General features: G+C 60.7%; 35 protein-coding genes, 1 pseudogene and 1 riboswitch. Of the genes and pseudogenes, 21 read left to right on the top strand and 15 right to left on the bottom strand.

Translation table 11 applies throughout. The annotated features are described in order from the left end of the window. The 3 genes and pseudogenes from ACTO5E_RS01560 to ACTO5E_RS01550 all read left to right on the top strand — a co-directional run. A pseudogene (locus ACTO5E_RS01560) lies at positions 1 to 305 on the top strand (SPFH domain-containing protein); the annotation flags it as partial. Between the two features lie 18 nt (positions 306 to 323). Then, positions 324 to 551, top strand: a complete 228-nt coding sequence (locus ACTO5E_RS01555; RefSeq protein WP_482300965.1) for a type II toxin-antitoxin system antitoxin — start codon at positions 324 to 326, stop codon at positions 549 to 551. Further along, a complete protein-coding gene (locus tag ACTO5E_RS01550; protein WP_482300963.1) occupies positions 548 to 853 on the top strand; it encodes a hypothetical protein in 306 nt (101 codons plus the stop codon). The genes ACTO5E_RS01555 and ACTO5E_RS01550 overlap by 4 nt, the downstream gene beginning before the upstream one ends. Positions 854 to 1,038: 185 nt before the next feature. Here the strand turns inward: ACTO5E_RS01550 and ACTO5E_RS01545 are convergent, their stop codons facing one another. Further along, positions 1,039 to 4,785, bottom strand: coding sequence for a phosphoribosylformylglycinamidine synthase (locus ACTO5E_RS01545; RefSeq protein WP_482300962.1), 3,747 nt, complete (start codon positions 4,783 to 4,785; stop codon positions 1,039 to 1,041). A gap of 625 nt (positions 4,786 to 5,410) precedes the next feature. On the opposite strand from ACTO5E_RS01545, the gene ACTO5E_RS01540 reads away from it, so the two are divergent. The 5 genes from ACTO5E_RS01540 (at position 5,411) to ACTO5E_RS01520 (ending at position 15,162) form a co-directional block, all read left to right on the top strand. Next, positions 5,411 to 8,221, top strand: a complete 2,811-nt coding sequence (locus ACTO5E_RS01540) for a glycoside hydrolase family 3 protein (RefSeq protein WP_482300960.1) — start codon at positions 5,411 to 5,413, stop codon at positions 8,219 to 8,221. A gap of 359 nt (positions 8,222 to 8,580) precedes the next feature. After that, a complete protein-coding gene (locus ACTO5E_RS01535) occupies positions 8,581 to 9,906 on the top strand; it encodes an O-antigen ligase family protein (RefSeq protein ID WP_482300958.1) in 1,326 nt (441 codons plus the stop codon). After that, the gene (locus ACTO5E_RS01530; protein ID WP_482300957.1) at positions 9,903 to 10,568 is read left to right on the top strand and encodes a peptidoglycan recognition protein family protein; all 666 of its coding nucleotides are present in this window, start codon (positions 9,903 to 9,905) and stop codon (positions 10,566 to 10,568) included. The genes ACTO5E_RS01535 and ACTO5E_RS01530 overlap by 4 nt, the downstream gene beginning before the upstream one ends. A gap of 48 nt (positions 10,569 to 10,616) precedes the next feature. Next, positions 10,617 to 14,327, top strand: coding sequence for a hypothetical protein (locus ACTO5E_RS01525; protein ID WP_482300956.1), 3,711 nt, complete (start codon positions 10,617 to 10,619; stop codon positions 14,325 to 14,327). A gap of 418 nt (positions 14,328 to 14,745) precedes the next feature. Beyond that, positions 14,746 to 15,162 (top strand): YjdF family protein, encoded by a 417-nt coding sequence (locus ACTO5E_RS01520; RefSeq protein WP_482300954.1) that lies wholly within the window; start codon positions 14,746 to 14,748, stop codon positions 15,160 to 15,162. A 376-nt stretch (positions 15,163 to 15,538) separates the two neighbouring features. Here ACTO5E_RS01520 and ACTO5E_RS01515 read toward each other — a convergent pair whose 3' ends face one another. Next, complete coding sequence (locus ACTO5E_RS01515; protein WP_482300952.1) at positions 15,539 to 16,111, bottom strand: DUF4854 domain-containing protein; 573 nt, start codon at positions 16,109 to 16,111, stop codon at positions 15,539 to 15,541. Between the two features lie 268 nt (positions 16,112 to 16,379). Then, positions 16,380 to 17,504, bottom strand: a complete 1,125-nt coding sequence (locus tag ACTO5E_RS01510) for a LacI family DNA-binding transcriptional regulator (protein ID WP_482300950.1) — start codon at positions 17,502 to 17,504, stop codon at positions 16,380 to 16,382. 115 nt (positions 17,505 to 17,619) lie between these two features. Further along, a riboswitch (TPP riboswitch) is annotated at positions 17,620 to 17,724 on the top strand. A gap of 139 nt (positions 17,725 to 17,863) precedes the next feature. Here ACTO5E_RS01510 and ACTO5E_RS01505 point away from each other — a divergent pair. Continuing rightward, positions 17,864 to 18,484, top strand: a complete 621-nt coding sequence (locus ACTO5E_RS01505) for an energy-coupled thiamine transporter ThiT (RefSeq protein WP_482300949.1) — start codon at positions 17,864 to 17,866, stop codon at positions 18,482 to 18,484. Positions 18,485 to 18,835: 351 nt separating this feature from the next. Here ACTO5E_RS01505 and ymfI read toward each other — a convergent pair whose 3' ends face one another. From ymfI to ACTO5E_RS01480, 5 genes are all read right to left on the bottom strand, one after another. After that, positions 18,836 to 19,573: an elongation factor P 5-aminopentanone reductase gene (gene ymfI / locus ACTO5E_RS01500; RefSeq protein WP_482300947.1), complete on the bottom strand. Its 738-nt coding sequence runs from the start codon at positions 19,571 to 19,573 to the stop codon at positions 18,836 to 18,838. Then, positions 19,570 to 20,301 (bottom strand): RsmE family RNA methyltransferase, encoded by a 732-nt coding sequence (locus tag ACTO5E_RS01495; protein WP_482300945.1) that lies wholly within the window; start codon positions 20,299 to 20,301, stop codon positions 19,570 to 19,572. Before ACTO5E_RS01495 ends, ymfI begins: the two co-directional genes overlap by 4 nt. A gap of 3 nt (positions 20,302 to 20,304) precedes the next feature. After that, on the bottom strand, positions 20,305 to 20,964 hold the full coding sequence (gene pyrE / locus ACTO5E_RS01490) for an orotate phosphoribosyltransferase (RefSeq protein ID WP_482300943.1): 660 nt from the start codon (positions 20,962 to 20,964) through the stop codon (positions 20,305 to 20,307). Between the two features lie 115 nt (positions 20,965 to 21,079). Next, positions 21,080 to 21,868 (bottom strand): class I SAM-dependent DNA methyltransferase, encoded by a 789-nt coding sequence (locus ACTO5E_RS01485; RefSeq protein WP_482300941.1) that lies wholly within the window; start codon positions 21,866 to 21,868, stop codon positions 21,080 to 21,082. A 4-nt stretch (positions 21,869 to 21,872) separates the two neighbouring features. Beyond that, on the bottom strand, positions 21,873 to 22,859 hold the full coding sequence (locus tag ACTO5E_RS01480) for a ComEC/Rec2 family competence protein (protein ID WP_482300940.1): 987 nt from the start codon (positions 22,857 to 22,859) through the stop codon (positions 21,873 to 21,875). Positions 22,860 to 23,327: 468 nt separating this feature from the next. On the opposite strand from ACTO5E_RS01480, the gene ACTO5E_RS01475 reads away from it, so the two are divergent. Further along, the gene (locus tag ACTO5E_RS01475; RefSeq protein WP_482300938.1) at positions 23,328 to 25,193 is read left to right on the top strand and encodes an S-layer homology domain-containing protein; all 1,866 of its coding nucleotides are present in this window, start codon (positions 23,328 to 23,330) and stop codon (positions 25,191 to 25,193) included. A gap of 196 nt (positions 25,194 to 25,389) precedes the next feature. Continuing rightward, a complete protein-coding gene (locus ACTO5E_RS01470; RefSeq protein WP_482300936.1) occupies positions 25,390 to 26,133 on the top strand; it encodes an AAC(3) family N-acetyltransferase in 744 nt (247 codons plus the stop codon). A 374-nt stretch (positions 26,134 to 26,507) separates the two neighbouring features. On the opposite strand, the gene ACTO5E_RS01465 is transcribed toward ACTO5E_RS01470, so the two are convergent. After that, positions 26,508 to 28,427, bottom strand: a complete 1,920-nt coding sequence (locus tag ACTO5E_RS01465; protein ID WP_482300934.1) for an S-layer homology domain-containing protein — start codon at positions 28,425 to 28,427, stop codon at positions 26,508 to 26,510. Positions 28,428 to 29,005: 578 nt separating this feature from the next. Here ACTO5E_RS01465 and ACTO5E_RS01460 point away from each other — a divergent pair. The 10 genes from ACTO5E_RS01460 (at position 29,006) to ACTO5E_RS01415 (ending at position 40,169) form a co-directional block, all read left to right on the top strand. After that, positions 29,006 to 29,797: a JAB domain-containing protein gene (locus tag ACTO5E_RS01460; protein WP_482300932.1), complete on the top strand. Its 792-nt coding sequence runs from the start codon at positions 29,006 to 29,008 to the stop codon at positions 29,795 to 29,797. A 66-nt stretch (positions 29,798 to 29,863) separates the two neighbouring features. Next, on the top strand, positions 29,864 to 31,858 hold the full coding sequence (uvrB, locus tag ACTO5E_RS01455) for an excinuclease ABC subunit UvrB (RefSeq protein ID WP_482300931.1): 1,995 nt from the start codon (positions 29,864 to 29,866) through the stop codon (positions 31,856 to 31,858). Between the two features lie 16 nt (positions 31,859 to 31,874). Continuing rightward, positions 31,875 to 32,486, top strand: coding sequence for an HD domain-containing protein (locus ACTO5E_RS01450; RefSeq protein WP_482300929.1), 612 nt, complete (start codon positions 31,875 to 31,877; stop codon positions 32,484 to 32,486). Between the two features lie 17 nt (positions 32,487 to 32,503). Then, positions 32,504 to 33,253, top strand: a complete 750-nt coding sequence (locus tag ACTO5E_RS01445; protein ID WP_482300928.1) for a GNAT family N-acetyltransferase — start codon at positions 32,504 to 32,506, stop codon at positions 33,251 to 33,253. A 22-nt stretch (positions 33,254 to 33,275) separates the two neighbouring features. Beyond that, entirely contained in the window at positions 33,276 to 34,049 is a 774-nt protein-coding gene (locus ACTO5E_RS01440; protein WP_482300926.1) for a GNAT family N-acetyltransferase, read from the top strand. Continuing rightward, complete coding sequence (locus ACTO5E_RS01435; RefSeq protein ID WP_482300924.1) at positions 34,046 to 35,089, top strand: GrpB family protein; 1,044 nt, start codon at positions 34,046 to 34,048, stop codon at positions 35,087 to 35,089. The genes ACTO5E_RS01440 and ACTO5E_RS01435 overlap by 4 nt, the downstream gene beginning before the upstream one ends. 3 nt (positions 35,090 to 35,092) lie before the next feature. Further along, a complete protein-coding gene (locus ACTO5E_RS01430) occupies positions 35,093 to 36,193 on the top strand; it encodes a nitroreductase family protein (RefSeq protein ID WP_482300922.1) in 1,101 nt (366 codons plus the stop codon). An 11-nt stretch (positions 36,194 to 36,204) separates the two neighbouring features. Then, positions 36,205 to 36,633: a GNAT family N-acetyltransferase gene (locus ACTO5E_RS01425; protein WP_482300921.1), complete on the top strand. Its 429-nt coding sequence runs from the start codon at positions 36,205 to 36,207 to the stop codon at positions 36,631 to 36,633. Between the two features lie 76 nt (positions 36,634 to 36,709). Beyond that, entirely contained in the window at positions 36,710 to 39,535 is a 2,826-nt protein-coding gene (gene uvrA / locus ACTO5E_RS01420; RefSeq protein WP_482300919.1) for an excinuclease ABC subunit UvrA, read from the top strand. 124 nt (positions 39,536 to 39,659) lie between these two features. Further along, positions 39,660 to 40,169 carry a helix-turn-helix domain-containing protein gene (locus ACTO5E_RS01415; RefSeq protein ID WP_482300917.1) on the top strand — a complete coding sequence of 170 codons (510 nt, stop codon included), beginning with the start codon at positions 39,660 to 39,662 and terminating at the stop codon, positions 40,167 to 40,169. A 24-nt stretch (positions 40,170 to 40,193) separates the two neighbouring features. Here the strand turns inward: ACTO5E_RS01415 and prmC are convergent, their stop codons facing one another. The 6 genes from prmC to ACTO5E_RS01385 all read right to left on the bottom strand — a co-directional run bounded on the left by prmC (position 40,194) and on the right by ACTO5E_RS01385 (position 47,380). Beyond that, positions 40,194 to 41,054: a peptide chain release factor N(5)-glutamine methyltransferase gene (gene prmC / locus ACTO5E_RS01410; protein WP_482300915.1), complete on the bottom strand. Its 861-nt coding sequence runs from the start codon at positions 41,052 to 41,054 to the stop codon at positions 40,194 to 40,196. Beyond that, positions 41,051 to 41,986, bottom strand: a complete 936-nt coding sequence (locus tag ACTO5E_RS01405) for a DUF1385 domain-containing protein (protein WP_482300913.1) — start codon at positions 41,984 to 41,986, stop codon at positions 41,051 to 41,053. Before ACTO5E_RS01405 ends, prmC begins: the two co-directional genes overlap by 4 nt. Positions 41,987 to 42,107: 121 nt before the next feature. Then, positions 42,108 to 43,514: an ATP-binding protein gene (locus ACTO5E_RS01400; RefSeq protein ID WP_482300911.1), complete on the bottom strand. Its 1,407-nt coding sequence runs from the start codon at positions 43,512 to 43,514 to the stop codon at positions 42,108 to 42,110. Between the two features lie 156 nt (positions 43,515 to 43,670). Beyond that, positions 43,671 to 44,375, bottom strand: a complete 705-nt coding sequence (locus tag ACTO5E_RS01395; protein ID WP_482300909.1) for a response regulator transcription factor — start codon at positions 44,373 to 44,375, stop codon at positions 43,671 to 43,673. 219 nt (positions 44,376 to 44,594) lie between these two features. Beyond that, positions 44,595 to 45,953 (bottom strand): hypothetical protein, encoded by a 1,359-nt coding sequence (locus tag ACTO5E_RS01390; RefSeq protein ID WP_482300907.1) that lies wholly within the window; start codon positions 45,951 to 45,953, stop codon positions 44,595 to 44,597. Positions 45,954 to 46,138: 185 nt separating this feature from the next. Continuing rightward, complete coding sequence (locus ACTO5E_RS01385; protein WP_482300906.1) at positions 46,139 to 47,380, bottom strand: 2-hydroxyglutaryl-CoA dehydratase; 1,242 nt, start codon at positions 47,378 to 47,380, stop codon at positions 46,139 to 46,141. Positions 47,381 to 47,545 lie beyond the last annotated feature (165 nt).

The raw sequence follows: 47,545 nt of genomic DNA, 5'->3' as shown, positions 1-47,545 counted from the left end.
TGCAGGAGCGGGTGGCCATTGCCGGGCTGGAGATTCTGGAGGTGCGCATCACCCACCTGAGCTATGCCCCGGAGATTGCCGCCGCCATGCTGCAGCGCCAGCAGGCCGAGGCCATTGTGGCCGCCCGCAAAAAGATTGTGGAGGGGGCCGTGGGCATGGTGGAGATGGCCCTGGACCAGCTGAACGCCGACCAGGTGGTAGACCTGGACGATGAGCGCAAGGCCGCAATGGTCAGCAACCTGCTGGTGGTGCTTTGCGGCAGTAAGGACGCCCAGCCTGTGGTTAACAGCGGCTCGATCTATTAACAGACCGGGGGGATACCCATGGAGGAAAAGAACGACAAGTCCAAAAAGCAGCTCCTGCTTCGGATTTCCCCCAGCCTGTGGAAGGAACTGGCGGAGTGGGCGGAGGACGACTTCCGCTCCATTAACGGGCAGATTGAGTTTTTGCTGACAGAATGCGTCCGCAAACGAAAGGCAGGCCGTAAAAAGGGCCCGCCGCCCCTGCCCGACTGGGCCCCGGATGGGGAGGACAAGGAGGGACAGAAATGAAATATTCGCCCTTGCTGATCATGGGGCTGCTCCTGGTATTGGTGAGCATCCCGGGCCTGAGGGGAAACCCTGCCACAGTGCACAGGTACCACCGGCGCAAAGTCAGCCCAGAGGACGCGCCCAGGTATGGACGGCTTATGGGGCTTGGCACGCTGGCAATTGGTATGTCCATTGTCTTAACTGCGGTCCTTCTGATGCTGTTCCACTTGGAAACACTTTTCTTTATCATTCTGACAGGGCTGGCTGTGGGCCTGGGCTTCATCCTGTACGCGCAGTTCAAGTATAACCGGGGCATTTTTTGATAGGAGGACAGCGCAACCTCCGGAGAACTGCCGCAAAAAGCCCTGACAGTACGCCAACAAAACAACCAAAAAGCAAGCCCGAAAGCCGCGTGCCCTGACGCAGCCCTCGGGCTTTTTCTATTGATACGGATTCGCTCACAAAGGTATGGCTCCTTAATGAGACCAGAAGACGGGGTGAGTTCGGATTACTGGAAATACTCCACGCCGGACTTGAACAGCTTCTGGTCCTTGTGGCCGGGGACATTCCGGTACAGCTCCCTGCCCCGGCGCTCTGAGTGGCACATTTTGCCCAGCACCCGGCCGTCCGGGCTGGTGATGCCCTCAATGCCGCACACCGAGCCGTTGGGGTTCCACACAATGTCCCCGCTGACGGCCCCGTCCAGGTCCACATACTGGGTGGCAATCTGCCCTTCCGCAATGAGCGTTTCCAACGCCGCCTGATCTGCCACAAACCGTCCCTCGCCGTGGGACACGGGAATGGTGTGGACGTCTCCGGCGTGTACCCCCCGCAGCCAGGGCGATTTGACGCTGGTCACCCGGGTGTATACCATGCGGGACACATGCCGGCCCAGAGAGTTAAAGGTGAGGGTGGGGGCCTTGGGGTCCGGCGGGGTGATTTTGCCATAGGGCACCAGACCCACCTTGATCAACGCCTGGAAGCCGTTGCAGATGCCCAGAATCAGCCCGTCCCGCTGGTCCAGCAGGTGGGTGACCGCGTCGGCAATGAGGGGGTTGCGCAGGGTGGTGGCAATGAATTTGCCCGAGCCCTCCGGCTCGTCGCCCCCAGAGAAGCCGCCGGGGAGCATGATCATCTGGCTGCGGCGGATGGCTTGCTCTAACCGCCGGATGGTGTCCTCAATGTCTGCCGGGGTCAGGTTACGGACAATAAGCACCTCAGCCTCGGCCCCTGCCTTCTCAAAGGCCCGGGCCGAGTCCACCTCGCAGTTGGTGCCCGGAAAGGCGGGAATCACCACCCGGGGCCGCGCCGCCTTGATCGCCGGGGCGGCTGTGCTGCGCTGGGTGTACAGGGGCACATCGGCGGGCAGCGGGGCCAAAGCAGCTTGGTTGGGGAAGACCTTTTCCAGGGTGCCCATCCAGGCGGCAGTCAGCTTGTCTATGGAGATTTTCTCGCCGTCCAGCTCCACCTGGCCGCTGCCGGTGGTGTGGCCCAGCAGCTGGCCGTATTCCATCTCTGCCTCAGGGGACACAGCCACCACCAGCGCGCCCTGAAGGGGAGCGTAGAGGGTCTGTGGGGAGAGGCCCTGCTCAAACTTGAAGCCCAGCTGATTGCCAAAGCACATGCGCAGCACACAGGCAGCCGCGCCGCCCTCCCGGACCACTCCGGCAGCAGTAATGTCCCCACAGTGGATGTGGGCCAGTACCTGCCGGTAGAGCTCCTTCAGCTTCTTCCAGTCCGGCATACCGTCAGCAGTGGTGGGCACGGGCAGCAGGCCCAGCTTTGCGCCCGGGCGCTTGACGCAGGCCGACAGGGTGCGGCTGGCCTTTGTCATGGCCACGGCAAAGCTCACCAGCGTGGGGGGCACGTCCAGGTCCTCAAAGGAGCCGGACATGCTGTCCTTGCCGCCAATGGCAGGCAGGCCCATACCGGTCTGGGCGGACAGAGCCCCCAGCAGGGCAGCGGCGGGCTGGCCCCAGCGGGCGGGGTCGTCGTGGAGCCGGGGGAAATACTCCTGGAAGGTGAGCCGGGCCTTCAGAGGGTCGGCCCCAATGGCGGCCAGCTTGGAGAGGCTCTCCACCACCGCATAGGCCGCGCCCATAAAGGGGGACCAGCTGGACACCCCAGGGATGAAGCCGTAGGCCATGGCCGTGGCGTCGTCGGTTTCGCCGGTGAGCACAGGCACCCGGGCGGCCATAGCCTCCTCGGGGGTGAGCTGATACGCCCCGCCAAAGGGCATGAGCACCGTGCCTGCGCCAATGCTGGAATCAAACCGCTCAGAGAGCCCCTTCTGGCCGCAGACCTCCAGCCGGGCCATGTTGGCCAGCAGGGCCTCTGTGCCGGACTTGCCCTTCAAAGCCTCCGGCAGGCTGGTCAGGTAGCAGCTGCCCTGGGGGGCGGTAATACGGGCATTGGCATTCTGGGTGACGCCGTTGGTGTCCAAAAATGCCCGGGACAGGTCCACCACCCGGTCTCCGCGCCACTGCATCTGCAGCCGGGGGCTTTGAGTGACCACTGCCACGCTCTGGGCGTCCAGGTTCTCGGCAGCGGCCAGGGCCTTGAAGGCGTCCACATCCTCCGGGGCCAGCACCACAGCCATGCGCTCCTGGCTCTCGGAGATTGCCAGCTCCGTACCGTCCAGGCCCTCATATTTTTTGGGGACCTGATCCAGGTCGATTTGCAGGCCAGGGGCCAGCTCGCCAATGGCTACGCACACGCCCCCTGCGCCGAAGTCGTTGCAGCGTTTGATCAGCCGTGCCGCCTGGGCATTGCGGAACAGCCGCTGAATCTTCCGCTCGGTGGGCGGGTTGCCCTTTTGAACCTGGGCGCCGCAGACCTCCACAGACTTTTTGGTGTGGGCCACACTGGAGCCTGTGGCCCCGCCAATGCCGTCCCGGCCGGTGGCGCCGCCCAGCAGCACCACAATGTCCCCAGGGGCGGGCTCCTCCCGGCGCACATTGCTCTTGGGAGACGCGCCGATGACCGCGCCGATTTCCAGACGCTTGGCCGTGTAGCCGGGGTGGTAGAGCTCGGTGACCTGGCCGGTGGCAAGGCCCACCTGGTTGCCGTAGCTGGAATATCCCGCCGCCGCGCCGGTGGTGATCTTCCTGCTGGGGAGCTTGCCGGGGAGGGTCTTCTCAAAGGGCAGGGTGGGGTCTCCCGAGCCGGTGACACGCATGGCCTGGTACACATAGGCCCGGCCGGACAGAGGGTCCCGGATGGCCCCGCCCAGGCAGGTGGCCGCGCCGCCAAAGGGCTCAATCTCTGTGGGGTGGTTGTGGGTCTCGTTTTTGAACTGAATGAGCCAGGTCTCGGTCTGGCCGTCAATGGTGACAGGGGCCTCGATGGAGCAGGCGTTGATCTCATCGCTTACATCCAGGTCTGGGCACAGGCCCTTTTTCCGCAGGTATTTGCCGCCAATGGTGGCCATGTCCATCAAAGAGACAGGCCGGTCCGTGTCCGGCCCATAGAGCTCCTCCCGCAGAGAGAGATACTCCTTCAGGGCCTGCTCCACAGCCTGCTTCAAAGGGCCGTCCTCCACGTCGACGCTGTGCAGCCGGGTGAGGAAGGTGGTGTGGCGGCAGTGGTCGCTCCAATAGGTGTCGATCACCCGCAGCTCGGTGACAGAGGGGTCCCGGCGCTCCTCGTCCCGGAAGTAGTCCCGGCAGAAGCACAGGTCGTCAAGGGTCATGGCAAAGCCCATGCTGTCATAATAGGCCTTCATCTCCCCGTCTTCCCACTGGGTAAAGCCAGCCACCCGGGCCACATTGGCGGGCTCGGGGGCGTTCAGGTCCAGACTGTCGGGTAGGTCCATAGAGGCCTCCCGGGACTCCACGGGGTTGATGAGATAGGATTTCACCTTGTCCAGATCTTCGGCAGAGAGGCCGCCCAGCAGGCCGATGACCCTGGCGCTGGCCACCGCAGGACGCTCCCCCTGGGTGAGCAGCTGGACGCACTGGGCAGCAGAGTCGGCCCGCTGGTCGTACTGGCCGGGGAGATACTCCATGGCAAAGACCTGGTACTCTGAGGGAAGGACAAAAGCGGCGGGATAGACGGTATCCATGTTGGGCTCTGAGAGGATAGTGTCGCGGGCCAGGGCGAACTGGCCGGGGGTAAGGCCCTCCACATCGTAGCGGTTGAGAATGCGGACGCGCTGCAGGCGGTGCAGGCCCAGGTTGTCCCGCAGGTCGGCCAGCATACCCTGGGCTTCCACGTCGAAGCCGGGATTTTTTTCAACAAAAACACGAGTGACCATAGAAAATACCTCCATTTTGGCGGGTTGCTTATGGGGGTATTATAGCACAAGAAGGGGAAGAAGAAAAGGGGGAAACGAAAAACTGACAACGCAGGCGAAAAAGCCAGAGCGAAGAAGAAGCAAAAGAGCGCGAACAAAAAGTTTCGTCAACCTTTTCAAAGGTTGCAGGGTGTGGGGCAGAGCCCCACGACCTTGACCTTAGGCGGCGCAGAAAGCAAAGGTGCGAGGCAGAAGTCTACCTACCCAGAGTGGTCAGGACGGGGTAAGGCTGCGCCGCCGTCGACTTGCCGCAGGCAAGTCGGATGCCGCAGGCAAGTCGAACTTAGCGCGGTCGACCAAAGGGAGACCAGCGGACTGATTGCTGCCGGCAAATTCAGAGAAGAATACCTTCAGCATACCCGTCAGATGCCAGCGAGCGCAGACGCGCGGTCTTGGCGGCTGCGGAAGATTTGCGGAGCAAAAGCTTCCGAGCGTCCTGTTTCCCGGAGGTACATTCAGAGAACAAGCGGCACTTCCATCCCATCTTTATTATTTTTCTATTGTCAACCGCCCCAGTTTGTAGTATAATATTACCTACAATCATCTCCTAATCCCCCCGAAAACTCAACAGAAAGGCGGAATTTCCATGGAACTGAAACAATTTGACCTGCAGGCCTACGCGGCCAAGGCCCGCGAGACGGTGGCCGAGGGCGCTGTCCTCCTGCGCAACCAGGGCCCGGTGCTCCCCTTTGCCCCCGGTGCACGGGTCGCCGTGTTCGGCCGCAGCCAGTTCAACTATTATAAGTCCGGCACTGGCTCCGGCGGTCTGGTCAACACGGCCCATGTGCCCACCATCACAGAGGCTTTGGAGGCCTCCGGCCAGGTGCAGGTGGACGAAGAGCTCAAGGCAGTCTACGAAGCCTGGCTGCAGGACCACCCCTTTGACGTGGGCCAGGGCTGGGCAGCAGAGCCCTGGTATCAGGAGGAGATGCCCCTGGACCCGGACCTGGTGAAAAAGCTCAGCGGCCAGAACGACGCCGCGCTGATTATTCTGGGCCGCACCGCCGGCGAGGACAAGGACAGCTCGGCGGAGGAGGGCAGCTACCTGTTGGCCCAGGCCGAACGCCAGGTGCTGGAGCTGGTGTGCAAGACCTTTGACAAGGTGGCTGTTGTGCTCAACACCGGCGGCATTCTGGATATGAAATGGGTGGAGGAATATCAGCCCGGCGCAGTGCTGTATGTGTGGCAGGGCGGCCAGGAGGGCGGTCTGGGAACCGCCGATGTGCTTGTTGGCAAGGCCTGCCCCTCCGGCAAGCTGTCCGACACCATTCCCGTGGATATTGCCGACTGCCCCGCTGCCGGAAACTTCGGCAGCGAGAGCCGCAATGTCTATGCCGAGGATATCTATGTAGGCTACCGTTACTTTGAGACCTTTGCCCCGGACCGGGTGCTGTACCCCTTCGGCTTCGGCCTCTCTTACACCCAGTTTGAGGTAAAGCCCCAGCCCGTGCGGTTTGACAAGCTGTTCACCCTCTCGGCCCAGGTTGCCAACACAGGCAGCGTCCCCGGCAAAGAGGTGGTGCAGGTCTACTGTGCGCCGCCCCAGGGCAAGCTGGGCAAGCCCGCCCGGGTGCTGTGCGCTTTTGCCAAGACGCCGGAGCTGGTCCCGGGGGAGAAGACAACCCTGAGCTTCACCTTCCCGGTAGACTTGCTGGCCTCCTATGACGACAGCGGCGCGACCGGCCACAAGTCAGCCTGGGTGATTGAGGCGGGAGAGTACGCTTTCTTTACCGGCACTGACGTGCGTACCGCCCAGCCTGTGGGCAGCGTTACCCTGGAGGAGCAGGTGTTGGAGCAGCTGGAGGAGGCCATGGCCCCTGTGACAGCCTTTGAACGCTTGCGCCCCGGCCTGGCGGAGAACGGCGTGTTCGCCAAGGACTGGGAGCCCGCCCCTCTGCGCACCGTCAGTCTCGCAGACCGCCGGAGCGCCCACATGGCTCCCGAGTACCCCCAGACCGGGGACAAGGGTTGGAAGCTGGGGGACGTGGCCGACGGCAAGGTCTCCCTGTCCGACTTTGTGGCCCAGCTCTCTGACGAGGACCTGGTGTGCATGGTGCGGGGCGAGGGCATGTGCTCCCCCAAGGTGACCCCCGGCACGGCAGGCGCCTTTGGCGGTGTCACCCAGCGTCTGGTGGACTTCGGCATCCCCACCGGCTGCTGCGCCGACGGCCCCAGCGGCATCCGCATGGACTGCGGCACCCGGGCCTTTGCCATGCCCAACGGCACCTGCCAGGCATGCACCTTCAATACCCAGCTGGTAGGCGAGCTGTATGAGTACGCAGGGCTTGAGCTGCGCAAAAACAAGGTGGACACTTTGCTGGGTCCTGGCATCAACATTCACCGCCACCCCCTGAACGGCCGGAACTTTGAGTATTTCTCTGAGGACCCCCTGCTCACTGGGCGCATGGCCGCAGCCCAGCTGAACGCCATGCACAAGTATGGGGTCACAGGCACCATCAAGCATTTTGCCTGCAACAGTCAGGAGTTCCACCGCCACGACGTGGAGGCTGTGGTCTCCGAGCGGGCCCTGCGGGAGCTGTACCTGCGCTGCTTCGAGATTGCCGTCAAGGCCGGCAAGGCCCGGTCCATCATGACCAGCTATAACCCGGTCAACGGCTTCTGGTCGGCCAGCAACTACGACCTGCTCACCACCATCCTCCGCGGCCAGTGGGGCTTTGAGGGCCAGGTGATGACCGACTGGTGGGCCAAGTGCAACGACGAGGGCCAGGAGGGCCAGCGCACCAACACTGCCGCTATGGTTCGGGCCCAAAACGACCTGTACATGGTGAACACCAACGCCGGGGCCAACTCCGGCAACGACAACTCCGCCCAAGGGCTGGCAGAGGGCACAGTCAGTCGGGGAGACTTCCAGCGGTGCGCAGAGAATATCTGCCGGTTCCTGCTTCAGTCCCCGGCCCTGCCCCGGCTGCGGGGCCAGGAGACCCAGCTGGACAAGGAGCTCAGCGAAGCCCCCTCTCTGGACGACGGCAGCGCAGCGGATATCCATTTTGTAGAGGCGGACGAGAACGATGCCGTGCAGATGGACGTGGGCCTGATCAGCCTGAACAAGGGGGACAACACCCGGTTCGGGGTGTCGGTTCAGAAGCAGGGGGTCTACACCCTGCGCATGGTGCTGCGCAGCAGGGACAGCAATGACGTGAGCCAGCTGCCCCTCTCCGTGTTCCAGGACCACAGCCTGCTGGGCACCACCACCCTTACCGGGGCTCAGCGGGACTGGCAGACCGTGGAGCTGAATGTAATGGTGTTCTCGGGCAACTTCTACCTGCGCTTCTTCCCGGCCCAGACCGGGCTGGAAATGCAGTCCTGCACTTTGGAGATGAAGCTGACCATGGAGGAGGCCATGAAGCAGTTCCAGAGCCAGAAGCAGGAGGACTGACGCCTGCCTCAGCGGGATAAGGCAGGACCATTCTAAATAGATGACCAACGCCGCCCAAGGGAAGTATGACCTTGGGCGGCGTTCTGTCGACCGAACCAGTCCTCCTGGCCGAGTGTCTTGGCTGAATTGATCCAACACAGCAGGCGGAGGGCGCAGGGCTTTTTCTGTTCCCTTTCCGGTTACAAAACAGGAGCGGACAATGACCGATTTTTTACTGGCATCCTTGCGAAAAAGAAACAAGGGTGCTATACTCTAAATGTATACTTAACCAAGGGGGAGATTCTACCCCCTGGACCTGGGGAGGGGGGCTTTTCATCCATATCTGGCAGAGGCTTTCCAACCTCAGCGACCACTATCTTGTGGTCTGTATCCTGTTGGCCCTGGTGCTGCTGGCCCGGGTAGGGGTGGGCGACGGGCTTACGGTAAGCGCCCTGGGGCTGCTGCTCTGCGCGGCTGGGCTTTCTCAGGGGGAGGCCCGGGCCGACCTGTGGACGCTGGCGCCTATGACGCTGTATGTGCTGGCCGCTATGCTCTCCTCGCTGGCTGCTTATGGCAGTCTCTTTGCGGGCTTTGGCGGGGTGCAGCTGGTGGTCCCGGTGCTCTATCTTCTGACAGCCTGCCTGAAGGAGGAGGACCGGCTGCTGCTCCGGCGGCTGTGCGCTGTGCTGGCAGCGGGAGTCGCGGTTTTGGGTCTGGGCTGGTTTGTGTTTTGCGGCGTGGCCTATGGCCGGGCTGGACGGCTGGGAGGCCTGCTGGGCAATCCCAATGCCATGGGCATGTTTTTGACGCTGGGCTGGTTCGTGCAGCGGGACTTGCAGGAGGACGCCCCTTCCCCCTGGGCAGAGGCGCTCTCCCGCCTGGAGCCGGTGATTCTGACCGCTCTGGCGCTGACTCTTTCCATGGGCAGCTTTGTTGCTATGGCGGTGGGTCTGCTGGTCCTCTTCTGGCAGTGGAAGCGGCGGGTGGGCCCTCGGGCGGCTTTTGCCGCTCTCTGCCGGACCCTGGCCGGGATAGTGCTGGGCATGGGTACAGGCCTGCTGCTGTATCTCACTGTCACCCGCACCAGCGTACCCTGGACTTCTCTGCTGGTGTTGGGCTACGCCGGGCTGCTTACCGCCTGGTGGGGACAGGTACGGAGCTTTCTGCGGGACCTGCCCCGGATGGCTCTGCTGATCACAGCCCTGGGTCTGCTGGTGGCAGGGGGAGCTGTGGCAGTACGCCCCAGCGCATGGAGCACCTTCCCTGAGCGGTTGGAGATGATGGCCAGCGGCGCACAATATCTCACCGCCCACCCGCTGCTGGGGGTGGGCCCCTACCAATGGCGGGGCCTGGACCTGACGGACGGTGGCAAATACTTCAACACCTGGCACATTCACAATGTGCCCCTGCATGTGGCAGTGGAGCTGGGGTGGCCTGCCGCCTGCCTGCTGGGCGTGGCGGCGCTGCGCTTTTGCCGCAAGGGGCATAGCCCAGCCCAGAATGGCGAGGCCGCCGCTTTCTTTGCCCACAACCTGATAGACACCAGCTTCTTCTATCTGGGGGTGCTGGCCTTTGGGGTAGTGACGGCAGGCCGGCCCCGGGAGCGGGGCAGGACCTTGAGCCCTCTGGCTCTGCGGTTGAGCTTTGCCGGCTGCGGCCTGATATTTGCCTGGCAGCTGTACTATTGGGTGGGGGTGATGCGATGAGCACGCCTAAGAACCGCCGCCGGGTCTGGGTGCTGCTGGGGGGCTTCTGTCTGCTGACCGGCTTGGTGCTTGCCCTGTGCGCGGCGTTTTCCTTTCGTCTGCCCGAGCTGGTGGGCCGGGAGCTCACCGGAGAGGAGACCGCCCAGGTGGTCGCCCGGAACAGCCCCCTGACAGAGTACGTCTATCTCTCCCCCAACGCAACCTTCCCCAGAGAGAACCCCATTGAGAAGATCACCGTTCATCATATGGCCGGGGACCTCTCTTTGGAGGAGCTGGGGCGTTCCTTCGGGGAGTGGGACCGGCAGGCCTCGTCCAACTACGCCATTGACTCTGCTGGGCGGGTGGCCCTGTATGTGGAGGAGGCTGACCAGGCCTGGACCTCTGCCAGTCAGGAGAACGACAGCCGGGCCGTGACCATTGAGGTGGCCAACGACCAGACCGGCGGCGACTGGCATGTAAGCGACGCCAGCTTTGAGGCCCTGACCGCCCTGTGTACAGACATCTGCCGGCGCAACGGCATCAAGGAGCTCCGCTTTACCGGCGGGCCGGAGGGCAGCCTGACCACCCACCGGATGCTGGACCCGGACACCCTGTGCCCAGGCCCCTACCTGCAGGGCCGCATGGAGGAATTAGCAAAGGCAGTCAATGCCCGGTTGGGCTGAAGCGTATAAATGACAGGAAGATCTTGTGTAAGGAGGCTTCGGATTGACATGAAACAGAAACCAAATGGAAAAGGGACCAGGCTGTTTCGTTCTGTTTTGATCGTCTTGATGGTTCTGCTGACCCTGGGGGTGGTGGCCCTGGCAGAGGGAGGCGGCTCCTCTTATGTCCTCACGCTGGAAAAGCTTTTTGCTGACGGCACGCCGGAGGAAGCCAAAAACAAGGAGTACACCTTTCAGATAACGGGGAATCTGTACTCTATGGGAGAAAAAGACGGGGAAGTCAACGAGACGGTCACCTTGGGCCCTGACAACAAATACCAGGCCACGGTTGAGTTTGGCAACGCCGCCCAGGTTCAGGTAATTGAGCAGACAGAGGGCCTTGAGTTGAGCAATGGCTGGAAGGTGACAACTCCCACCGCCGAAGCCCAGTGGACGGTTCCGGACACCTCTGCCAAGGTGGAGCTGAACGCCACAGTGGGCGGCGGCGCCATCACGCTCACCCGGCCTGCCAACGCTGGCTACTCCTGCGCTTATCAGGTGACAGGTCCCAAGCAGTTTTCCAAGATCGTGCCGGACAACGGCACTCTTGGCCCGGGGGAGAGCTATACCCTCACCGGCCTGGACCAGGGAGAGTATACGATTGACGAGCTGAAGGCCCCGGATGGCATGGTGGTGGAAAAGTCCACGCAAAGGGCCCTGTCGGTAGCCCCCGGAGAGACCGCGTCCTTTACGGTGGACGGCGAAAACGCCACCGCAAAGCTCACCGCGCCGGAGCTGGGCGAGGGTGAACCCAGCAGGAGGTTCCGCTATGTGGCCTCTAAGGTGGGAAGCAAGGATGAGAAGGACTTGCGCTCACTCTATCTGGACCCCGGCGAAACCGTCACAATGGAGAACCTGGACAAGGGGACCTGGACGATTGAGGGCGTGCCCTATAAAGGTACGGGAGAATTTGCTGTCAGTGTGCTGCGGAAAGCTAAGACGATACCCAAATATTACGCTTATGCTAATTATACTAAGAAACCATTTGCAATAGTTAACTCCACATGTGATTATGCTGACAATCTCAGAATTGGCCCTCTGCGTGATTTTGACACAAACAAGTCGATAGAAGGTGTCAAGTATAAGGTAACGGTACAGGCGACATGGAAAAAGAAGGGCGCCGACAGCTGGGATGTGATTAATCGGTCTTTCTCCAATCGTACCAGCGAGAAGTATACTTTATTAAATACCGAGTTTAAGCTTTCAAACGGCAATGTATATGAGCCGTATATCAAGCCGGGAAGTAAAGTGACCATAACTGCGCTTACCAAAACAAGCGATACTGAACTCAACCTGGCAAATACGAAATATCGTGTTCAATGGGACGAACACACTAAAGAAAAAATAGAGAATTCAAGTATCAGTGATGAGGATGGCTATAAATCCCACACTTTTGAAATCGATGACCAGGGTTGGCTGGAAATCACCAAGCCCGCCGCCCCCGATGGTGAAAGCGACCCCAACCTGTACACCTTTACCGCGACAGATTCAGCAGGGGCAGAGAGGTCCGTCACCCTGGGAGCCGGAGAGACCCAGCGTTTGGAGGGCCTGGCTGAAGGCAGGTGCACCGTAGTGCAGACCAAGACAGCCCCGGCCAAAAAGACCTTTTCCCTGGAGCTGAGCGACAAGCAGAGCTTTGTGCATTCAGGCGCGTATGCCACAGTCACCCTGATGGGCAGCCACGGCCAGGTGAGCGTGACCAAGCCCGACAATAAAGAGGGAACTACCGACGGCGGGCGGCTTTATCTCTTTGCCCTGCAAAACCAGACGGGAGACGAGCTGGATCGGGTTGCTCTGCACGCCGGAGAGACCAAGGTCTGGCAGGACCTGACCCCCGGCGTCTACGGCATCCGCTCCCTTGACGATTCCAGTCCGGCGGGCTTCCACCTGAAATACAGCAACAGCTCCTACATCTCTATCACAGGCGGCAGCGAGTCCTCTATAAAGGTTACCAACCACTTCTCTCAGGAGAAGGGAGCGTACCATGTCATCCACGAGTATTACCATGACTTTGTCGACCCCAGAAACCTGGACGGTTACAGCGAATACGAAACCATCTCTGGCCAGCCGCTGGACAGCTCTCCCTGTTTAGCCGAGGATGTAGACTGGGAGCTGTTCTACAAGGGCCGTGAATATCGCCATGTGGAAGACGCCTATGGCAGAGTGCAGTATTACGGTGAGCCGGAGGATGTGCTTCAGGAGTCAGACGAGGATGATGCAGAGGAACCTGACCCAGACCCTGACCCAGACCCCGACCCGGACTCTGACCCGGAGGCTCCTGACGGAGAGGAACCCACAGCCAGCCCGGATGCTGACCTCAGCCCCGAGCCCGACCCGGTCCCCCAGCCCGGGGAAGCTCCGGACAATGCCCCGGATGCGGCTCCCGTCCCGGTGCCGGACGCTGACCCGGACGCCCAGCCTGACGCCGGTCCTGAGCCTGACCCGGATGTCCAGCCCAGCAACGCGCCGGACGCCCCCTCTGACATGACCCCCGGCCTGGATCCTGACGTCGGCCCGGACGCGGAGCCCACGCCTGCGCCCACTCCCGAGGAACCGGTCCTTCCCAGCCCGGGTCCCACCGAACCGCCCTATGAGATCATCCTGGACGGCGACACGCCTCTGGATGCTTTTCCTGGGGACGGCAAGCTCTACACCATCGCAGGCTTCCTGAACCCTATGGAGCTTTGGTCGCCGGACCCCGGCCCAGCCCCAGACACAGTAGCGGCAGCCGCCGCAGAGGACCAGGCAGCCGAGGGGCTTCTTCAGACCGAGATTATCAACCACCAGCCGGATGCCGCTATGAATTCCGTCCAAGCCACCAGAGACGGGCGGCAGATCATTATTCTGCGCTATGTATACACCCCTGAGGAGGAAAAGCCTGTAGAGGGCACCTACAAGGTGGTGCATGAGTATTACCTGCGGAACAACAGCAGCATCTTTGAGGGCCGCAGGGAGATTGAGACCATCACCGCCCCCTTGGGCGAAAAATTTACGGCCAAGGCCGTGGCGGAGCTGAGGCGGTTTACTCCCACCATTTACCCCCCAGGCGAAACCCCGGTGGAGCATACCTATACCTGCTTTGGCTGGCTTCAGGGAAAAATGGACAGTGACGCCGCATATTCAGAGCGGGTGGACATGGATCATGTGGAGCCTACCGTGGAGGGGGACCAGATCCTCATTCTGAAATACTACCGGTCGGAGCAGGAGCCTGAGCCTATGCCCACGCCCACTCCGGTTCCTCCGCCTCCTGTCACGGTTCCCACCCTGACCCCTGCGCCTACGGCAAGCCCCAGTCCTGAGCCCAGCGCAGAACCCTCGCCTGAGCCCAGCCAGGAGCCTACTCAGGAGCCCAGCCCCGAGCCTACGCCGGAGACTTCTCCCAGCTTGGAGCCGTCGCCTACGCCAGACGATGAGTTTGATATTGAGGACAATGACAACCCCTTTGCCAGCGCCCACCCAGACCCCACGGAGACCCCTGCCCCTACGCCAACGCCTACCCCGACCCCAACGCCTACTCCCACACCGTCCCCGACGGTGAAGCCCACCGCTAAGCCCACGCCTACACCAAAGCCCACCAAGTCTGTGCCTAAAACCGGCGGGGGCGTCCCCATGGCTTTCTGGGGCACCTTGAACGTGAGCTCTCTGGCAGGCTTGGGCGGCGTGACAGCGGCTCAGGTGCGGGAAAAGCGCCGTACCCAGGGCAAACGCCGGAAAAAGTAAGCTCTGAGCGCTGAATCCAACAACTGCCGCGTGCTTTGGGCAGTCTGTCATAAAAAAGCGAATCCCCGCCGGAAAGTGGTTGCTTTTCGGCGGGGGTTGCTTTATAATGAAAGTATCGTTACGCAGTTCAAAAGAGGGGCTTCCCTCCTTTGAGCCAGACGGCTTTACTGCCCGGTTTAACATCGACATGCACAATTTTAAGCGCGTTTACGATAATAACAAATCAGGGGAATATTAAGCAGAGTATCTTGCCGAAAGGCTTGATATAAAATGACAAAGATAAAAACGCAACGCATATCTAAAAAGGTATGCCAGAGCCGGTAGGTAGCCCGGCCGTCTCATCCTATGGATGAGGTAAGTAACCTGCCCCTCCGGGTTGTCCATTCTTTGCCCATAACACATTGCAGGAGGGAATGTTATGGTCACAGAAGGTGGAAAGCTCACCGTGTTTTTTGAGGGGCCGTTCTGGGTTGGTGTTTTTGAACGGGTATCAGCGGGCAAGCTGTCGGTGTGCAAGGTTACATTTGGGGCAGAGCCGAGGGACCAGGAGGTTTGGGACTTTATCCTCAGACACTACGATGGGTTGAAGTTCGGCCCGGCGATAGAGGCTGAGGGGAAGAAAAGGGCCGATCATCCCAAGCGGAGACAGCGCAACGTCAAAAGGCAATTACAGGCCTCTGGTGTGGGAACCAGGTCACAGCAGGCGTTGCAGATGCGGCGTGAGGAGATGAAAGCCCAGAAAAAGCAAGCCAGCAAAGAGCGGCACAAGGCCGAGAGGCAGCGTCGGTTTGACCTGAAGCAGCAAAAGCGCAGGGCAAAGCACAGAGGCCATTGATTGCGGCGGCCTTTTACTTCCCGTTCGCGGGGTACACAGTATAGAAAGGGACAGGCGGGCCGCAATGGCTTGCCTGTCCCTTGACTATTTGAGAAAGAACTTATCCTTTGGGCGCAGTGGTTTTTGCCCATGGCAGAGCAGTCCGGCCAGGGGCAAGGAGGTACACAGAACCCCCGTGGGGTGTTGTAGGCAAGACCGGCGCCAGCGCTTTGCAATACCCAGGTATCGAGCAATAGACCCCTGTATACAGACTACACACACCCACAGAGGCCCCTGATCTGTCCTCTTCCTGTTTTTCTTTTAAAACCTGAACTCTGCAATAAAAAAGAAGCCCCGCCTGAAAAGGCCGGGCCTCTTTTTTATGATACGCGAGGGTTTACTTCGCGTCAAACTCCTGGCTGTAGATCTCGGTGCCATCCTCGGCAGCGTAAACCACCACAACCTTGGGGTCAGAAACCTCAATGGCGCTGGACAGAGAGGAGGCAATGCCCTCAAAGGTAGCGGCCTGGCTGGCCATAGCGGCTTCCAAGGCATCGTGCATGGTGGTGATCTCTTCTTCGCTGAACTCCTCGCCCACAAAGGTGAAGGTGTAAACCAGCTTGTTGTCCTGGCCCTCTACCTTAACAGCCATGCTGTCGTCGCCGGCGGTCAGGCTCTCAATCATGCTGTCCAGCTGGCTCTTCACACTGGGATCGTCCAGGAAATCCTGGATGGAGGCATACTTGCCATTGGCAGCCGCGCTGCTGGCCTCAGAGCTGCTCGCTTCAGAGCTGCTTTCCTCAGGGGCGCTCTCCACCTGAGAGCTGCTGTTCTCACTGCTGGCAGTGCTAACAGAGCTGCTGGGCTCGCTGCTGGAGCTGCTCTTGTCGTCGCCGCCGCAGGCGGTCAAGGACAGGACCATGGAAACGGCCATTGTGCCGGCCAGAAGCCGGAGGAGATTCTTTTTCATGACAAATCACCTTTCTTGAATGTAGTATAATGTATTTTTCAGGGCCCGTTTGAAAGCGGGGAGCGTTACAGAAAAGAGATCAGGCTCCGGTCTTTCAAACGGGCCTTGCAAGGGCTTTTGGCCTCACAAGGCCTGAAGCCATGGAGAATTATACTCCCATTCTGGGGCGATGTCAAGCGTTCATTGATTACAAAAAAGTTAATATTTTCTCTCAGGACAACATTTTTGCACGGGAGCAGATTCAATCTGGCAAAATTAGCCGAAATATTCAGCGGCTTCCCTCCTGCTTTTCCCGCAGGTCTTGCACGCTGTCCCGCTCAATCAGCCGGGCGGGCAGCTCAATGCGCAGCCAGGGCTCCTCCTCGCCCAATGCCTTGAGCCTGCGCAGGTTTTTGATCATCAGCACACATTCCCGCCCCATCAGCTGGGGGGAGTTGCGGATGGTGGTGATGCGGGGCTCGATCATGGTGCACAGGGGCTGGTCGTCAAACCCGGTGACAGACACATCCTCTGGCACGCGCTTGCCCAGCTGCTCCAGGGCCTTGATGGCCCGCCAGGCCTGCCGGTCGTTTTCGCACACTAGGGCTGTGGGCAGTTGGGGCACAGCGGCCAGCTGCTTTGCCAGCCGCTGATATTCCAGCAGATCCTCCCCCTGTCCGGCGCAAAAGCAAAATTCCGGGCGATAGTCCAGGCCAAGCTCTCCCAGGGCAGTGCGATACCAGCGCTGGCGGTCTGCCCGTACCTCCCCCGGCCAGCCGCTGTAGACAAAGCCCAGCTGAGTGTGGCCCCGGTCCTTCAGGTAGCGGATGACATGGAACATACCCTGCCGGTTGCTGATGCATACGCTGCTGGGCTCCCAATAGCTGGGCCCGTCCAAAAATCCCCCCGCATCCATAAAGACAAAGGGGACGCCCGCTGCCTTGACGTCCCGCGCCAGCTGGGCAGTCAGACGGCAGGGGTGGACAATGGCCCCTACCACATTGCCGGTGCGGCGCAGCTGCTCGGCCAGGGTGACGTTTTTCAGGCGGTTCGTGTGAACCATCACCAGACAGCAGTCGTTCTCCCAGGCCTCGGCCTCCACCCCTTCCAGCACGCCTGAGAAGAAATTGTAGGGGTCGTTCCGGTCTGCGAAAAAGTCGTCGGAGATGATATAGGCAATGACTTTGCAGGCGCAGCCCCCCTCCTGGGCCTGCGCCGCCTCTTTGGCGGGCTGGGCTCCCGGGGCCTCGCCGGAGCGGCAGGAGTCGCACAGCATCTCCTCATGGCCCAGCTCCTGAATCTTTTCCAGAAGGGATTTGCGCAGAGAGTCGCTGATGCCGGGCTTGTTATTCAGCACCAGAGAGATTGTGGCGGGAGAGACGCCCAGCTTCTTTGCCAAATCTTTTGCTTTCATAAGAAACCGCCCCCAGGGGTTTATAAACTATTTATAAAAACATTATAAATGATTTCCTCCCAAATTGCAAGACCCTATTGACAATCCGCCTGGAAAAAGTTAAAATAGATTTGAAAAATGAAAGAAGGGGAGCTGGGAAACCGGCTGAGAGGAGCCTTGAGCTTAGACCCTTGAACCTGATCCGGGTAATGCCGGCGGAGGAAGCGTTTCATTTTTTCGGCCAGCGCAGGGCCCGGGCAGTGGGGGCTCTGGCTTTGTCGAAGGAAGCTTCCGCGCCGTCTGGAGGATATCCAGGCGGCGCTTTTCATTTTTCCCTTTGTGCCCAGTCAAAATACATAACAGAAAGGGAAGATCGTGTCATGAGTCAAAACAACAGTCAGAACAGAAACAGCTCGCGGGTAGCCAACCTGGTGCTGGCAGGGGTCCTCATTGCCTTGGGGACTGTGCTCTCCTTCATCAAGGTGTTCAACCTGCCCTATGGCGGGTCCATCACTCTGTGCTCCATGCTGCCGGTGATGGTGTTTGCCTACCGCTGCGGGCCCCGATGGGGGCTGGGGGCTGGGTTTGCCTACAGCGTGCTGCAGCTGCTGTTCGGCCTGGACGCCCTGAAGGGAATCAGCGCAGCCACTATTGTGGGGTCTGTTTTGCTGGACTATCTGCTGGCCTTTACTGTGCTGGGGCTGGCCGGCGCGCTGCGGGGCAGGCTGAAAAGCGACCCGGCGGCGTTTACCCTGGGGTGTCTTATCAGCGGCCTGCTGCGGTATCTTTGCTCCTTCCTGTCCGGGTGGATTTTGTGGAGCGAGTTTGCGGACGTGAATTTCTCCCCCATGCTGGCAGGTATGGACGGCCAGACCCTGGCATTCTTCTACTCGCTGCTATATAATGGAAGCTACATGATTCCCGAAATCATCCTGACCTGCGTGGTGGGCTTCCTGGTAATGCAGTTTACCGGGAAATACATTCTGAAACCAGAGGGCTAAGCCAGCCTCCCCGGCGAAGAACGCAGGACTTTGCCTCTCTACCCCTAAAGACAGCGAATGACCTGCTATCTCGAGCTGCACCCAGAAAAAGCCTCCCCTTTCCGCCCCAGGCAAGCCTGGCGGTTTGAAAAGGGGAGGCTTTTCCTCTCTGTCCGCTGCTTTGAAGCAGGCCGCGCGCAACCTCGCGCCTGGGGTGCAATGTCCGAAGAGCTGCAAGCTCTTCCAGCTGACTTTACCGGCAGCAGAAGGGACGCTCGCCCCCTTGCTCCGCAAGGGGAAGAAGCTTTGCTTCGCAAACCTTCCGCAGCCGCGCAAGACCAGCGCGGCTGCGCTCGCTGGCTCCTTTGCCAGCTACAGCACAAACCCGCCGTTCACACCCAATGTCTGCCCGGTGATGAACTCGTTCTCCGCCAGAAACACCGCTGCCCTAGCCACATCCTCGGGCGCGCCAATGCGCATCAGCGGGGTCTCCTCCCGCAGCGCGGCCATGTCCTGGGGGGTGAGGCGGCGGTTCATAGGCGTGTCGATGACCCCCGGGGCAATGCAGTTCACCCGCACCCCCGAGGGGCCCTCCTCCTGGGCCAGCGCCTTGGTCAGGCCAATGACCCCTGCCTTTGCCGCCGAGTACGCCGCCTCGCAGGAGGCCCCCTGCTGCCCCCACATGGAGCTGATATTGATGACGCACCCGCCCTTCTGCCGGATCATATGGGGCAGAGCCCGGCGGCAGCAGAGGAACACGCTGGTCAGGTCCGCGTCCAGCACCTGCCGCCACTGGGCAAGGCTCATGTCTGTCAGCAGGCCCTGCCAGGCTGTTCCCGCATTGTTCACCAACACGTCCGCCGAACCCAGCTCTGCCTCCATCCGGGCAAACAGCCCCTCCACGTCCGCCTCCCGGGTCAGGTCCCCCTGTAGGGCCAGGGCCTGACCGCCCTTCTCCCGAATGGCCTGGGCGATGAACTCCGCCTCCTGCTGCCGGGTGTTGTAGTGGACCGCCACTGCGCAGCCCCGCTCTCCAAAGGCCAGGGCAATGGCCCGGCCAATGCCCCCCGAGGCCCCGGTAACCAGCACATTTGCCCCTGAAAGCTTCACAGCTCCATCTCTCCCTTCTCATACATCACGGCCGACAGGGCCGCAATGGGCGCGGTCTCTGTGCGGAGGATGCGGGGCCCCAGGCTGCAAATTTTCGCCCCCAGGGACCGGGCCAGCTCCGCCTCCTCCTCCGCGAACCCGCCCTCGGGCCCGATAAACACAAACAACCGGCCCCCTGTGTCCCTCAAGCCCTCCTTCAGACTGAGGACAGCCCGCTCGTAAAGGAACAGCACATGGCCCTCACCGGCGGCAATCTGCAAGGCGGCGGCAAGGGGCGCGGGCGCAAGCACCTGGGGAACCATGCCCCGGCCGCTCTGCATAGCGGCCTCCAGAGCAATTTTCTGCAGCCGGGCCAGCTTTTTGGGCTGCGCCTTCTGGTCCCATTTTGCCACGCAGAACCGGCTCTCTACCGGCCAGACGCTGTGTGCTCCCAGCTCCACGGCTTTTTGCACCACAGTTTCCAGCTTGCCGCCCTTGGGCAGGCACTGGCACACAGTGACCCGGGTCCGGGCCTCTCCCCGGCTGGGGACAGAATCCCCTGCTGTCAGCCACAGGGAGTTCCCGGCATTCTCCGCCACAGTGCAGAGGCAGTCTGTCCCCGCGCCGTCGCACAGGGTGACAGACTCCCCGGGCCGCAGGCGCAGTACCTTGGCCCCGTGCCGCCCGGCCTCCCCCTCCAAATGGTACAGCCCGCCCTCAGGCAGGCTGTCAACAAAAAAACGGGGCATAGGCTACAGAATGCAGTAGCGGTCCATGTAGCCCTCCATGGCCGCGACCAAAGCCGGGTCTCCCTGCTCCTTCAGGTAGTCGTGAATGTCCGCCACTGTCACAATGGGGTGCACCTTAAGGCCGAACTCCTCCTCTACCTCCATGATGGCAGTCTTGCCGGGGGTCTGGCCTACCTCGCAGCGGTTGACGCTGATGAACACGTCAGTCACATTCACATCGCCGCAGCCCTTAAGAATAGACATGGATTCCCGTACAGCAGTGCCGGCGGTGATCACGTCCTCAATAATAATGATCCGGTCCCCGTTCTTAGGCTGGTAGCCCACAGTGACGCCCCCCTCGCCGTGGTCCTTGGCCTCTTTGCGGTTGAAAAAGTAGGGCTTGTCAATCCGGTGGTCCTGCCACAGGGCCGGCGCACAGGCGGACACCAGGGGGATGCCCTTATAGGCCGGGCCGAACATGGCGTCAAAGCCGTCGCCGACCGCATCCTTTACCAAAGCGGCGTAGTAGCTCCCCAGCCGGGAGAGCTGGGCCCCGGTGCGGTACAGGCCGGTGTTGACAAAGTATTGGGTGTTGCGCCCCGACTTGGTGACGAACTCCCCAAACCGCAGCACATCGGCGGAAAGCATGAACTCAATAAACTCCTTTTTCTTCTCGGTCAGCATACCATCGACTCCTTTACGTTTTTATGTATGAAAGCTTTAAGCCCGCAACAGACAGCAATCCCCCGGGACATCCGCTGCATGGGGCCTTTACCGCTGTCCATGCCGGCCCCTGCGGTCAGCCGGCCGGCTTTCTTGCCAGCTCCAGGTCCACCGTGTAATACACTGTCATCACCCCGCCGTGCCTTTGAATGGCCCGGCAGATGCCCTGGAACAGCCCCTCCCGGTTGGCCGGGTCCAGGGCCATATGGTCCCGGTAGGTTGTCAGCAGAGACAGGTACTCCTGTACCGTGAAATCCCGCTCCATCTCATACAGATGAAACTCTGTCTCTACAAACCCATGTTGTTTCGGAATGGCTAAAAGCCTCTCCCCATCCTCTGGGCGCAGCGGCACATATTCCCCCTTGCCGCCGTTCATATACCGGCGGTAGAGCTCCTGCACCTCCTGTGTGAGCTCCACGCGCTGCCGGTCCGGTCCGGCGTGATAGGCAAACCGGGCAAAGGCCCCGCCGGGCTTCAGCAGCTCATACACCCTTTGATAGCCGTACTCCTCGGGAATCCAGTGGAAGGCCGTGGCGGCATAAACCAGGTTAAAGGCCCCGCCGGGGCAGGAATAGTCCTGCAGGGTCTGTTCCAGCAGGGTGAAATTGGGATATCGCCCCAAACGCTTCCTGGCCAGAGCCGCCAGGTTCCCTCCCGGCTCCAAGCCTGTCAGGCGGCAGCCCGTATCCAGAACCGGCCCGGAGGCCTTGCCCGAGCCCAAGCCGATTTCCAGGGCCTGGCTCTCCCCTGCCAGCGGCTGATATCGAAGGATATCCCGGTACAGCTCCTGAGGGTATTCCGGGCGGACAGAGTCATATTCCGCCGCCGCGTTGTCAAAGGTGCGCTCAAACTCTCCAGCCGACATTTCCCTACTCCTTTCCTTTGACAGATTCCAGCCCGGTCGTCCAAGCGATCGTGTTCCCGTTGCTCTCCGCCAAGACTGTCCCGTCCTCATCCGTGCGGTAGACAGTGACCCCGGCAGCGTCCAGCGCCGCGAGGGTCTCCCGGTGGGGGTGGCCGTAGCGGTTGCCGGTCTCGCAGCTGATTACCGCGAACTGGGGGGCTACCTCTGCCAGAAACAGGTGGGAGGTGGAGGAGCTGGAACCGTGATGGCCGCATTTCAGCACATCCGAGTCCAGCAGATAGCCGTCGTTCAGCACCACCTCCTCGCTCTCCGCCTCCGCGTCGCCGGTGAACAGGAAGGAGGTCTCTCCATACACCAGCCGGATGACAGCAGAGTAGTTGTTGGCCCCCTCCCAGTCCGCGTCAACCCGGGGGGCCATTACCTGGAACAGGGAGCCTGCCGGAGACTCGATGGAGGCATCCTCCATCAGCCGGTTAATGGTGAGATTCTTCTCCTCCGCGGCGTCCAGCAGCTTCTCGTAGGCTGTGGTAGTGGGGGTCTTGTCCTCGGGCAGCTGGGGCATGTACAGGGCGCCAATGTCAAAACGCTGGATGATGCGGGCCATACAGCCCATGTGGTCTGTGTGGGGGTGGGAGCACACCAGAGCGTCAATGCGCTCCACGCCCAGGTCCCGGAGATAGTCTGTGAGGCCGTCGGCATACTGATACTCTCCGGTGTCAATAAGCACATGGAACCAGCCGCTCTCTCCTGGGATGCGGATGAGCTGGCTGTCCCCCTGGCCCACGTCCAGGTAATAGACCTGCAGGCTCTGTCCCTGGCCGCCCTCGGGCAGGGGGACAGAGCCCACGCCCTCGGGGGCATTGCCGGAGAGATTGAGCCGGCTGGACAGCAGGAACAGCAGCACCAGCACAATGAGGCCTCCCACAGGCCCCAGCCCGTAAGAGCGGCGGAAACGGGGCCGGCTGCTTCGGTTTTTACGGTAATTTGGCAAGGTGATCCCTCCCACGCTTGAATTCCCGGTCATTATAACACAGCGGGCCGTGTTTGTCCAGCAGAAGGCAGGGGCCGGGATTGTCCAAACCACAGAGATAATCATCTGTATTGCCCCGCCCCACGGGCGGGGCAATACGAAAAAACTCCTCGAAGCGGACACTCCCGCAGGGGCCCACATGCCCGTCTCATAAACTAACAACTTGCATAAGCTGCGATGAGTATAGACTGCTTTACCAGTCTGAGAACAGGGGAGATTCGGGTAAAATGCGGGCCGTCAGGGCCTGTTCTCTTCTGCTCGCAGCTCTCTTTTGTGCATAAATACATTTATGAGACAGGCGTGAGGGGGCCATGGGGCTGTTTCGGAAAAGCCCCTTGCCGGCGTTTACACAGTCTTGCATTTTTTTACAGGCAGGTATATAATTGTTTTATGAGAGAAAGATCGTCCCTTCAGAAAGGAGAACTCACTATGAAAAAACCATTTGCCCGGCTGGCAGCCGCGGCGCTGGCCTTGGCGCTGGCCATTCCCGCCGGCCTGCCTGCTGCCGCGTCCACCAGCGACGCGCCGGGCTGGGCCGCAAAGGCGGTCCAGTTCAACACCCAGCACAGCATGATTGAAGACCCCGACGCCTGGATGCCCGGGGACCCCTCTCCCCGCAAGTCGGTGGTGTACGCCCTGTATCAGCTGGACGGAGGAGACGCGGCCCCCTCCATGGAGCAGGGGCCCGAGGATATGGGCTTTGCCTACCTGTCTCCCATCAACTATCTGTTCCCCGCCGGCTGGGCCAAGGAGAACGGCATTGTCAGCGGCACAAAAACCCTGGAGGACGGCCGTTGGTATTTTGGCCCGGAGAACACAGTGGACCGCCAGCAGATGGTGACCTTTCTGTACGCCTATGCCAGGTATGAGAACCGGGACCTGACCGGCGACCCGGCCCAGCTGGACCGCTTTGCCGACGGAGACCGCACCGCCGGCTGGGCGAGGAACGCCATGGCCTGGGCTTTGGAAAACAAGCTCATCAGCGGCACAGGCAACAACATGCTCAGCCCCGGCAAGCGTTTGAGCCGGGCGGAGCTGGCTGTGTTCCTGCATGCCTATGCCCAGCGTTATGCCGCGCCGGAGGAGTCCCCCACTCCCGGCCCTGCAGAGACTCCCACCCCCAGCCCCACAGAAACCCCTGACCCCGGCCCCGGGGGCGCTGAGACGCCCAAGCCTGACGCAACCGCAACGCCGGAGGCAACGGCTACCCCCGCGCCCACATCAACCCCTACTCCTACGCCAACTCCCACGCCTACGCCGACCCCTACGCCCAGTCCTGCTCCGGAGGTTCCCGTAGAGCAGCCGACGCTCAGCGGCTTTGCTGTTGCCTCGTACAAGGAGAACGACCAGGGCGACGTCATGAAGGTGGACGTTGCACATGATTGCAGACAGCCGGATTCCTCCAACGAGTACAGAATCAGTTTCTATACAGACGGCAACGACGCCTGGCTGGACCAGGTTGAGTTTGAGGTGGAGGACATTACCCCGCCCGCCTATAAAAAGCTGTTTGAGGATATGGACTGCCCGCCCGGTCCTGTTCAGAGCAGCCGGGTCAACATCACCGAGAAAATCGCCGGTATTGCCAGGGTCACCGGCCCCTGTACCAACGGCCCCGCCTATCCCAGTATAGAGGCCAAGGCCGGCGTTGAGATTGTCGTAACCGGCAACACGGCCCTGCGGGGAATCAAGGTCACCGCACGGCTGGATGGGCAGGTACTGGACACGGTATATTCGCTCTCAGGCAAAAACCGGGACACAGACGAGGCTGACCATGCCTTTTACAAAAAGGTCCGGGAGCGGATTGAGAAGCAGCTGTGGAACGACTCCATGTCGAACCTGGAAAAGCTGAGGGCGCTGGCTGATTATATCAACAGCACCACCCGTTACCCCCGGTCAGCCGCCACCAGCAAGGAGGGCAACCCCCAGTTCTGGCAGAACTTCTCGGTAGAGGGCCAGTTCCTGTTCTATGACGCAGCAAGCGACGTGGTGCTCAACCGCTGCATGGACCTGCAGGGCGGCATTGTCACCTGTCAGGCCCAGTCCATTTTGCAGCGCGCCGCAGTGGAGGACCTAGGCCTGCCCTATCTATATGAGGGGGGCGACCCTGAGGACATTGCCCCCGGTGAAGGGGTCTGGTCCGCCAGCGGCAAATATAGCTCCAGTCCCGATAACCCCTGGCACGAATCCCTGGTCTATAAGGACGCGGATGAGAAGCGGTATTGGCTGGACGCTCAGGGCATGGAGCTGACCGAAACCCAATACGACTACAACGCCCACATCCTTCCCCTGAAATAAAGCATAACACAAAAACGCCCCGCCTTATGGCAGGGCGTTTTTTGCAAGGTTTTTCATGCCTGATAGACATAACACACGTTGTCAAATCCAATTTAATTTTTTTCGCAAACTGCTTGATTTTACTCTCGCAATTTGTTAGCATAGTTTTGAGCTCACAACAAAACAGTCAGCCGCCGGCGGCAGGAAAGGAGTTTTTATGTCAGACTACCAACAGCTTCTGAATGACCTGGACGCCCTGGGGGTATGCAAAGGGGACGCGGTGCTGGTGCACTCCTCCATGAAAGCCCTGGGCACTACCCTTACCCCTGAGCAGGTTATTGACGCCTTGCAGCAGGCCTTGGGGCCTGAGGGCACCCTGCTTATGCCGGCGCTGACCTATGAGAATGTCACCCGGGACCACCCGGTGTTTGACCGGGAGGAGACCCCGCCCTGTGTGGGGCTGCTCCCCCGGACCTTCTGGAAGCTGCCGGGGGTGGAGCGCAGCCTGCACCCCACCCATTCGGTGTGCGCCCGGGGGCGGCTGGCCCACCGGCTCACTGTGGGCCACGCCATGGACGACACGGCGGTAGGCCCCCACTCGCCCTTTATGCAGCTGGCAGTGGTGGGGGGCAGGCTGCTGTTTGTGGGGGACATTCTGGAAAGCTGCACTTTCATGCACGGAGTAGAGGACATTGTGCGCCCCCCATGGATTCGCCCCGCGCCGCCTCAGACCTATCTGGTGGAGGGGCAGGAGCGCACCTATCCCGGCAGCGATGAATTCGGCTGGGGACAGGAGTTTCAGCGTGTCGGTGATATTTTGGAGGAGCCGGACATCAAGCGGGGCAAGCTGCTGAAGGCCAACGCCACCCTTATCGACGCCCGGGCCCTGCTGGCCGTGGGATTGATGGAGATGCGGATCAACCCCTATGCCTTTGTAACAGACATCTCCAAGTGGATATAAGAAGTCCGTAAGCAGCCGTTGACAGTTTCCTTCTTCCAACAGATTCATAATGTGGTAAAACGCATTGAGAAAGGCCCCCGGCAAAAGTCGGGAGCCTTTCTGCTATGTCAGGGCGGATGAACGCCCATTTTCTGTAAAGAATCAGGCGGATGGAGCAGACTGACCTAGCTTTTCAAAGGGGTCCCGTCAACCTAATCCAGGCAAAAGCTCTGTCGGCCCACAGCTGCAAAAAACCGCAACCACCAGCCACCACAGCCCCTAAAAAAGCTCAGCATCCAGCAGCCACCTACAAACCGCGACCACAAACCCAGCTGCTAGCACCCCCGCAGCGCTGGCGTGCCAGCGCGCTCCGCGAATTGCCTGCGGGGCGCCCGCTAATGGCAGCCGCGGGCTTGGCAGAGGTAGTAGGCGGTGGGGTCGGTGGGGTCCCAGCTGTGGCCGGGGGCCAGCTTGATGCTGGTGGGCTTTGCCATGGGCCCGCTGGTCTCCCAAGAGGAGATGTCTACCTTGGTGCCCAGGGCGCAGTTGTCATACACCCACTTTGCGTCCCGGCAGGTGAGGCGGATGCACCCCAGAGAGCGGGTGCTGCCCAGCAGATTGTACTCGTTCACCCACATGGTGGTGTTGTTGCGCACGTCGTTGGGCACAGAGTGGAACAGGTACGGCCCGCTGATCTGAGTGCACCACTGGGCCCAGCTGCCGCCGACCATCTCGCACCAGCGGTATTTGGCCGGGGTGTAAAAGGTGCCCGTGGGCGTGGGATTGCCGCAGGAGGTGATCATGGACCGCACCGGAATATTGTACTTGCCGTCGTCACCCTTGGCAAAAATAATCAGGTAGTTGGCAGGCTTGTACACCTTTATGTAATAGGGCCCGCTGACAACCCCCAGCCCGGAGATGTCCTGCTGCATCACGCCATCCTTGTAATACCGCTTCCAGCCGGACTTCATGGCAAAGCCGGTGAGGGTGCGGCCGTTGCTGTCAAACAGATAAACCTTGCCGTCTATAGTCTGTTCGCCCCGAAGACACTTGCCGTCCGGGCCCACATAGTAGCGGCCGTCTCCGTCCTTGATCCAGCCCACCTTGGGCTTGGAGGTGTCCATGACATAGTCTGTCCACAGCTCTGTGCCGTTGTCCAGACGCTTGTACTCATGGGTGGTAGAGGCCTCGGCAATCTGGCTGTAGGCCCAGTGGCTGGGGAATACGTCATAGAAGTTCTTTACCCCAGGCCGGGTCTTAGTGCCTGCGTCCGGGATGCGGTCCAGAATCTTGTTGAGAATGGTCACTGCCTCGGCCCGGGTCAGGCTCCGGTTGGGGTTGAATTTGCCCTGGCTGTCCCCGGCCACCCAGCCCCGCTGATAGGCGGAGATAATGTAGGGCCGGGCCCAGTTGGCGTCGCTCAGGTCCGGGAAGGGGCAGCTGCCCTGGACCAGCTCGTCGCAGGCACAGGCAATGGTGATGAATTCCGCCCGGGAGATGGGCCGGTCAGGCCGGAATTTGCCATCCTGATAGCCGTCGATCAGCCCCAGACTGTGCACCTTGCGCACAGCGGACGCATACCAGGCCGTGGGGCTCACGTCGGAGAAGCCGGTATCCGTCTCGTCGCAGCTCTTGTTCTTCAGCAGGCTGTAGAACATGGCGGCTGCCTCGGCCCGGCTCATGGCCTGGTTGGGCTTGAACAGCCCCTGGCCCACACCGCTGACATAGGCGCGGTGGGATTCCAGATCGAACAGCCCGGCAATGCGCTTGGCCCATTGGGCGGTGAATACCCGGTCCTCCTCAATGATCAGGTCCTTCAGGTCCACGGGCTGGGCCTGCTCATCCAGCCAGCCCACCAAAGTCAGCTCCTCTCCCTCGCCGGTGGGGATCTCCGTCTGGATCAGCACCTGGCCGCTGAGCATGTTGAGCTCTTTCTGGTCCCCCTCGTGCAAAACAAAAACCACCTTCACCGGCCTGGGGGTGGGTTCCGGCGTAGGGGTCGGCTCCGGGGTCTCTTCCGGCTGGGGGGACCCCTCCGGCGCAGGCGTGGCATCCGGGTCGGGGGTTATGTCCGGGTCAGGACTGGCCTCCCCGGGCTCGTCCGGCGCCGGAGACTCCTCCGGCGCGTCAGGGTCAGAGGCGTCCGGGCTAGGGTCCGGGTTTGGGCTGGGCTCCTGGGGGCCGGGCTCTACAGGAGCCGCAGTGGGCGTGAGCTCGTCAGCGCTGGAGGCAGGCAGCCCCAGGCAGCCGATGGTCAGCAGGCAGCACAGGCAAAGAGAAAGGTACTGCCGGAAACGGAAAGCGGGTCTTTTCATGGTATCCATGCTCCTTCCATATTGTAAGCGGGTCCGGGTTTTGGGGCAGCTTTTTGCGCCGTCAGGCCTGTCCCGCTTTTTTACATGGGTATTATACTATATATTGGGAGAAAAGGGAAGATAGATGTACAGATTTTCTCTCGCCAAAATCCCACCCGCCCCGCCCAAAGAGGAGAAAAGCCGGGGAAAGAAAATAAAATCTCCCATTCCTTGCAAGGGTGTGGTATAATGTGTTCTGCCGAACACAAGGAGAAGCCCAGAAGCGCGAAGCGCTTCTCTTTTGCTGCGCATGACTTGGCGATGCCAAGTCACAGCACCGGACTTCTCCGAACAGATTTATGTATCATGTGTTCTGCCGAACACAAGGAGATTTCTGACGAGTACACAGGAAAGCCCGAGCGGTTTTATAGGGAACAGGGCAGAGCCCTGCGCTGTGGCAGGCAGCGGCAGATCCCCTCTCCCCATGGACGGGTTTTCAAGCGCTGATTTTAAGTTTTACCCCACGAAAGCCCCTGTTGGGGCTTGACAGGAGAACGGATGTTTTGGTATGATAGAGAGACTGGAAGGAGAGATCTATAATGTCCAGACGAAAGCCCCAGGAGCAGCCTAAAGAGGGGGAAGAGGCCCAGAGCTTTGAGCTGGTGCGCAGCGCTTTGGGCTGTCTGCTGCCCCCGGACCAGGCCGGCAGGGTTCTGGCCCAGCTAAGGCGGCATTTGGGCAGCTTTGCCACCCTGGTGCGCACCCCCGAGGCCGGCCTTGCCGCCCTGCCGGAGGTGGACCCGGGAACCGCCCGCTTTTTGCACCTGACCCTGGAGCTGGCAAAGGCCTCTCTGCGGGCCGGGCCCAGCTACCGGCAGGACGCGCTGCTCTATTCTGACCTGGTAGAGCTGCTGCGCTCTGAGCTGTTCGGCAGAAGAACCGAGGCTGTGGCCGTGGTGCTGCTGGACGGCGGCGGGCGCAGGCTTTACAGCGGGGTGGTGATTTCCGGCGAGATCAGCGCAGTGCGCATCCATATCCGCAGCCTGGTAGAGCGGTGCGTCAACCACAATGCAGCCTATGCTGTGCTGGGCCACAACCACCCCACCGGCGTGGCGGTGCCCTCGGTGGAGGACATTGTGGTTACCGCGCAGGTCGCCCTGGCTCTGATCAATGTGGACGTGACCCTGCGGGACCACATCATTCTCACAGATGACAGCGAGTTCTCCTTTGCCAACAGCGGGCTGCTGGCAGAGGTTGACCGTCTTGCGGCCCGGTGCCGGGAGGATGGCCTGAGCAGGGCCCGGGAGCTGGCTCTGCGGTTCAGCCGGGGAGAGCCTCTGGGCTGGGACCGGGAGGACAGGGACGAGACAGACCATGAGAGCCGCTTTTGACAGCGGCCCGGCAAACAGGCCCGCTGCGGAACATGGCCGTACATTCACACCCAGGAGGATAACCCTATGGATTTCAAGCTAGCGTCAAAGTTTCAGCCTACCGGCGACCAGCCCGAGGCCATTGACCGGCTGGTAAAAGGCATTTCCGGCGGCATGAGGGAGCAGACCCTGCTGGGCGTTACCGGCTCGGGCAAAACCTTCACCATGGCCAATGTGATTGCCCGGCTCAACCGGCCCACCCTTATTCTGGCCCACAATAAGACCCTGGCCGCCCAGCTGTGCAGCGAGTTCCGGGAGTTCTTCCCCGAAAACGCGGTGGAGTATTTTGTCAGCTACTACGACTACTACCAGCCCGAGGCCTACATTGTCCAGACCGACACCTATATTGAAAAGGACTCGGCTATCAACGACGAGATTGACAAGCTGCGCCACAGCGCCACCTGCGCCCTGTCCGAGCGGCGGGACGTGATCATTGTGGCGTCGGTGTCCTGCATCTACAGCCTGGGCGACCCCATCGACTATCGGACCATGGTGATCTCCCTGCGCCCGGGCATGGAGAAGAACCGGGACGACCTGCTGCGCAAGCTGGTAGAGCTGCAATACGAGCGCAATGATGTGAACTTTGTCCGCAACAAGTTCCGGGTGCGGGGGGATGTGGTGGAGATCTTCCCGGCCGAGTCCAGCGAAAAGGCGGTGCGGGTGGAGTTCTTTGGCGACGAGATCGAGCGCATCCGGGAGTTCATCCCCCTGACCGGCGAGGTGACCGGAGACCTGAAGCACATTGGCATCTACCCGGCCTCCCATTATATTGTCCCCGGCGACAAGATGAAGACCGCCATTGCCAGCCTGTATGATGAAATGGAGAAGCAGGCGGCCAGCTTCAAGGAGCAGGGCAAGCTCATCGAGGCCCAGCGCATCACCGAGCGCACCCGCCACGACATGGAGATGCTGGCGGAGATCGGCTTCTGCAAGGGCATTGAGAACTACTCCCGGGTGCTCTCCGGCCGGGAGCCGGGCAGCGCGCCCTTTACCCTGCTGGACTACTTCCCTGAGGACTACCTGCTGTTTGTGGACGAGTCCCATGTGACCCTGCCCCAGGTGCGGGGCATGTTCGGGGGGGACCACGCCCGCAAGCAGATGCTGGTGGACTACGGCTTCCGCCTGCCCTCAGCCTACGACAACCGGCCCCTGAACTTTGACGAGTTCTACAGCCACATCAACCAGGCCATTTTTGTCAGCGCCACCCCCGGAGACCTGGAGCTGGACAAGTCTACCCAAGTGGTGGAGCAGGTCATTCGCCCCACAGGCCTGCTGGACCCCAAGGTCACGGTAAAGCCCACCGACGGGCAGATTGACGACCTGATTTCTGAAATCAACCTGCGGGTGGAGAGGCAGGAGCGGGTGCTGGTGACCACCCTCACCAAAAAAATGGCGGAGGACCTCACCGGCTACCTGGAAAATTACGGCATCAAGGTGCGGTATATGCACCACGACATTGACACGGTAGAGCGTATGGAGATTATCCGGGACCTGCGCCTGGGAGAGTTTGACGTGCTGGTGGGCATCAACCTGCTGCGGGAGGGCCTGGACCTGCCCGAGGTGACCCTGGTGGCCATTCTGGACGCGGACAAGGAGGGCTTCCTCCGCAGCGGCCGCAGCCTGATTCAGACCATCGGCCGGGCCGCCCGAAACGCCCAGGGCCAGGTAATTATGTACGCCGACCAGGTCACCGAGTCCATGGAGTACGCCATCACCGAGACCGAGCGCCGCCGGGCCATTCAGGAGAAGTACAACCTGGACCACGGCATCACCCCCAAGACCATCAAAAAGGACGTGGCGGAGATTCTGGAGATATCCTCTCACAAGGAGGACGGGAAGAAGAAAAAGAAGCGGTACACCCCCGCCGAGCGGGCCCAGCTAATCGAGAAGTACAAAAAGGAGATGAAGGCTGCGGCCAAGCTGCTGGAATTCGAGCACGCGGCCTATCTGCGGGACAAAATCAAGGAGCTGGAGGGCCAGGGCGGCGGCTACGCGCCAGTGCCCCGGCGCCGCAAGGGCTGAACGGAGGGAGAAAACCATGTGGAGCATTGACCCGGAGCTGCGGGCCTATATAGAAGAGAATATCCTGCCTCTTTACGAGGCCCACGACGCGGCCCACGGCCCTGCGCATGTGCAGACGGTTTTAGAGAACAGTCTTGCCCTGCTGGACGGCCTGGACGTGGACCCTAATATGGTCTACACCGTGGCCGCGTATCATGACGTGGGCATCCGGGCCGGCCGGGAGAGGCACGAGGCTGTCTCCGGCCAATGGCTGTGGGAGGACAAGGAGCTGGAACGCTGGTTTACTCCTGAGCAGCGGCAGACTATGCGGGAGGCTGTGGAGGACCACAGGGCCTCCCGGCAGGAGCCGCCCCGAAACCTCTACGGGCGCATTGTCAGCGAGGCGGACCGGGACCTGGACCCGGAGCGGGTGGTACGCCGGATGATAGAATACAGCAAGGCCCACTGGCCTCAGTGGAGCGATGAGGAGCACATCCAGCGGACCATTGCCCATGTAAAGGATAAATACAGCGAGAGCGGCTACCTGCACCTGTGGCTGCCCTGCCCCCGGAACGAGGCCGGACTGGCCACCCTGCGGCAGTGGCTGCGTACCGGAGAGCTGACAGAGCGGTGCAAAAGGTATCTGTAACCTGAAGGAGGTCCCCCATGACAAAGGAACAGGCGCAAAGCATCCTGTACCGGCAGCTGGCAAAGGAATTTGGCTGTACCCCGGAGGCCTTCACCCGGCCAGGGCTGACCGTCACTACAGCCGCCCTGCGCCCGGGCGCAAGAGCCACCATCCGGAAGGACCCCATGCTGCTGATGGCCGGTACAGGGAACAGTGTGGCAGTCTCTGTGCATGACAGCCTGCGGGAGCTGGTGGAGGAGCTGGCCGCAAAGGTGGACGGCCTGCACCGGCTGTTTGAGTTCCCGGCATTGCGGGCTCTGGACAAGAAGCTGCGGGAATATGGCCGGGAGCTGTGGGGCGCCGAGCACTTTTTCCTCCCCGGCGGGCCTTTGAGGGACATCCCCCTGCCGGAAGGGCTCCGATACCGGTGGTTCAACGAAAAGAGCGTGGGAGAATTTTATCCCAATGAACGTTTTCCCATGGCGCTAGGTTCACAGTACAGCCCCGACCGGCCGGATGTCATTGCCTTGGCCGCGCTGGACGGCGGGACGATTGCCGGGGTGGCCGGAGCCTCAGCTGACACAGAAATCATGTGGCAGGTGGGCATTGACGTTGTAGAGGAATATAGGGGCAAGGGGCTGGGCACGGCCCTGGTCAGCGCCCTCAGCCGGGAAATAGAAAACCAGGGAAAGCTGCCCTTCTATGGCACGGCGGCAGGAAATCTGGCCTCCCAAAGAATCGCCGTGGGGTGCGGGTTCGTGCCGGCCTGGATAGAAACTGACGCCTGAGCCGGATGAAGGAGGAAAGAATATGGATAAGCAAAAGGTTTGGAGCACGGGCCTTGCACAGCTGGCAATAGACTTTAACATCAGTCCTGAACGCGTCCAAGAGGGAGGCGTGATTTTAACACCCCCTGCCCTGAACCCAGGGCGGCGGGCCTACTCGGACAAAATGCCTTTTTTTGAGATGGCCACCGTGGGCGCGGCAACCGTCATCATGGCGGACAGGAGCCTTTGGCCCGCTTTACAGGAGTGGTCAAAGGACGCAGACGAACCCCATTGGCTTTTTGAGTTCCCCCGGATGCAGAAGCTGGCGGAGATACTCTCACCCTATGGCTTCGCCCTGACCCAGACCATCCACCACTATCTCCCCACCCGGGACTTCCGTCCAGCCCAGGCTCCGGCAGGACTGACCCTCCAATGGCTGGAACAAAAGGACATTGCCGCCTATTACCCCAACGAGGCCTGGCCCAATGCCCTCCAATCAGAAGAAAACTCCGCCCGTCCCGATATGCTGGCTCTGCTGGCAATGGACGGGGACAGGCCTGCCGCTATGGCCGGGGTCAGCGCCGACAGCCCCACGCTGTGGCAGGTGGGCATTGACGTGCTGCCAGAGTACCAGAGCCGGGGTCTGGGCACCCTGCTGGTGGAGGGTTTGGCCTATGAGGTGGAGCGCCGGGGGGCCGTGCCCTTTTACGGCGCCAGTCTCAGCAACCTCCACTCCCAGAACATTGCCTGGAAGTGCGGCTTTCGCCCGGCGTGGGTGGGGGTGTCGGCGAAGAAAACGGAGGAGAATGGACTATGAGCAAGCCTTTAAGCGAAATGACCCTGGAAGAGCTGTGGGAGCTGTTCCCCATCTTTTTGACCGGGCACCAGGACTGCTGGGCCCAGTGGTACGCAGAGGAAGCGGGTATTCTCCGGGAAATCCTGGGCCCCGGGGTGATTCTGAGCCACGTGGGCAGCACGGCCATAGAGGGCATCTGGGCCAAGCCCATTATTGACATTCTCATTGAGGCGGAGGGCCCGGCGCTGGCGGAGGCCGCGGACACCCTCAAGAAGGCCGGGTACATCTGTATGGCGGACAGCGGGATTCGGGTGGATTTCAACAAGGGTTACACTCCTGAGGGCTTTGCCCAGCGGGTGTTCCACCTGCACCTGCGGCAGATGGGCGACAATGGTGAGCTGTACTTCCGGGACTATCTGAACGCCCACCCGCAGGCCGCGAAAGAGTATGAATCCCTCAAGCTAGGCCTGTGGAAAAAGTATGAGCACGACCGGGATGGGTACGCAAAAGAGAAGACCAACTTTGTCCAAGAGCACACAGCAAAGGCCAAGAAGGCCTATCCGGGCCGTTATGCCCGTCCGGAGGCTCTGGCCCGGGAGACCTTTCCCCCTGGAGAGGCGGAGGGGGTTCTGCATTTTCTCGCCGACCTGCGGGAGGCTGGTATGGACTTTGAACGGGCCGGGGGATACTGGGCGGAGCAGTTTTACTGGGTCGTGGGGTATCAGGGAGAGCCGGTGTGCTTCCTCCTGCTCAACGGTACAGGGGAGGAGGCTCCTATGGCGCCTTTCACAGTGTGGACAGACGACAGCGGTTCCCCCTGGTATGAGGACGGCCCCCTTACCCAGCGGGAGAGGGAGCTCTGCTGGCAGCACGCTGACATCTGCGCCTGCTGCGGCTCCTGCGGCGGAGGCACTAGGAAAATCCTGTTCGGCAAAGAGTTTGAGAACGTGTGCCGGACCCCCATGCGGTTCACCCGCCCGGATGGGGAGGAGCTGGCCCTGCTGGAAAAGCTGGCGGGCCTGCGGAGAGCGGATATAGAGACCTTAAAAAGGAGAACCTAGCCTATGAACATACTGAATATACCTGATATGCTGGATTTGATTCAAAGCCGGACAAGCTACCGGGGCCGCTATGAGCCCGAACCCGTGCCCCGGGAGGACTTGCGGCAAATCATGGAGGCCGGGCTGGCCGCGCCCTCAGGCTGCAACAAACAGACCACCAGTCTCATCGCGGTGGACGACCCGGAGGTTTTGGCCCGGCTTAAGGCAGTGATTGACCCGCCTATTGCCCAAACCGCCCCGGCGGCCATCTGCGTGCTGACCCAGAAAATCCTGGCCTACCGGGACCGGTGCTACCAGGTGCAGGACTATGCGGCGGCGATTGAGAACATGCTGCTGGCCATCCATGCCCTGGGCTACGAGAGCTGCTGGTACGAGGGGCACATCACCGACGATGACCGGATTGACCTGAAAATGGCTCAGGTGCTGGGCGTGCCCGAGGACTACCAGTTGGTGTGCTTTCTGCCTGTGGGCCGGGCCGCTCAGGAACCCAGGCCCTCGCCCTCTAAAAAGCCCTTCTCAGAGCGGGCCTGGTTCAACGGGTTTCAGAAAAACCCAGAGTCAAAGAAACTGCTGCTGACCTCCGCTGGCTTTGAGAATCCTCTGGTGCAGGCCTGCTTCCTGGAGCTGCTGGGCAAGCCCCCGGCAGAGGCCCGGGCGCTGTTCATCCCTACTGCCGCTATAGACGAGGACGCCAAAGCGGTGCTGCCCAAGTGCCGGGGCGACCTGCTGGATGCGGGCATTCTGCCGGAGCACATCACGGATTTTGATCTGGACAGGCCCATGGACCGGGACGAGCTGTCCGCCTATGACACGGTGTACTTCTGCGGCGGCTCCACGGAATATCTGCTGGAACAGGTGAAATCCAGGGGCTTTGACCAGGTGCTGGACATGGCTTTGGAGCAGGGCCTTGTCTATGTAGGGGTCAGCGCAGGGAGCATCATCGCGGCGCAGAACCTGCCCGGCAGCCTGGACTATCTGCCCCGCAAGCTGGCAGTGCACTGTGAAAGCGGCTCGCCCTGCGGAGAACTGCCGGAGGGGACGGTATATTTGACCAATGCCCAGGCAATAAAAATGGTGGGCGCAGAGGCGGAAATCATGGGATAAGGGAGAGGAATATGGAGATCGTTCCAAGAGAAGCAACAGACGCCGGCGTTCTGGCGCTTTTTTCAGAGCATGATGATTTTATGCTGGACTTTTTGGGAGAAGACAGCAGCTTTTACACCCGGTACAGTGAAGCTGAAAACATAGAGGCCGTGTGGGCGGCTTATGAAAACAACATCCTGGCAGGCTGCGTGGCCTATCGCAAAAGGGCGGCGGAAGCCGGCGAGGTCAAGCGGCTTTTTGTCCGGCGGGAGTACCGGGGAAAGGGAATTGCAAAAAAGCTGCTCAACACACTGGAACACTATGCCAAAGAGCAGGGCTGCCGCAGCCTGTATCTGGACACAAGGATCAGCCTTGAGCCGGCCGTATCTCTGTACCGGGCCTTTGGCTTTCAGGTCATTTTTCAGCAGGGCCTGTACATCCAGATGGAAAAGGCACTGTAAGCCATGTCCCTGCTGCCCGGCTCCTGGACAGGGAATGCCCAAATAAAAAAACTAAGTCAAAGGATGAACAATGCCAATGAGCCTAGACAAAATAGAAGTGCACGGCGCCCGTGAGCACAACCTGAAAAACATCGACGTGACCATCCCCCGGGACAAGCTGGTGGTGCTCACAGGCCTTTCCGGGTCGGGCAAGTCCAGCCTGGCCTTTGACACCATCTACGCCGAGGGCCAGCGCAGGTATGTAGAGAGCCTGTCCTCCTACGCCCGCATGTTTCTCGGGCAGATGGAGAAGCCCGACGTGGACAAGATCGACGGCCTATCCCCGGCCATCTCCATTGACCAGAAGACCACCTCTAAAAACCCCCGGTCCACCGTGGGCACTGTCACCGAAATTTACGACTACCTGCGCCTGCTCTACGCCCGCATCGGCGTGCCCCACTGCCCCATCTGCGGCCGGGAGATCAAGCAGCAGACAGTAGACCAGATTGTGGACCAGGTGCTGGCCCTGCCGGAAAAGACGAAAATTCAGGTGCTGGCGCCAGTGGTGCGGGGCCGCAAGGGGGAGCATGTAAAGGAGTTCGACGCCGCCCGGCGGGGGGGCTTTGTCCGGGTGCGGGTAGACGGCCTGCTGTATGACCTGAACGAGCCCATTCAGCTCAACAAAAACCAGAAGCACAATATTGAGATTGTGGTGGACCGGCTGGCAGTGAAGGAGGACATCCGCTCCCGGCTTGCGGACTCCATTGAGGTGGCGGCTTCCCTCACCGGGGGCATTGTCATTGTCAATGTGATTGACGGGGAGGACATCACTTTCTCCCAGAATTACGCCTGCCCTGAGCACGGAGTCAGCGTGGACGAGCTGACCCCCCGGATGTTCTCCTTCAACAACCCCTTTGGGGCCTGCAAAAAGTGCACGGGCCTGGGGGTGTTTATGCGCATCGACCCCCACAACATTATCCCGGACAAAAAGCTCTCCATCCGCAAGGGGGGGCTGAAGGCCAGCGGCTGGGCCATGGAGGGCAGCACCATTGCCACCATGTATATGGAGGGCCTTGCCAAGCACTATGGCTTTTCTCTGGACACCCCCATTGGCGAGCTGCCCCAGGGCATTGTGGACATTCTCCTTTATGGCACCAAGGGGGAGAAAATCAAGCTCACCCGCATGGGGGAGTACGGCCACGGCAGCAGCTATATGGCGGCCTTCGAGGGGGTCATTACCAATCTGGAACGCCGGTATAAGGAGACCTCCTCAAACTGGATCAAGGCGGAGATTGAGACCTATATGAGCGCGGTGCCCTGCGACGAGTGCCACGGCAAGCGGCTCTCTCCCGAGAGCCTGGCCGTCACCGTGGCCGGGGTGAACATTGCCGACCTGTGCGACAAATCTGTCACCGAGGCGTTGGAATTTGTAAACGCCTTAGAGCTTACTGAGCGGGAGAAGCTCATTGCCGCGCCCATTGTGAAGGAGATCAAGTCCCGGCTGGGCTTTTTGCAGAGCGTGGGCCTGGAATACCTGACCCTGTCCCGGGCCTCGGGCACCCTCTCCGGAGGCGAGAGCCAGCGCATTCGGCTGGCCACCCAGATCGGCTCCTCTCTGATGGGCGTGCTGTATATTCTGGACGAGCCCTCTATTGGCCTGCACCAGCGGGACAACAGCAAGCTGCTGGGCACCTTAAAGCACCTGCGTGACCTGGGCAACACGGTCATTGTGGTAGAGCACGACGAGGAGACCATGCGGGAGGCGGACTACATTGTGGACATCGGCCCCGGAGCGGGGGTGCACGGGGGCAATGTGATTTATTCCGGGCCGGTGAAGGGCATTATGAAGTGCAAGGGCTCTGTCACCGGAGACTACCTCAGCGGCCGCAAAAGGGTAGAGGTGCCGGAAAAGCGCCGGCAGGGCAACGGGAACTTTCTGGAAATCAAGGGGGCCTCTCAGAACAACCTGAGGGGGCTGGACGTAAAAATCCCTCTGGGAGAGCTGGTGTGCATCACCGGAGTGTCCGGGTCGGGCAAGTCTTCCCTCATCAATGAAATCCTCTACAAAAAGCTGGCGGCAGAGCTGAACCGGGCCCACACCTTCCCCGGTGCCCACAAGGAGATTCTTGGCCTGGAATATCTGGACAAGGTCATTCAGATCGACCAGTCCCCCATTGGCCGCACCCCCCGGTCCAACCCGGCCACCTATACTGGGCTGTTCAACGACATCCGGGAGCTGTTCGCCAGCACTCAGGAGGCCAAGCTCCGGGGCTTCAACGCCGGACGCTTCAGCTTCAATGTTAAGGGGGGCCGCTGCGAGGCCTGCCAGGGAGACGGCATTATCCGCATTGAGATGCACTTCCTCCCGGACGTGTATGTGCCCTGCGAGGTGTGCAAGGGCCACCGCTACAACCGGGAGACCTTGGAGGTCAAGTATAAGGGCAAAAGCATTTATGATGTGCTGGAGATGACCGCCGAGGAGGGGCTGGACTTTTTCCGGGATCTGCCCAAGCTGGCCCGGAAGCTGCAAACCCTTAACGACGTGGGCCTGGGCTATGTGAAAATCGGCCAGCCTGCCACCACGCTCTCCGGGGGCGAGGCCCAGCGGGTGAAGCTGGCCACCGAGCTCTCCCGCCGCCCTACAGGGAAGACGGTTTATATTCTGGACGAGCCCACCACAGGCCTGCACATCGCGGATGTGCACAAGCTCATTGAGGTGCTGCAGCAGCTGGTGGACAAGGGGAACTCGGTGATTGTCATTGAGCACAACCTGGACCTGATTAAGACAGCAGACCACATTATCGACCTGGGCCCTGAGGGGGGCAACCGGGGGGGCCTGATTGTGGCTCAGGGCACGCCGGAGGAGGTGGCCCGGGTAGAGGGCAGCTATACCGGGCAGTACCTGAAGCCCCTGGTGCTTTAACCGGCAACGGACATTTTCCGGCCTGTTTTGCCCCAAAGCCCCCATGTTAATTTGCGTTGCTTGCGGCAACGGGCCGTTTTTGATAGGATAGTGGTAACATCTGAAGGAAAAGAGGTTATCCCTAATGCTCAACGAAAATGTGAAAGCTCTTAGAAAATCAAAGGGTCTTTCCCAGGAGGAGCTGGCCGTGAAGCTGAATGTGGTGCGTCAGACCATCTCCAAATGGGAGCAGGGGCTGTCCGTTCCCGACGCGGATATGCTGATCGCTCTGTCAGAGGCCCTGGAAACGCCCACCAGCGTTCTGCTTGGAGAGACTGTTGCCGAGGCTAGGGCAGATGACCTGAGGGCCATTGCCGAAAAGCTGGAGGTAATCAACCTGCAGCTTGCCAAAAGGAGAGTCCTGTGGAGAAGGCTGCTCCATTGGCTGTTTCTCTCATTATGCGCAGCCATTGTGCTGATTTTCGCGGTCCTGGTTATAGTGGGCAGCCCCTACCAGGGCTGGGATTATCACTCCCCCGAAACCGCGGTGGCCGGCGTGGCCTTGCACACGGTTGAATGGCTGTTTGTCCGGGCGGCGCCGGTTGTCTTGGTCGGCGCGGCGACCGGCGCTTTCCTGACGCGAAAGAGAGCATAGCTTTTGCCAAAAGGCTCATGGGCTTTAAGACCCATGAGCCTTTTCTTTGATCCCTGTCACAGCCCGGTCCAGCCCTGCCAGGTCCTGACAGAGCTCGATCTCCTGCAGCCCTGCCGCCTGGAACAGCTCCCGCACCGCATTGCTCTGGGTGTCGCCAATCTCCACCCCCAGTACCCCGCCCGGCCTGAGCAGGGGGAGCCACTTTTCCAGAATCGCCCGGTAGAAGACCAGCCCGTCCCGGCCCCCGTTCAAAGCCAGCTCCGGCTCCCGGCGCACCTCCGGCTGCAGGTCCGGCAGCTCGTCCTCTGCAATATAGGGGGGGTTTGAGGCAATAAAGTCCAGCTCTCCGGCCAAGTCCGCCGGGCCCGCCAGCACGTTGCCGGCCACTGCCGCTGCCTGGTACTGGGGGTATCTCTCCACATTGGCCCGCAGATAGGCCATAGCCTTTTGGTCCACCTCCACACAGGCTGCCTGGACCCCTGGCAGCAGAGAACACAGCCCCAGCCCCACCGCGCCTGTACCGGCGCACAAATCCAGGCCCCGGGGGGCGGGCAGGCCCTGCAGCCGCCGGGCCACAGCCTCCACCAGTACGACAGTGTCCTCCCGGGGGACCAGCACCCCCTCGCCCACCTTCAGCGTCAGGCCCAGAAAGGGCCACTCCCCTAAAATATACTGCAAAGGGCGGCGGGCCTCCCGCTCTGCCAAAGCCCGCAGAAATGCCCCCTCCTCCTGAGGGGGCGCGTCCTTTTCCCCCTGAATCGCCAACGCCGGGCGGTCCAGTCCCAGAAAACGTTCTGCCAGTAGAGCCGCGTCATAGCCGGGAGAGTCTATCCCCGCCGCTGTCAGCCGCTGCCGGGCCAGTATGTACAATGCCCGATAGGTCATTGAATCAGGTCCTCTCCGTTTTCGGGTATCACCGCCTCCATGGCCGCAATCGCCGCCTCGATCATCTTGTCGTCCGGCTCCTTCACGGTGATGCGCTGCATCCAAAGGCCCGGGGCACGGATGATTCGGGAGGCCAGATTGTCATGGCGGGCGCAGAGCTTTTGCACCTCGTAGCCAATGTTGACAATAACCGGGATGCACAGCAGCTTCACCACTGTGCGCAGCACTGGATTGGAGAAGGGGATGAAGAAGCCCACAATAATGCCCAGCAGAAGCATCAGCGCCATAAAGCTTGTGCCGCACCGGGGGTGGAAGCGGCCCTTGGCCCGCACATTCTCCACAGTAAGGGGCAGGTCGTCCTCATAGCAGAAGATGGTCTTGTGCTCAGCCCCGTGGTACTGAAAGACTCGTTTAATGTCCGGCAGCAGGGACACCAGCAGCACATAGCCCAGAAAAATGAGAATGCGCAAAAGCCCCTCAAATACCGACCGCCAGCCGGAGATGTCCACCGCCAAAGCCCCCTGCGCCAGGTTGAACAGAAAGGTGGGCAGCATAAAGAACAGCACAATGGCCAGACCCATGCCCAGCACCGAGCCAATGGTCATGATGATGCCGGTCATTTTGTCCCCCAGATGGTCCTCCAGCCACTTGTCCAGGCCGGTGAGCTCCTCCTCTTCGCCATCGGTCAGCTTGTCCGCTGACAGAGACAGGGCCTTGTAGCCCAGGCGAAGGGTGTCGATCATGGCGAAAACGCCCCGGATGAAGGGCTTGCCCAGAATCGGGTACTTTTTGGTGAGCCTGTCCACCTCAATGTCCTCTGTGGTGATAGAGCCCTCTGGGCTGCAAAAGGCCGCAGTGGTGCGCCCCGGGCCCACCATCATAATGCCCTCCATCAATGCCTGGCCCCCAATGGTCGTGATTTTTTTTGCCATACTCTGCTCCTTTGCTTTTTGTATCGTTAACGCGGCTAGACACAGGCGGTCCCGCGTTTGAAGCGCTTTGCCCTCAAGGGGCAACCCCCGGCCTGCGCCCTATTGCGACTAGACGCGCCCCCTATTTGCACAAGGGGAAGAAAATGACCACCTTTGTGCCCTCTCCCTCCTTGCTTTCCAGCTCCAAGCCGCCGTTGTGCATGGCGATGATCTCGTCTGCCATAGCCAGCCCAATGCCAGAGCCCCGCACCAGCTGATTGGCCTTATAGAACTTCTTTTTTACATTGGGCAGGTGCTCCGCAGGAATGCCGCAGCCGGTGTCCTCCACCATCACCCGCACCCGTTCCGCCTCAACCTGGCTGGAGACCGTTACCGAGCCCCCTGCCTCTGTATACTTCAGGGCATTGTCCAGAATATTCACAAACACCTGCCGCAGCCGGTTCCGGTCCCCGTACACAGGGGCAAGGCATTCGTTCTCCTGGTAGATCAGAGCCTTGCCCTCGGTGCGGGCCCGCTCGGTGAACAGGTAAACCGCCTCGTCCAGCTCAGCCAGCAGGTCCAGCCGCTCCGACACCAGCTGCATCCGGCCGTTCTGCAGCCGGGAGAAGTCCAGCAGTTCCTCCACCAGGCCAGAGAGCCGCTCCGACTCCCGGATGATCACGTTCATTCCCTTTTCCTCCGTGGCCTTATCAGCCCCGTCCCGCAGGGTCTCGGCCCAGCCCTTGATGGCGGTCAGGGGCGTGCGCAGCTCGTGGGAGACAGAGGAAATAAACTCGTTCTTCATGCGCTCGGCAGCGCCCAGCTCCTCGGCCATGTCGTTGACCGTGTCGCACAGCTGACCGATCTCGTCGTTATGGGCCTTTTGAATGCGCACCTCAAAGTCCCCCTGGGCAATCTGCCGGGCGCTCTGGCTCACCTGGCGCACAGGCACCAGAATGGAGCGGATGAAGTACACGCCCGAAAAGGTCAGCAGCATCATAATAAAGATTCCCGCCAGAATGAGGATCTCAATCACCAGCCGGGTCTGCTGGTCCGCCCGCTCCATAGACACCATGTAGCGGATGGAGCCAATCAGCCGGCCGTCCTCATCCCGCACCGCCCGGGTAATGGCCATGACCTTTTCGCCGGTGTTCAGCTCTCCCACCCATTTGCCCGAGCTGTCGGGGCTCTCCAAGGCCAGCTGATAGTCCGGCATGTCCTGCTGGCGGTCGGGCTCAAAGCCGGTGGAGGTGATGACCACCCGCCCGTCCTTGGAGATGGCCATAATCTCCATTTTAGCCCGATCCTGAAAGTAATTCTCAATATAGTCCCGGGTGATGGCGGCAAACTCCGAGGTCTGGTAGCCCCGTGAGCTGCCGGAGAGCCAGTTGAGCAGCTCGTCCATGCGGCCGGTAAGGGCCAGCTCAATGCCGTTGTAGGTGGAGCTTTTGACCATGACGGACAGGGTGGAGACAAAAACCACCAGAATCACGAATACGGCGCCAATGGTGTTGACAAACCAGCGGCGGGAGATACTGCGGGCAAACATGACGGACCTCCTTTCAGCATTTAGTGGGGAGAGCTGGGGAACAGTCATTGACGCGGGACAGAAGCCCACTCACCGCACAGGGCGGCGAACGCCATGACAGGGGAGCGCCTTTGGCAGTTGTTGACAGAAAGGCTTTTTTACCCCCGAAACGGCTTTCTATGCTTTCCACCGGTAGCCCAAGCCCCACACCGTCATAATGTGCTGGGGGTTCGAGGGCTCGTCCTCCACCTTCATGCGCAGCCGGCGGATATTCACGTCCACAATCTTCTCCTCCCCCACATAGCTGGGGCCCCACACATGCCGCAGAATGTCCCCCCGGGCCAGGGCCAGACCCGGGTTGTCCAGAAAATACTCCATAATCTGAAACTCCACCTGGGTCAGCTCAATGGTCCGGCCCCCCTTGCTGAAGGACCGGTCCCGCAGATTCAGACTGAAATCGCCGGAGCGCACCTCATCCCGGCGGACCGCCTGGTCCTGCTCTGCTGCCAGAGCCACCCGCCGGTAGACCGCGTCCACCCGGGCCACCAGCTCAGAGGGGGAGAAGGGCTTGGTCACATAGTCGTCCGCGCCCATCATCAGGCCGCTGACCTTGTCCATCTCCTGGGTTTTTGCCGTAAGCAGAATAATGCCGATAGAGGGGTTGCGCCCCCGCAGCTCTCGGCACACGGCCAGGCCGTCGTGGGCCCCGGGCATCATAATGTCCAGAATCACCACGTCAAACTGCCCGCCGCCCCGGTCGTAGACCTCCAGCGCCTGATCGCCGGTTTCAGCCTCAATGATTTCATACCCGGCCCGCTGCAGGTTGATAACCACAAACTCCCGAATATTCTGTTCGTCCTCTGCAACCAGTACCCGTTTCATGGTGCCCCTCCTCATTCATCGGTTGACTGTCAAACATACTGACAACAAAAGCAAATACAATCGGTCGGTCCCCATGTGGGAATTGGGGACCGGGCATCAAGAACCTGTGCCAATCGGATATTGCGCCCATCGTATCAGCAAATATTGCCCGGTCATTCTGGCGCAAATCCTGCCGGCACAAGCTCCAAGGCAGCCCGCAAAAGCGTCCGTTGACCGTTATCACTCGGTCAAAAGCTGAAAGCTCTCCACAATCTCCTCAATACACTTGCGGTCCTGCTCATTCTTGGTGGTGATCTGTATGCCGTACACCACGTCCCCCTGAGAGGCCAGCATGGTGTAGCCGCTGAACTCCCCCCGGCTCTCCCAGGCGGCCCGGGTAAAGGCCCGGACAGAGAACAGCTTGCCTCCCAGCAGCTGGCTTCCGTCCTCGTTGGTGATGACCTCGGTGTAGGTGACTGTGCGCCGCTCCACATCATTGGCCGCGCTGATGCGGCCCAGCAGGGGGTATGGCAGCCGGAACCAGTAGTTCTCCCGGGGGTTCATCAGGGCCCGCAGCACCAGGCGGCTCTCTCCCTGCTGGGTCAGGGCGTGCCACTCCACCATATAGCTGGTAGAGTCCAGCTCCACGTCCTCAGAGATGCCGGGCAGGCGGGTGACGGCAGGCAGCTCAATATAGCCGTCCCCGTTGATGTCCCTGGTGTAGAACTGGGTGGTGGAGGGCCGGGCGTAGGGGCTTTCCTCCGCCTCGCCGTTCACCCCCCGGGGGCGGTTTTCCAGCCGTTCCCCGTCAAACAGAAACACCTGGGTGGTCATGCCGCCGTCCGCCGTGGCGCCGTCTACCACCACACCCATGGTATGGGCGTTCAGCGCGCCAAACACCACCGAGGAGTAGTTGGAGACCGTATTGTCCGCCTCGGCGGCAGCAGCCTCAAGGGGAGCGCCCTCCTCAAAGGTAAACAGCCTTGCCCGGGCGCTGATCGGCTCCGCGCCCTCCTCCTCGGGGGGGAGGGACTTGTCAATAATAAACAGCTCGTTAGCGCCGTCGCCGTTGAAATCGGTAAGAGTCAGCTCGCCGTAGTTGCCCAGGGAGTGCTCGTACACATAGCCGCTGCCGTCATAGAGATAGGCGTTGACCAGAGCCGTGCGGCTGGTGGCCCCAGCCGTGCTGCCCCAGCCGATGAACACCGCCTCGCCGCCCCCGGGCAGGGCCCCAAAGCAGACCCGGTCTACCTGGGTGGCAATGTTGCGGTAGGAGGAAACCCTCGACCACTCCTCCCCGGACTTCATGAGGAAGATGACCTCTACCCCGCCGTCCTCCAGAGAGTGAAAGCCAATGGCGTCCTCCACGCCGTCGCCGGTAAAGTCCCGCATGATAATCGCGGAGCGGTACTCGCCGCTGCGGGGGTAGATAAAGGTGACGTCGGTTTTCCCGCCCTGCATCAGCTGATAAATGGCCTGCTGGTCGGCGTTGGTTTTTGGGGGGGACATGAGATTCTGCGCCGACAGCCCGGTGAAGGAGCAGCCGGGCAGCTCTACCAGGGCCATCATGAGGGCGAACAGAACAGCCAGGCGTTTCACCTAACCACCTCCTGAAGACAATATGGTTTTATGCTGGCAACAGGAGGGGCGTTCTCCTGATTTTGCGAAGCAACAGTGATATCTGATGGTGTTTTGATTTAACTTTTCCTGAAAGGCCCCAAAAAGCCGCCTCTAAATTCACAATACGTCCGCCCTGTTGCTGCGCAAAAGCGTCTAGGCTCCTTTCAGGTCGCTACCGCCAGCATCAGCTTAATGCGGTTCTCCTGGTTCACCTGGGTGGCGCTGGGGTCATAGTCAATGGGCACAATGTTGGCTTGCGGGTAAACATTCTTCACCTTCCGAATCATCCCCTTGCCCACAATGTGGTTGGGCAGGCACCCGAAGGGCTGGGTGCACACCACATTCTCATAGCCGCTCTCTACCAGCTCCATCATCTCCGCGGTCAGCAGCCAGCCCTCTCCCATTTTGCAGCCGTAGCCAATCACGTCCCCGGCCAGCTCCTTCAGGTGGCTGTAAGGGGTGGGGGGCGTAAACTGCGGGTACTTCTTCACCGAGTCGATCAGGTCGGTCTCAAACTTGGTGAAATACCATTTGAGCATGCTGCACAGCTGCTTTTTGGCGGAGCTCCCTCCGTAGAGGGCAATGTCCTCCAAGCGGTTATCCACCTTGAAGATCATGAAGCCCATAATGCCCGGCACCATCACCTCGCAGCCCTGGCGGAAGAGGAAGTCCTCCAGCCCATTGTTGGCCAGGGCCGAGTACTTCACATAGATCTCCCCCACAATGCCTACCTTCAGTTTGTCCGTTTTTTCAATGTTTATGGCCGCGAAGGAGCCGGCAATCTGGTCGAACCAGGCCCGCACCTCCCGCTGGGTAAAGGCCTTGCCCTGCTCAAACAGGCCGGTGAGCTTCTGGGTCCAGTCCTCCACCAGCCGGTCGCTCTCCCCGGGGGTAAGCTCATAGGGCTTGGTCTGGTTTTTCAGCAGCATCAGCAGGTCTCCATAGGCCAGAGCGGCAATGGCCCGGCGCAGCATGGGCAGGGTCATCTGAAAGCCGCTGTTCTTTTCCAGGCCCGACAGGTTCAGAGAGATGACGGGGATATAGTCCAGCCCGTCCTTTTTCAGGGCCTTGCGCAGCAGATGAATGTAGTTGCTGGCCCGGCACCCGCCGCCGGTCTGGGTCATAATCAGGGCCACCTTGTTCAGGTCGTATCTGCCGCTGTGCAGGGCGTGCATCAGCTGGCCGATAGACAGCAGGGCCGGGTAGCAGGTGTCGTTATGTACATATTTCAGGCCCTCGTCCACAATCTCCCGGCCCGTGGTGTGCAGCAGGTCCAGGTGATAGCCAAAGCTGTTGAGCACATTTTTGATGAGCTCAAAGTGAATGGGCGCCATGTTGGGGGTGAGAATGGTGTAATCCTTTTTCATGTCCCGGGTGAACTCCACCCGGCTCTCATTGTCGGCCATAAGCTTTCCTTTCTGATTGGTTTTGTAAAAGGGGGCCTGCGCTTATTCGCCTAGGGCTTGTTTAAAAATAGAGGAAATGCCGGATTTTTGGTCCAAAGGAGGCGATTTCAAGGAGAAAACCGCAAGTAATACTTGCGTATTACGAGGATTTTCGACGCAGAAAGC

Source organism: Acutalibacter sp. (assembly GCF_056800975.1).
This window is presented reverse-complemented; position numbering and strand designations above follow the sequence as displayed.

Coding starts and splice junctions, on each gene's coding strand:
- ACTO5E_RS01555 (WP_482300965.1), top strand. CDS start 324: ATGGAGGAAAAGAACGACAAGTCCAAAAAGCAGCTCCTGCTTCGGATT.
- ACTO5E_RS01550 (WP_482300963.1), top strand. CDS start 548: ATGAAATATTCGCCCTTGCTGATCATGGGGCTGCTCCTGGTATTGGTG.
- ACTO5E_RS01545 (WP_482300962.1), bottom strand. CDS start 4,785: ATGGTCACTCGTGTTTTTGTTGAAAAAAATCCCGGCTTCGACGTGGAA.
- ACTO5E_RS01540 (WP_482300960.1), top strand. CDS start 5,411: ATGGAACTGAAACAATTTGACCTGCAGGCCTACGCGGCCAAGGCCCGC.
- ACTO5E_RS01530 (WP_482300957.1), top strand. CDS start 9,903: ATGAGCACGCCTAAGAACCGCCGCCGGGTCTGGGTGCTGCTGGGGGGC.
- ACTO5E_RS01525 (WP_482300956.1), top strand. CDS start 10,617: ATGAAACAGAAACCAAATGGAAAAGGGACCAGGCTGTTTCGTTCTGTT.
- ACTO5E_RS01520 (WP_482300954.1), top strand. CDS start 14,746: ATGGTCACAGAAGGTGGAAAGCTCACCGTGTTTTTTGAGGGGCCGTTC.
- ACTO5E_RS01515 (WP_482300952.1), bottom strand. CDS start 16,111: ATGAAAAAGAATCTCCTCCGGCTTCTGGCCGGCACAATGGCCGTTTCC.
- ACTO5E_RS01510 (WP_482300950.1), bottom strand. CDS start 17,504: ATGAAAGCAAAAGATTTGGCAAAGAAGCTGGGCGTCTCTCCCGCCACA.
- ACTO5E_RS01505 (WP_482300949.1), top strand. CDS start 17,864: ATGAGTCAAAACAACAGTCAGAACAGAAACAGCTCGCGGGTAGCCAAC.
- ACTO5E_RS01495 (WP_482300945.1), bottom strand. CDS start 20,301: ATGCCCCGTTTTTTTGTTGACAGCCTGCCTGAGGGCGGGCTGTACCAT.
- pyrE (WP_482300943.1), bottom strand. CDS start 20,964: ATGCTGACCGAGAAGAAAAAGGAGTTTATTGAGTTCATGCTTTCCGCC.
- ACTO5E_RS01485 (WP_482300941.1), bottom strand. CDS start 21,868: ATGTCGGCTGGAGAGTTTGAGCGCACCTTTGACAACGCGGCGGCGGAA.
- ACTO5E_RS01475 (WP_482300938.1), top strand. CDS start 23,328: ATGAAAAAACCATTTGCCCGGCTGGCAGCCGCGGCGCTGGCCTTGGCG.
- ACTO5E_RS01470 (WP_482300936.1), top strand. CDS start 25,390: ATGTCAGACTACCAACAGCTTCTGAATGACCTGGACGCCCTGGGGGTA.
- ACTO5E_RS01465 (WP_482300934.1), bottom strand. CDS start 28,427: ATGAAAAGACCCGCTTTCCGTTTCCGGCAGTACCTTTCTCTTTGCCTG.
- ACTO5E_RS01460 (WP_482300932.1), top strand. CDS start 29,006: ATGTCCAGACGAAAGCCCCAGGAGCAGCCTAAAGAGGGGGAAGAGGCC.
- uvrB (WP_482300931.1), top strand. CDS start 29,864: ATGGATTTCAAGCTAGCGTCAAAGTTTCAGCCTACCGGCGACCAGCCC.
- ACTO5E_RS01450 (WP_482300929.1), top strand. CDS start 31,875: ATGTGGAGCATTGACCCGGAGCTGCGGGCCTATATAGAAGAGAATATC.
- ACTO5E_RS01445 (WP_482300928.1), top strand. CDS start 32,504: ATGACAAAGGAACAGGCGCAAAGCATCCTGTACCGGCAGCTGGCAAAG.
- ACTO5E_RS01440 (WP_482300926.1), top strand. CDS start 33,276: ATGGATAAGCAAAAGGTTTGGAGCACGGGCCTTGCACAGCTGGCAATA.
- ACTO5E_RS01435 (WP_482300924.1), top strand. CDS start 34,046: ATGAGCAAGCCTTTAAGCGAAATGACCCTGGAAGAGCTGTGGGAGCTG.
- ACTO5E_RS01430 (WP_482300922.1), top strand. CDS start 35,093: ATGAACATACTGAATATACCTGATATGCTGGATTTGATTCAAAGCCGG.
- ACTO5E_RS01425 (WP_482300921.1), top strand. CDS start 36,205: ATGGAGATCGTTCCAAGAGAAGCAACAGACGCCGGCGTTCTGGCGCTT.
- uvrA (WP_482300919.1), top strand. CDS start 36,710: ATGAGCCTAGACAAAATAGAAGTGCACGGCGCCCGTGAGCACAACCTG.
- ACTO5E_RS01415 (WP_482300917.1), top strand. CDS start 39,660: ATGCTCAACGAAAATGTGAAAGCTCTTAGAAAATCAAAGGGTCTTTCC.
- prmC (WP_482300915.1), bottom strand. CDS start 41,054: ATGACCTATCGGGCATTGTACATACTGGCCCGGCAGCGGCTGACAGCG.
- ACTO5E_RS01405 (WP_482300913.1), bottom strand. CDS start 41,986: ATGGCAAAAAAAATCACGACCATTGGGGGCCAGGCATTGATGGAGGGC.
- ACTO5E_RS01400 (WP_482300911.1), bottom strand. CDS start 43,514: ATGTTTGCCCGCAGTATCTCCCGCCGCTGGTTTGTCAACACCATTGGC.
- ACTO5E_RS01395 (WP_482300909.1), bottom strand. CDS start 44,375: ATGAAACGGGTACTGGTTGCAGAGGACGAACAGAATATTCGGGAGTTT.
- ACTO5E_RS01385 (WP_482300906.1), bottom strand. CDS start 47,380: ATGGCCGACAATGAGAGCCGGGTGGAGTTCACCCGGGACATGAAAAAG.